At 61.9% G+C, this 56029-nt stretch carries 51 protein-coding genes and 4 pseudogenes (1 of these 55 only partly in view); 15 read left to right on the top strand and 40 right to left on the bottom strand.

Annotation, left to right across the window (positions count from 1 at the left end):
• The 3 genes from ABLU73_RS18305 to ABLU73_RS18315 all read right to left on the bottom strand — a co-directional run.
• A protein-coding gene (locus ABLU73_RS18305) for an ABC transporter ATP-binding protein (RefSeq protein WP_243811673.1) crosses the window boundary here: on the bottom strand, positions 1–197 show its start. Its footprint begins 874 nt before the window's first position; only the first 197 of its 1071 coding nucleotides appear in the window; it begins with the start codon at positions 195–197; its stop codon lies beyond the left edge, outside the window.
• Positions 190–1959, bottom strand: coding sequence for an iron ABC transporter permease (locus tag ABLU73_RS18310; protein ID WP_264924690.1), 1770 nt, complete (start codon positions 1957–1959; stop codon positions 190–192). Before ABLU73_RS18310 ends, ABLU73_RS18305 begins: the two co-directional genes overlap by 8 nt.
• A gap of 74 nt (positions 1960–2033) precedes the next feature.
• Positions 2034–3122 carry an ABC transporter substrate-binding protein gene (locus tag ABLU73_RS18315; protein WP_004203017.1) on the bottom strand — a complete coding sequence of 363 codons (1089 nt, stop codon included), beginning with the start codon at positions 3120–3122 and terminating at the stop codon, positions 2034–2036.
• 303 nt (positions 3123–3425) lie between these two features.
• Here ABLU73_RS18315 and ABLU73_RS18320 point away from each other — a divergent pair, with 303 nt between their 5' ends.
• Complete coding sequence (locus tag ABLU73_RS18320; RefSeq protein ID WP_259602210.1) at positions 3426–4505, top strand: malate/lactate/ureidoglycolate dehydrogenase; 1080 nt, start codon at positions 3426–3428, stop codon at positions 4503–4505.
• Between the two features lie 246 nt (positions 4506–4751).
• Positions 4752–6902 (top strand): formate dehydrogenase subunit alpha, encoded by a 2151-nt coding sequence (fdhF, locus tag ABLU73_RS18325; protein ID WP_264924689.1) that lies wholly within the window; start codon positions 4752–4754, stop codon positions 6900–6902.
• A gap of 40 nt (positions 6903–6942) precedes the next feature.
• On the opposite strand, the gene ABLU73_RS18330 is transcribed toward fdhF, so the two are convergent.
• Complete coding sequence (locus ABLU73_RS18330) at positions 6943–8100, bottom strand: M20 aminoacylase family protein (protein WP_004203021.1); 1158 nt, start codon at positions 8098–8100, stop codon at positions 6943–6945.
• Between the two features lie 296 nt (positions 8101–8396).
• On the opposite strand from ABLU73_RS18330, the gene ABLU73_RS18335 reads away from it, so the two are divergent.
• From ABLU73_RS18335 to ABLU73_RS18345, 3 genes are all read left to right on the top strand, one after another.
• Positions 8397–9596, top strand: coding sequence for an MFS transporter (locus ABLU73_RS18335; RefSeq protein ID WP_004203023.1), 1200 nt, complete (start codon positions 8397–8399; stop codon positions 9594–9596).
• Positions 9597–9711: 115 nt separating this feature from the next.
• Positions 9712–10146: a VOC family protein gene (locus ABLU73_RS18340; RefSeq protein WP_017899595.1), complete on the top strand. Its 435-nt coding sequence runs from the start codon at positions 9712–9714 to the stop codon at positions 10144–10146.
• A 41-nt stretch (positions 10147–10187) separates the two neighbouring features.
• Positions 10188–10580, top strand: coding sequence for a VOC family protein (locus ABLU73_RS18345; protein WP_004203026.1), 393 nt, complete (start codon positions 10188–10190; stop codon positions 10578–10580).
• Between the two features lie 129 nt (positions 10581–10709).
• On the opposite strand, the gene ABLU73_RS18350 is transcribed toward ABLU73_RS18345, so the two are convergent.
• The 9 genes and pseudogenes from ABLU73_RS18350 to ABLU73_RS18390 all read right to left on the bottom strand — a co-directional run bounded on the left by ABLU73_RS18350 (position 10710) and on the right by ABLU73_RS18390 (position 18752).
• Positions 10710–11297, bottom strand: coding sequence for a DUF1062 domain-containing protein (locus tag ABLU73_RS18350; protein WP_074195278.1), 588 nt, complete (start codon positions 11295–11297; stop codon positions 10710–10712).
• Between the two features lie 299 nt (positions 11298–11596).
• Positions 11597–12319, bottom strand: a complete 723-nt coding sequence (locus ABLU73_RS18355) for an amino acid ABC transporter ATP-binding protein (RefSeq protein WP_002908374.1) — start codon at positions 12317–12319, stop codon at positions 11597–11599.
• A complete protein-coding gene (locus tag ABLU73_RS18360) occupies positions 12306–13070 on the bottom strand; it encodes an amino acid ABC transporter permease (RefSeq protein ID WP_004151161.1) in 765 nt (254 codons plus the stop codon). Before ABLU73_RS18360 ends, ABLU73_RS18355 begins: the two co-directional genes overlap by 14 nt.
• A gap of 63 nt (positions 13071–13133) precedes the next feature.
• A complete protein-coding gene (locus ABLU73_RS18365) occupies positions 13134–13901 on the bottom strand; it encodes a basic amino acid ABC transporter substrate-binding protein (RefSeq protein ID WP_004203029.1) in 768 nt (255 codons plus the stop codon).
• A 92-nt stretch (positions 13902–13993) separates the two neighbouring features.
• Positions 13994–14927 (bottom strand): annotated as a pseudogene (locus ABLU73_RS18370) (MurR/RpiR family transcriptional regulator).
• Entirely contained in the window at positions 14893–15870 is a 978-nt protein-coding gene (locus ABLU73_RS18375) for an ABC transporter substrate-binding protein (RefSeq protein ID WP_074194065.1), read from the bottom strand. Before ABLU73_RS18375 ends, ABLU73_RS18370 begins: the two are co-directional and overlap by 35 nt.
• Entirely contained in the window at positions 15860–16912 is a 1053-nt protein-coding gene (locus ABLU73_RS18380) for an iron ABC transporter permease (protein ID WP_250202715.1), read from the bottom strand. Before ABLU73_RS18380 ends, ABLU73_RS18375 begins: the two co-directional genes overlap by 11 nt.
• Positions 16909–17934 carry an iron ABC transporter permease gene (locus ABLU73_RS18385; RefSeq protein ID WP_048324554.1) on the bottom strand — a complete coding sequence of 342 codons (1026 nt, stop codon included), beginning with the start codon at positions 17932–17934 and terminating at the stop codon, positions 16909–16911. The genes ABLU73_RS18380 and ABLU73_RS18385 overlap by 4 nt, the downstream gene beginning before the upstream one ends.
• Complete coding sequence (locus ABLU73_RS18390; protein ID WP_004203036.1) at positions 17931–18752, bottom strand: ABC transporter ATP-binding protein; 822 nt, start codon at positions 18750–18752, stop codon at positions 17931–17933. The genes ABLU73_RS18385 and ABLU73_RS18390 overlap by 4 nt, the downstream gene beginning before the upstream one ends.
• A gap of 505 nt (positions 18753–19257) precedes the next feature.
• Between ABLU73_RS18390 and ABLU73_RS18395 the strand changes: the two genes are divergently transcribed.
• Positions 19258–21330 (top strand): TonB-dependent siderophore receptor, encoded by a 2073-nt coding sequence (locus ABLU73_RS18395; protein WP_264924699.1) that lies wholly within the window; start codon positions 19258–19260, stop codon positions 21328–21330.
• A gap of 260 nt (positions 21331–21590) precedes the next feature.
• On the opposite strand, the gene ABLU73_RS18400 is transcribed toward ABLU73_RS18395, so the two are convergent.
• From ABLU73_RS18400 to ABLU73_RS18430, 7 genes and pseudogenes are all read right to left on the bottom strand, one after another.
• The gene (locus ABLU73_RS18400; RefSeq protein WP_017901271.1) at positions 21591–22379 is read right to left on the bottom strand and encodes an ABC transporter ATP-binding protein; all 789 of its coding nucleotides are present in this window, start codon (positions 22377–22379) and stop codon (positions 21591–21593) included.
• On the bottom strand, positions 22373–23368 hold the full coding sequence (locus tag ABLU73_RS18405; protein ID WP_069135777.1) for an ABC transporter permease subunit: 996 nt from the start codon (positions 23366–23368) through the stop codon (positions 22373–22375). Before ABLU73_RS18405 ends, ABLU73_RS18400 begins: the two co-directional genes overlap by 7 nt.
• On the bottom strand, positions 23349–24386 hold the full coding sequence (locus ABLU73_RS18410) for an ABC transporter substrate-binding protein (RefSeq protein ID WP_043519842.1): 1038 nt from the start codon (positions 24384–24386) through the stop codon (positions 23349–23351). Before ABLU73_RS18410 ends, ABLU73_RS18405 begins: the two co-directional genes overlap by 20 nt.
• Positions 24383–25357: an ABC transporter substrate-binding protein gene (locus ABLU73_RS18415; RefSeq protein ID WP_348850344.1), complete on the bottom strand. Its 975-nt coding sequence runs from the start codon at positions 25355–25357 to the stop codon at positions 24383–24385. The genes ABLU73_RS18410 and ABLU73_RS18415 overlap by 4 nt, the downstream gene beginning before the upstream one ends.
• A 5-nt stretch (positions 25358–25362) precedes the next feature.
• The gene (locus ABLU73_RS18420) at positions 25363–26514 is read right to left on the bottom strand and encodes an acyl-CoA dehydrogenase family protein (protein WP_062914317.1); all 1152 of its coding nucleotides are present in this window, start codon (positions 26512–26514) and stop codon (positions 25363–25365) included.
• A pseudogene (locus tag ABLU73_RS18425) lies at positions 26501–27596 on the bottom strand (LLM class flavin-dependent oxidoreductase). Before ABLU73_RS18425 ends, ABLU73_RS18420 begins: the two are co-directional and overlap by 14 nt.
• A 144-nt stretch (positions 27597–27740) precedes the next feature.
• The gene (locus tag ABLU73_RS18430) at positions 27741–28634 is read right to left on the bottom strand and encodes a LysR family transcriptional regulator (protein ID WP_049115583.1); all 894 of its coding nucleotides are present in this window, start codon (positions 28632–28634) and stop codon (positions 27741–27743) included.
• 106 nt (positions 28635–28740) lie between these two features.
• On the opposite strand from ABLU73_RS18430, the gene ABLU73_RS18435 reads away from it, so the two are divergent.
• Both ABLU73_RS18435 and ABLU73_RS18440 read left to right on the top strand, forming a co-directional pair.
• Positions 28741–29343 (top strand): cysteine dioxygenase, encoded by a 603-nt coding sequence (locus tag ABLU73_RS18435; RefSeq protein ID WP_043519834.1) that lies wholly within the window; start codon positions 28741–28743, stop codon positions 29341–29343.
• Between the two features lie 5 nt (positions 29344–29348).
• The gene (locus ABLU73_RS18440; RefSeq protein ID WP_094334559.1) at positions 29349–30929 is read left to right on the top strand and encodes a rhodanese homology domain-containing protein; all 1581 of its coding nucleotides are present in this window, start codon (positions 29349–29351) and stop codon (positions 30927–30929) included.
• Between the two features lie 12 nt (positions 30930–30941).
• Here ABLU73_RS18440 and ABLU73_RS18445 read toward each other — a convergent pair.
• The 7 genes and pseudogenes from ABLU73_RS18445 to ABLU73_RS18475 form a co-directional block, all read right to left on the bottom strand.
• A pseudogene (locus tag ABLU73_RS18445) lies at positions 30942–31031 on the bottom strand (hypothetical protein); the annotation flags it as partial.
• A 2-nt stretch (positions 31032–31033) separates the two neighbouring features.
• Positions 31034–31762: pseudogene (gene dmpG, locus ABLU73_RS18450) on the bottom strand (4-hydroxy-2-oxovalerate aldolase); the annotation flags it as partial.
• Positions 31759–32706, bottom strand: coding sequence for an acetaldehyde dehydrogenase (gene mhpF / locus ABLU73_RS18455; RefSeq protein ID WP_274786536.1), 948 nt, complete (start codon positions 32704–32706; stop codon positions 31759–31761). The pseudogene dmpG and the gene mhpF, both read right to left, overlap by 4 nt.
• Positions 32699–33505 carry a 2-keto-4-pentenoate hydratase gene (gene mhpD / locus ABLU73_RS18460; RefSeq protein WP_053810241.1) on the bottom strand — a complete coding sequence of 269 codons (807 nt, stop codon included), beginning with the start codon at positions 33503–33505 and terminating at the stop codon, positions 32699–32701. The genes mhpF and mhpD overlap by 8 nt, the downstream gene beginning before the upstream one ends.
• 9 nt (positions 33506–33514) lie before the next feature.
• Complete coding sequence (gene mhpC, locus ABLU73_RS18465) at positions 33515–34381, bottom strand: 2-hydroxy-6-oxonona-2,4-dienedioate hydrolase (protein ID WP_116397224.1); 867 nt, start codon at positions 34379–34381, stop codon at positions 33515–33517.
• A 17-nt stretch (positions 34382–34398) separates the two neighbouring features.
• Entirely contained in the window at positions 34399–35343 is a 945-nt protein-coding gene (mhpB, locus tag ABLU73_RS18470; RefSeq protein ID WP_064794684.1) for a 2,3-dihydroxyphenylpropionate/2,3-dihydroxicinnamic acid 1,2-dioxygenase, read from the bottom strand.
• Position 35344: 1 nt separating this feature from the next.
• The gene (locus ABLU73_RS18475) at positions 35345–37009 is read right to left on the bottom strand and encodes a bifunctional 3-(3-hydroxy-phenyl)propionate/3-hydroxycinnamic acid hydroxylase (RefSeq protein ID WP_064149794.1); all 1665 of its coding nucleotides are present in this window, start codon (positions 37007–37009) and stop codon (positions 35345–35347) included.
• A 177-nt stretch (positions 37010–37186) separates the two neighbouring features.
• Here ABLU73_RS18475 and ABLU73_RS18480 point away from each other — a divergent pair, with 177 nt between their 5' ends.
• The 4 genes from ABLU73_RS18480 (at position 37187) to ABLU73_RS18495 (ending at position 40893) form a co-directional block, all read left to right on the top strand.
• Positions 37187–37999, top strand: a complete 813-nt coding sequence (locus ABLU73_RS18480; RefSeq protein ID WP_004203058.1) for a DNA-binding transcriptional regulator — start codon at positions 37187–37189, stop codon at positions 37997–37999.
• A 92-nt stretch (positions 38000–38091) separates the two neighbouring features.
• Positions 38092–39150: an ABC transporter substrate-binding protein gene (locus tag ABLU73_RS18485; protein WP_004203060.1), complete on the top strand. Its 1059-nt coding sequence runs from the start codon at positions 38092–38094 to the stop codon at positions 39148–39150.
• Positions 39140–40147 carry an iron ABC transporter permease gene (locus ABLU73_RS18490; protein ID WP_160124707.1) on the top strand — a complete coding sequence of 336 codons (1008 nt, stop codon included), beginning with the start codon at positions 39140–39142 and terminating at the stop codon, positions 40145–40147. Before ABLU73_RS18485 ends, ABLU73_RS18490 begins: the two co-directional genes overlap by 11 nt.
• A complete protein-coding gene (locus ABLU73_RS18495; protein ID WP_004203063.1) occupies positions 40144–40893 on the top strand; it encodes an ABC transporter ATP-binding protein in 750 nt (249 codons plus the stop codon). Before ABLU73_RS18490 ends, ABLU73_RS18495 begins: the two co-directional genes overlap by 4 nt.
• On the opposite strand, the gene ABLU73_RS18500 is transcribed toward ABLU73_RS18495, so the two are convergent.
• From ABLU73_RS18500 to ABLU73_RS18515, 4 genes are all read right to left on the bottom strand, one after another.
• The gene (locus tag ABLU73_RS18500; protein WP_032431073.1) at positions 40877–41620 is read right to left on the bottom strand and encodes a substrate-binding domain-containing protein; all 744 of its coding nucleotides are present in this window, start codon (positions 41618–41620) and stop codon (positions 40877–40879) included. The genes ABLU73_RS18495 and ABLU73_RS18500 overlap by 17 nt on opposite strands.
• Before the next feature lie 56 nt (positions 41621–41676).
• Complete coding sequence (locus ABLU73_RS18505; RefSeq protein ID WP_032456243.1) at positions 41677–42513, bottom strand: shikimate dehydrogenase; 837 nt, start codon at positions 42511–42513, stop codon at positions 41677–41679.
• 15 nt (positions 42514–42528) lie between these two features.
• Positions 42529–43851: an MFS transporter gene (locus ABLU73_RS18510; RefSeq protein WP_064794686.1), complete on the bottom strand. Its 1323-nt coding sequence runs from the start codon at positions 43849–43851 to the stop codon at positions 42529–42531.
• A 71-nt stretch (positions 43852–43922) separates the two neighbouring features.
• Positions 43923–45776: a sugar phosphate isomerase/epimerase and 4-hydroxyphenylpyruvate domain-containing protein gene (locus tag ABLU73_RS18515; protein WP_264924684.1), complete on the bottom strand. Its 1854-nt coding sequence runs from the start codon at positions 45774–45776 to the stop codon at positions 43923–43925.
• A gap of 126 nt (positions 45777–45902) precedes the next feature.
• Here ABLU73_RS18515 and ABLU73_RS18520 point away from each other — a divergent pair, with 126 nt between their 5' ends.
• Positions 45903–46541, top strand: a complete 639-nt coding sequence (locus ABLU73_RS18520) for a TetR/AcrR family transcriptional regulator (RefSeq protein WP_017900845.1) — start codon at positions 45903–45905, stop codon at positions 46539–46541.
• A gap of 17 nt (positions 46542–46558) precedes the next feature.
• Here the strand turns inward: ABLU73_RS18520 and fumD are convergent, their stop codons facing one another.
• The gene (gene fumD, locus ABLU73_RS18525; RefSeq protein ID WP_004203074.1) at positions 46559–46771 is read right to left on the bottom strand and encodes a fumarate hydratase FumD; all 213 of its coding nucleotides are present in this window, start codon (positions 46769–46771) and stop codon (positions 46559–46561) included.
• A 236-nt stretch (positions 46772–47007) separates the two neighbouring features.
• Positions 47008–47139: a hypothetical protein gene (locus tag ABLU73_RS18530; RefSeq protein ID WP_004217210.1), complete on the bottom strand. Its 132-nt coding sequence runs from the start codon at positions 47137–47139 to the stop codon at positions 47008–47010.
• 137 nt (positions 47140–47276) lie between these two features.
• Between ABLU73_RS18530 and pykF the strand changes: the two genes are divergently transcribed.
• Positions 47277–48689 carry a pyruvate kinase PykF gene (gene pykF / locus ABLU73_RS18535; protein WP_004203076.1) on the top strand — a complete coding sequence of 471 codons (1413 nt, stop codon included), beginning with the start codon at positions 47277–47279 and terminating at the stop codon, positions 48687–48689.
• 312 nt (positions 48690–49001) lie between these two features.
• Positions 49002–49238 carry a major outer membrane lipoprotein gene (locus ABLU73_RS18540; RefSeq protein WP_002908860.1) on the top strand — a complete coding sequence of 79 codons (237 nt, stop codon included), beginning with the start codon at positions 49002–49004 and terminating at the stop codon, positions 49236–49238.
• A 61-nt stretch (positions 49239–49299) separates the two neighbouring features.
• On the opposite strand, the gene ABLU73_RS18545 is transcribed toward ABLU73_RS18540, so the two are convergent.
• The 7 genes from ABLU73_RS18545 to sufA all read right to left on the bottom strand — a co-directional run bounded on the left by ABLU73_RS18545 (position 49300) and on the right by sufA (position 55910).
• Positions 49300–50286, bottom strand: a complete 987-nt coding sequence (locus ABLU73_RS18545; RefSeq protein ID WP_004203079.1) for a L,D-transpeptidase family protein — start codon at positions 50284–50286, stop codon at positions 49300–49302.
• A gap of 99 nt (positions 50287–50385) precedes the next feature.
• On the bottom strand, positions 50386–50802 hold the full coding sequence (gene sufE / locus ABLU73_RS18550) for a cysteine desulfuration protein SufE (protein ID WP_004203081.1): 417 nt from the start codon (positions 50800–50802) through the stop codon (positions 50386–50388).
• 11 nt (positions 50803–50813) lie between these two features.
• Complete coding sequence (sufS, locus tag ABLU73_RS18555; protein WP_032456245.1) at positions 50814–52034, bottom strand: cysteine desulfurase SufS; 1221 nt, start codon at positions 52032–52034, stop codon at positions 50814–50816.
• On the bottom strand, positions 52031–53305 hold the full coding sequence (gene sufD, locus ABLU73_RS18560) for a Fe-S cluster assembly protein SufD (RefSeq protein WP_135730034.1): 1275 nt from the start codon (positions 53303–53305) through the stop codon (positions 52031–52033). Before sufD ends, sufS begins: the two co-directional genes overlap by 4 nt.
• The gene (gene sufC / locus ABLU73_RS18565) at positions 53280–54026 is read right to left on the bottom strand and encodes a Fe-S cluster assembly ATPase SufC (RefSeq protein WP_004203085.1); all 747 of its coding nucleotides are present in this window, start codon (positions 54024–54026) and stop codon (positions 53280–53282) included. The genes sufD and sufC overlap by 26 nt, the downstream gene beginning before the upstream one ends.
• A gap of 16 nt (positions 54027–54042) precedes the next feature.
• Positions 54043–55530 carry a Fe-S cluster assembly protein SufB gene (gene sufB / locus ABLU73_RS18570; protein ID WP_002908877.1) on the bottom strand — a complete coding sequence of 496 codons (1488 nt, stop codon included), beginning with the start codon at positions 55528–55530 and terminating at the stop codon, positions 54043–54045.
• Positions 55531–55532: 2 nt separating this feature from the next.
• Positions 55533–55910 carry a Fe-S cluster assembly scaffold SufA gene (gene sufA / locus ABLU73_RS18575; protein ID WP_004203089.1) on the bottom strand — a complete coding sequence of 126 codons (378 nt, stop codon included), beginning with the start codon at positions 55908–55910 and terminating at the stop codon, positions 55533–55535.
• Positions 55911–56029: the final 119 nt, after the last annotated feature.

Here is a 56029-nt window from a genome sequence, read left to right on the forward strand (position 1 = left end):
GTGCGGTTGCCGATGGCGATCCGTCCGCTCGTCGGCTTCTCCAGCCCGGCCACCGCCCGCAGCAGCGTGGTTTTGCCGCTTCCCGACGGCCCCAGCAGCGACACCACCTCTCCCCGGCCGAGCGTCATCGACACCCCTTTCAGCACCGGGTTGTCGCCATAGGTGAGATGCAGATTTTCTACCGATAACTCAATCATGTAATTTCACTCCAAAGCGCAGGGCGATGCCAAGGCCAATCACCACCAGCAGAATATTGATAAAGGAGAGCGCCGCGACGATATCGATGGCCCCCGCCGCCCACAGCGACACCAGCATCGAGCCGATGGTTTCGGTACCCGGCGACAGCAGATAGACGCCGGTGGAATATTCGCGCTCAAAGATCAGGAACATCAGCAGCCAGGAGCCAATCAGCCCATAGCGCGACAGCGGGACGGTGACGTGGCGGGTGATCTGCCCCCGCGAGGCGCCGGTGCTGCGCGCCGCCTCCTCCAGCTCCGGGCCCACCTGCAGCAGCGTCGAAGAGATGAGCCGCAGGCCGTAAGCCATCCATACCACGGTGTAGGCCAACCAGACGCTGAAGATGGTGTTGCGCAGCGCGCGCAGCTGCACGATAAGGTGCTCCCGCAGCCAGTCGGCCACCGGCAGCACTGAGAGCCAGCCGTGCTTCAGCGACTGATCGAGCCACATCGGCACAAACAGGAACACCCACAGGAAGGCCAGACCGGCCAGCAGCCCCGGGACCGCGCGCGGGACCAGTACGCTGTAATCAAGAAAGCGGGTGACGTTGTCCGCTTTGCGGTGCATGGCGATACCGACAAACAGATAGCAGATCACCGCCAGCGCGCCGCCGACGATGCCGATAGCCATCGAGTTGACGATCGCCCGCAGCAGGTTGGGCTGCTGCCAGATATTGTGGAACGTCGTCAGCGACAGCTCATCCCACAGCGACACGCCGACTCCCCAGTTGGAGATAAAAGCGCGCAGCGCCACGCCGAGCAGCGGCACGCCGATGGTCACCGTCAGCCAGGCCACTACCACCGCCCCGGCCACCCAGCGCCATTTGCCCAGCGGCAGCGCCCGCGCCTGCGACGCCTTGCCCTTCATGGTGACAAAGCGGTTGGCGGTGCGCATCAGCCGCCGCTGGAGCATCACCAGCGGGATGGTGATGCAGATCAGCACCACCGCCACCGCCGCCATCAGATGGTAGGAGGGGGTGCCGAGCTTATTGGTCAGCTTGTAGAGATAGGTCGCCAGCACCATGTTGCCCTCGGGGTCGCCCAGCACCAGCATCAGACCGAAGACTTCCAGACCGAGGAAAAAGAGCAGCACGCAGGCGTAAAGAATGGACGGCCGCACCATCGGCAGACTCACCGAGGTCATCACCTGCAGCGGCGTGGCGCCGACGGTGCGCGCCGCCTCTTCCACGTCGGAACCGACGCTGCGCAGCGCCGAAGAGATATAAAGATAGGCGTGCGGCACGTGGGTTAAGCCGGCGATGACCACAATGCTGAACATCGAGTAGATATTCCACGGCACAAAGCCGATCAGCTGCTGCGCCCACTGGGAAAAGAAGCCTACCGGCCCGGCGGCCACCACGTAGCCAAAGCCCAGCACCATCGGCGAGACGAAGATCGGCACCAGGATCAGCGGCTCAATGAAACGCCGGCCGGGTAAATCGGTGCGTACCATCAGAAAGGCCAAAATACCGCCCAGTGGAATGGCGATAATCACCAGGCCAAAGGCCAGAATAAAGCCTGACCTTAACGCCAGATAAAAATCCGGGTCGGTAAAAATAAAGGCGAAGGCTTCCAGGCTCCAGGATTTGGAGCGGGAAAAGAACGGCGCGGAGAGAAAACTCTGCACCACAATAAATAACAGCGGGACATAAATCACCAGCGCCGTGATGCACACCACCACGCCGCGCGGCAGCCCCTGCCACTTTCTGCGTAATACATTCATGGTTCATCCCTTTGGTCAGGTGAATAAACCCGCCGGGTGTGAATAAGGGGCATCGGCGATGCCCCGGGGGAGGATTATTTCGCGGCGGCGCTGCGCCATTGTTTAATAAACTGCAGACGTTTTTGCGGCTGTAAATAATCCAGCAGCGTTTCGTTGACCGGGATCGGTTTTAACGCTTTGCCCAGCAGCGCGGTCATGCCGTCGATATCATTTTTGCCTTCAATATCGCGACGAATAGAGGGAATATCCGCCTGACTGGCGAGGATCTGCTGGCCTTTTTCCGACAGGACATAGTCCAGCCACAATTTTGCCGCATTGGGATGTTCGCTCTCCTGGCTAATAAACGAGACGCGGGAGAGCACCAGCACGTAATCTTTCGGATAGGCAATGCCTAAAGAGGGATCGTTTTTCGCCCGCGCTTCCGCATAGGAGCCAAGGATGTTATAGCCGATCAGGTTTTCGCCAGAGGAGACGCGCTCCATCATCGTGCCGGTGGAAGACTGCACCGTCAGGCCGCCTTTGGCGATATTCGCCAGGTCGGTAAAATAGTTCGCATCGGCCTGGCTGTCCTGCACCGCCAGCATAAAGCCGAGGCCCGATTTTTCGATATCGTAGGTGGTGACTTTGCCTTTAAATTTATCGGCCTGGCTGGCGATCAATTTTGCCAGCGCGGTATGCGAATCCGGAACCTCATTCTGCGGGATCAGCCGTTTGTTATAGATAAATACCACCGGCTCGTAGGTGGTGCCATAGGCTTTCTGCTGCCACACCGCCCAGTCGGGCAATTGCTTCACCTCCGGCGAGGCATATTGTTCCGCGTATTCGGTGGCTAATTTCAGCGCCGTATCCATCGATGAGCTCCACACCACGTCCCCGCTGCCGCCCCCGGCGGCCTGCTCGCTGATATAGCGGTTATACAGCTCGGTGCTGTTCATGTCGTTATATTCGACTTTGACGCCCGGATATTGCGCTTCGAATCCTTTAATTAACGGCCCGGCGGCTTTGGTATCGGTTGTGGAATAGATCACCACCTTGCCCTCTTTGACGGCGGCATCAACCGTTTTTTGATAATCCGCCGGATAGCCCGCAGGCACCTCCGCCCAGGCGGCACAGGCGAAAACGGCCGTCAGTGAAACCACTAAACCACTTATTTTCTTATACATGATACCAACCTTTAATCATCAATTAATAAACACAAATTTAACATATAGTGGTATCAGCTGCCCTTGCAACGCCGGGGCTGGCTTTTTTCTGGCTTTTGTGACAGTGGCAGAATTTAAAAATGTGGTGTTTATGACGTTAATTAAAACGCGATCGCGGACCGGTTTTTTATCGTCTGGCGTATAACGCAGACGCTGGCGCAGTGGCGTGACGCCCGGAGCCCCCGCCCTTGACCTTCTGCGCCGGGCGGCGCAGCATAAAACGGCAAACATAACAAAATAACAACAGACTACAGGAGAGAATCAGTGCCAACAGGACACCGCTTTCTGGCGACGGATCTGCATCAGTTTGTCGTCTCACTGTTTACCCATCTCGGCAGCCGCTCAGAAGAAGCGACGCTGGTCGCCGACCACCTGATCGCCGCCAACCTGGCCGGGCATGACTCCCATGGCGTCGGGATGATCCCAAGCTATGTGAAATCCCATGCCGGCGGTTTTCTGCAGCTCAACCGCCACGCCACGGTCACCAAAGATGCCGGCGCCGTGGTCACCCTCGACGGCAACGCCGGCTTCGGCCAGGTAGTCGCCCACGAAGCGATGCAGTTAGGTATCGAAAAGGCGAAGCAGCACGGCATGGCGGCTATCGCCCTGCGCAATGCGCATCACGTCGGGCGCATCGGCTACTGGGCCGAGCAGTGCGCCGCCGCCGGACTGATCTCCATTCACTTCGTCAGCGTAATCGGCGACCCGATGGTCGCTCCGTTCCGCGGAAAAGACAGTCGCTTCGGCACCAACCCCCTGTGCGTGGTGTTTCCGCGAGAGGGCCATCCGCCGCTGCTGCTGGACTACGCCACCAGCGCCATCGCCTTTGGAAAAACCCGCGTCGCCTGGCACAAAGGGGAAGCCGTGGCCCCCGGCTGCCTGATCGACGCCGAGGGGTTGCCCACCACCGATCCGGCGGTGATGCAAACCTCGCCGCTGGGCGCCCTGCTCACCTTCGCCCAGCACAAAGGCTATGCCCTGGCGACGCTGTGCGAAGTGCTCGGCGGCGCGCTCTCCGGGGGGCAAACCACCCATCAGGAAAGCCTGCAGACCAGCGTCGACGCCATCTTTAACTGCATGACCACCGTGATCCTGCGCCCGGACGCGTTCGATGCCCCGGACAGCCAGGCGCAGACGGAGGCCTTTATCGCATGGTGTAAACAGTCGCCGCACGATGCCGATGCCCCGGTGCTGGCCCCCGGCGAATGGGAAGCCGCCAACCGCGAAGCGCGCCTGGCCGAGGGGATCCCGCTGGATGCGGGCAGCTGGCAGGCAATCTGCGCCGCCGCACGCGACGTCGGCCTGAGCGAGTCGCATATCACCCGCTGCCGCCCTCTCGCGTAGCGGCGTTTTCCCCCGCAGAGCGTCTGACGTCGGCGCTCTGCGTCATCGTCATTAGTGACGAGGTCACGCTCCTGTCATCATCCATCTGAAATTTTTCATTATAAATCAACACATTAAAATCTGGCACGAGACCTGCATAGCGCAGCGGGCCTGCGTCCGCATCACCACCAGGCGATACCGCGATCGTTGCCCGTCGGGCCCGGCGCGACAGCGATCCTCTGTTCACTGTTAACAGGTCTGTTACTGATGAAAAAAATCACGAGCGTGTGCCCCTACTGCGGGGCGGGTTGCAAACTTAAACTGGTTGTCGACAACAATAAAATCATTCGCGCGGAGGCCGCCGACGGCGTCACCAACCAGAACCAGCTGTGCCTGAAAGGCTACTACGGCTGGGATTTTCTTAACGATACGCAGCTCCTGACGCCCCGTCTTAAACAACCGATGATCCGCTACCAGAAAGGCGGCGCCTTCACGCCGGTCAGCTGGCAGGAGGCGATTCGCTATACCGCCAGCAAGCTCAGGGAGATCAAAGAGAAGCATGGCCCGCGCGCCATCATGACCACCGGCTCCTCGCGCGGCACCGGCAACGAAACCAACTATGTGATGCAAAAGTTCGCCCGCGCGGTGCTGAACACCAATAACGTCGACTGCTGCGCCCGCGTCTGCCACGGCCCCTCCGTCGCCGGGCTACAGCAGGCGCTGGGCAACGGGGCGATGAGCAACTCGATCAGCGACATCGAAAACTCGAAGTGCCTGCTGGTCTTTGGCTACAACTGCGCCGACTCCCATCCCATCGTCGCCCGCCGGGTAATCAAGGCCCGGGAAAACGGTGCCAAAATCATCGTCTGCGATCCGCGGCGCATTGAAACCGCGCGCATTGCCGATCGTCATCTGCAGCTCAACAACGGCAGCAACATGGCGCTGGTAAATGCCTTCGGCTATGTGCTGCTGGAGGAGGAGCTGTACAACAAAACCTATGTCGAACGCTATACCGAAGGGCTGGATGCTTACCGCGAGGCGGTGAAGGATTACGCCCCGGAAGCGGTGGAAGGGATTGTCGGGGTCAGCGCGCGGGAAATCCGGGAGGCGATGCGCATGTTCGCCGCCGCCCCATCCGCCACCATTATGTGGGGCATGGGGGTCACCCAGTTTGGCCAGGCGGTGGACGTGGTGCGCGGCCTGGCAAGCCTGGCGCTGCTCACCGGCAACCTGGGACGGCCCAACGTCGGCGTGGGCCCGGTTCGTGGACAAAACAATGTGCAGGGCGCCTGCGATATGGGCGTGCTGCCGAACCTGTTCCCCGGCTATCAGGAGGTCACCGACCCCGCCGTGCGGGCGAAATTCGCCGCCGCCTGGGGCATCGACCCGGCGCTGATGGACGACCAGGTCGGCACCCGCATCACCGAGGTGCCGCATAAAGCGCTGACTGGCGAGATCAAAGCCTACTACATCATGGGTGAAGATCCGCTGCAGACTGAAGCCGACCTCGGCCTGGTGCGCAAAGGCATCGAGGCGCTGGACTTTGTGGTGGTGCAGGACATCTTCATGACCAAAACGGCGGAAATTGCCGATGTCCTGCTGCCGGCCACCTCCTGGGGCGAGCACGGCGGCGTATTCACCTGCGCCGACCGTGGGTTCCAGCGGTTTGAACAGGCGATCCCTCCGGCGGGGAATGTGAAGCGCGACTGGGAGATCATTAGCCTGCTGGCCAGCGAAATGGGTTATCCGATGCACTATGAGAACAACCAGCAGATCTGGGACGAGATGCGCGAACTCTGCCCGCTGTTCTACGGCGTGACCTGGGAGAAAATGGGCGATATGGGCCATGTCCAGTGGCCATGCCCGACCCTCGACCACCCCGGCACGCCGTGGCTGTATAAAGACAACCGCTTCGATACCCCATCGGGCAAAGGACAGCTGTTCGCCACCGCCTGGCGCGCGCCGGCGGAGCGCCCGGATGACGAGTGGCCGCTGGTGCTCTGCACCGTGCGGGAGGTGGGGCATTACTCCTGCCGCTCAATGACCGGCAACTGCGCCGCGCTGCAGTCGCTGGCCGACGAGCCGGGACGGGTGCAGATGAATCCGTTGGATGCGCAACGACTGGGGATCGCTGACAAACAGCTGGTGTGGGTCAGCTCCCGGCGCGGGAAGGTGATCACCCGCGCCGACCTCAGCGATCGCATCAACCCGGGCGCGGTCTATATGACCTATCAGTGGTGGGTGGGCGCCTGCAATGAGCTGACCCAGGATAACCTCGATCCGATCTCCAAAACGCCGGAAACCAAATACTGTGCGGTGAAAGTGGAAGCGATAGCCGACCAGCAGTGGGCGGAGCGCTATGCCTGGACGGCCTACAGCGACATGAAGGCGCGACTGAAAGCCGCCGCCGACGTCTGACCTCAGGGAGCGCGCGCTCCCTGCTGCCGCTGCCGGTGGGTTACGCCGCCGGCAGCTGTTTCTCCACCAGCGCCACCCACATCGCCACCCCGTGGCTAATCAGCGCATCGTTAAAGTCATAGCTGGCGTTATGCAGCGGCTTCGACGGCGTTTCGCCATCGGTGCCGATCCAGAAATAGGCCCCCGGACAGGCCTCCAGCATGCAGGCGAAATCCTCTGAGGCCATCGACGGCGCCTGGTTCCAGCGCACCGCCTCCGCGCCAAGGGTGGCGACCGCCACCTCGCGCAGCAGCTGCGCCTGGGGCGCATGGTTTTTGGTCACCGGATACCCCGGAAACCAGCTAATCTCGCCCTGCACATCGGACACCTGTGGCTGGGTCGCCACATAGCTTTCGATAAGCTCCCGCACGCGGGCGCGAACGCGATTGCTCAGGCAGCGGAAGGTACCGCGCAGCACCACGGTGTCCGGCAGGACGTTGATCGCCTCGCCGCCGTTTATCTGGGTGATACTGACCACCGCGGAATCCTGCGGCGACAGGCGGCGGGAAGGAATGGTCTGCAGCGCCATAATCAGCTGCGCCGCCGCGACGATCGGATCGGCCCCGCTCTCCGGCATCGCCGCATGACAGCTCTTTCCGCGCAGGGTGATCTCGAAGGCGTCGAGGGAGGCCATCATCGCGCCATCGCTGAGCGCCACTTCGCCAAGCGGGATCCCCGGCCAGTTATGCAGCGCGTAGATGGCGTCCATCGGGAAGCGCTCGAACAACCCCTCTTCCACCATTTTGCGCGCGCCGCCGAGGTTCTCTTCCGCCGGCTGGAAAACAAAGTGGACGGTGCCGCTGAACTGACGGGTCTGCGCCAGATGGGCGGCGGCCGCCAGCAGCATCGCGGTGTGGCCATCGTGGCCGCAGGCGTGCATGACCCCGGCGCGGCGCGAACGGTAGCTGACGCTCCCCAGCTCGGTGATCGGCAGGGCGTCCATATCGGCGCGCAGGCCGATGACCGGCCCGGGGCCGTTTTCCAGCGTCGCCACGACGCCGGTGCCGGCCAGCCCGCGATGAACCTGCAGGCCAAACGAGGCCAGCAGCTCGGCGACGCGGCGCGAGGTCTCCTGCTCCTGATATCCGAGCTCAGGCGCGGCGTGAAACTCACGTCGCCAGCCTGTGGCTTCGGCGATCAGTGACGGCGATACGGCCATGTATTACTCCTTTCCTGCATAGCGTAATGCTGAATAATTTGGTCATGCGTTGCGTTTTTACCCCTCGCTCACCGGCGTCGGGTCGCTGCCGCTCCCTCCGTTATATCCTGTCGTTAACACGCTGACAACGTCACGAAATGCGGCGGCGGCACGGCGTACAGGCCTGCCGTCGCCCGGCGGTCCTTTTTTGGTAGTGATTTCAACGGTGACAACGGCCAGGCGATTAATTATTATGCAGCTCAGGACGGCAATTTGCCGAAGGATCCACTACTGACCTCTCCGTCATCGGAAATAAAATGTTTAACCCAGACCAGAATCGTCTTGCTCCCACGCTGGCGATGATCATGGCCGCGTCGCTCGTGGGATTTATCACCGGCTATACGGTGCCGTTAATCAGTCTTGAGCTGGCGCAGCAGCAGATCGCGCCGCTGTATGTCGGCCTGCTGGCCGCCCTGCCGCCCGCCGGCATGATGATCTCCTCTTTCCTCTCTCCTGCGCTGTGCCGGCGCGTTGAGATGGGCGTGCTGCTGAGCGGCAGTTTGATCCTGCTGGCGCTGGCGACCATCGCCTCATGCATGACCACCGATATGACGCTGCTTCTGCTGCCGCGCCTGCTGACCGGCCTGGCCTCCGGGGTCATTATCGTCCTCGGTGAAAGCTGGATCACCGGCGGCGCGGCAGGCAACCAGCGCGCCACCCTCACCGGTATCTACGCCTCGGCCTTTACCGGCTGCCAGCTGGCCGGGCCGCTGCTGATCTCCGTCGGCCCCGCCTGGCAGGCTTCGGCGCTGATGGCGATCGTCGCGGTCACTGCCGTCTGCCTGCTGATGCTGCGACATCTGCCCACCGGCACCCGCGAAAGCCTTGGGGAGCGCGCCAGCTGGCGCAGCCTCGGCGCCTTCCTGCCGGTACTGGCCTCCGGGGTCTTCTGCTTCGCTTTCTTCGACGCCAGCATCCTCGCCCTGCTGCCACTGTACGGTATGGATAAAGGGCTTAATGAAGGAATGGCGGTGCTGCTGGTGACCGTGGTACTTACCGGGGATGCGATGTTCCAGACCCCGCTCGGCTGGCTGGCCGACCGGGTCGGCATTCGCCGCGTGCATCTGGCCTGCGCGGTGGTCTTCAGCCTGTCGCTGCTGGCCCTGCCGCTGATGCTCGGTTCGCGCATTCAGCTGATGGCCATTTGCCTGCTGCTGGGCGCCGCGGCGGGGGCGCTTTATACCCTGTCGCTGGTGCGAGCGGGGAAAACCTTCAGCGGACAGAAGCTGATTATGATTAACGCCCTGTTCGGCTTTTTCTGGTCCGCCGGCAGCGTCGCCGGGCCGGTAGTCAGCGGCATGCTGATCGGCATCACCGGCTACGATGGCCTGATCGCCACCCTGGTGGCCAGCGGCGTGCTGTTCCTGCTGATCCAGTGTCTGTGCAAAAACGAGAAAACCCTGCTCGCCAGCGAGCAGGAAGACGACATGGACGAAGCGACGGAGTCCGCGCAGTAGTCCTGACGGGCTGGCCTGGCGCCAGCCCTTTTTTTATGGCCCTTACCTGAGGGAATCCTGTTCTTGCTGGCTCACTGCTATAATCATTGCCGGCCCCCTGCCGAGAGGAAATTCCATGGAAAGCATGACGTTACATCGTGGCAGATTGATCGATCATATCCTGCTGGTTGTCGAAGACTTTGAGGCAAGCAAAGACTTCTATACTGCCGTACTGTCGGCGCTGGAGATCCCGGTTATTACCACCGCTAATGACTACTTGCTGGCCGACGAACTGGTGGTGGCCTCACGCCACAGCCCGGAGGCTGCCGGGAAACTGACAGGACGCCACCACCTGGCGTTCCAGGCCAGAGATCGTGACAGGGTGGACGCTTTTTACCATGCGGCGCTGACCCATGGCGGCCGCGATAACGGCGCGCCTGGCGAACGACACTATCATCCTGGTTACTATGCCGCTTTTGTGCTGGATCCGCAGGGGAATAATATTGAGGCGGTCTACCATGGCGAGGCTGAGCGCAGCGCCGGGTCTGTTGCGATCAGCTTCACGCAGTAAGCGGGCGAAAGACACCTTTTTGCCCGCAACAGGAGGACACTATGTTTTCATACATCATGTTGGGAACCAATGACCTGCCACGCGCCATCAAGTTCTATGACCCGTTAATGGCGCTGCTGGGACACGTCAAAGCCGGCCGTAACGAACAGGGGGCGTCCTGGGGCACCTTCAACGGCAACCACACCTGTGGGCTGTGCGTGGGCGTTCCTTTTGACCAGCAGCCTGCCGGGGTGGGCAATGGAACGATGGTGGCGCTTAACGCCCGCTCCGTCGAACATATTGCGGAACTGCATGCCCTCGCCCTGCAACTCGGCGGACGTGACGAAGGCGCTCCCGGTCACCGCCCACAATATGGCAACGGCTTTCACAGCGCCTACGTCCGCGATCCCGACGGCAATAAACTGGCGTTTGTTTATTATGCGTCGGCAGCTTGAATGGCTGCTGAGGAAGTGCCTTTTTCAGGCAGTAATGCGTCATTCAGGACGGCCGACTTCGCCGTCCTGATTTCATTGAGAATAACGAAAAACCGCGGTTAAAGCGCTACGACTTCTCTCCCCGACGAGTTATCTACCGCGAAGTGATAACGTAATCCGGCGTCGCGCATACAGCGTTTCCGCCGCCAGCTGAAAATGATATTCCATCGCCTTCAGCTTTTTCGTCTTGAGCTGTTTTAGTGAAATACCCTCGATATGCCCTGTCGCGACCAACCACCGGATTTCAGCCGTACTCAGCTTGAGCTGTTTTTTCAGTATTGATAGCAGGCTGATGCGAAATGGCCGACTGACTCTGACGCGCACCGTTATCCGCGGGCACGCCATCAGCGTCACCGACCATTGCTCATGAATACGAAAATCAGGTTGCCCCGACGGCTCGGCGCGGTTGCGCTTCAGGGTCGCGAGGTCAGCGGCGTAATAGTGGACCATAGCTGCATCGTTCTGCATCAAGCGCTGAAGCAGTTTACGGTTTATCTTGCTGACATGCAGCCTGGAAAACAGGGCGATATTCCACGTGTAATCGCAGTGCGTACATTTATAGATGCTCCAGATATCCAGCAGCTTCTTTTGCGAATTCACCCGGATGGCGCCGGAAGGTGCGAAGTCGCGTTTTACATTGCAGGCGGGGCAGCGTTTGGCAATGTGCTGATACCCCACGGGCGTGACCGTCCATGTAACTGTCATAACGTACCTTTTTTAACCCATACGAAACCGAGTCCGTCATTAACGGACCATGATTTTTGGCGTATGAAAAATAGTTAGTAGATATTTTTCAGTGGGTTAAAAAAAGATTTCCAACGTTATATTCCTGGAGAAGCCCAAAGCGATACCCGGAGATTAACAAAGGGGTTATCGCGGGATATATGAGTTCAGTCAATGTTTATACTGATGATGAAAAACATCATCAATATATTTGACAACACTCAGCGGGCTGGCCTGGCGCCAGCCCGCTCGGTTTACAGCACCTTGCTGAGGAACGCGGCGGTGCGTGGGTTGCTCGGCGCGCTAAAGATCTGCCCCGGCTTGCCCTCTTCCTGAATCACGCCCTGGTCGATGAAGATCACCCGGTCGGCCACTTCGCGGGCAAAGCCCATTTCGTGTGTCACGATCACCATGGTCATCCCCTCGCTGGCGAGGTTTTTCATTACCTCCAGCACGTCGCCCACCAGCTCCGGATCCAGCGCCGAAGTGGGCTCATCAAACAGCATAATCGACGGCTTCATCGCCAGCGCGCGGGCGATGGCTACCCGCTGCTGCTGGCCGCCGGACAGGCTCGAGGGCCAGGCGTCGCGCTTATCGCTTAAGCCCACCTTCGCCAGCAAGGCTTCCGCCAGGTCGACCGCCTGCTGGCGCGGCATATTGCGCAGATTCATCGGCGCCATAATCAGGTTTTCCAGCACCGTCATATGCGGGAACAGGTTAAAGCGCTGGAACACCATGCCAACGCTTTCGCGCATCTTGTTGAGGTCGGTAGTGCGGTCGTGAGCGGCAAAGCCGTTGACCACCACCTCGCCTTCGCTGACCGTCTCCAGGGCATTCATGCAGCGCAGGAAGGTACTTTTCCCCGAGCCGGACGGGCCGATGATGCACACCACTTCCTGCGGTTTAATATCGCAGCTGATGCCGCGCAGCACGTGGCTGTCGCCGAAGCGCTTATGTAAGTTATTAATGTGAATCACTTTTGCCAAACCTCTTTTCCAGACGGTTAACCAGCTGCGCCAGCAGGAAGGTGATCACCCAGTAGACCAGGGAGATGGTCAGGTAGGGTTCCCAGTAGGTGGCGTAGGCGCCGGAAACGGTGCGCGCGGCGTAGGCCAGATCGGCCAGGCCAATCGCCGAGGCCAGCGACGAGTCTTTAACAATGGCGATGGCGTTGTTGCCCAGCGGCGGCAGAATGCGGCGAAACGCCTGGGGCAGGATCACCTTGCGCATGGTTTTCCACCACGGCATGCCCAGCGCGCGGGAGGCCTCCATCTGCCCTTTGTCGATCGACTGGATGCCGGCGCGGAAAATCTCCGACACATAGGCCCCGGCGTTAAGGGTGATCGCCACGATGCAGGAGAGGAACGCCCCGTAGCTGGCGCGCAGCTCGCGGGCAAAGTCGGCGCTCATCAGGCCGCTGGTCACCAGCAGGCCGTCGCGCGGGTTGATAAATAGCGGCACCAGAGCAAAGTGCACCACCATGATCTGCACGAACAGCGGCGTACCGCGGAAGGCGCTAACGTAAAAGCGCACCGGAAACTGCACCAGGTAGCGGAGAATATATTTCCACGGCCCGTGCTCGGCCTTCGCCATCCGTCCGAGACCGAGGGTTAACCCCCACAGCGTCCCGAGGATCACGCAGATAATGGTACATTTAATCGTCATCAGGGCGCCGTCCACAAACAGCGGGCCGTACTCCTCGATGATCTCCCAACGGAATCCCGTCATAGTCCTTCCCTAAAAAATACGGCTATCGCCTGGGCGATAGCCGTGGTCACTGAAAAAGGTGGCTTATTGCGCTGGCAGCGTCGGCACGTTGTCGTCGAACCAGGTTTTATAGATTTTGGCGTAAGTCCCGTCGGCAACGATCTTCTGCAGACCGGCGTTGATTTTGCCCAGCAGTTCGCTGTTGCCTTTCGCCACCGCGATACCGAAATATTGACGTTCGAATTTGGCATCCGGCACCAGCTTGAACTGCTTCTCCGGGTGCTGTTTGATGTAGTACTTCACCACCCCGACGTCACCCACCGCGGCGCTGACGCCGTCCTCGAACAGTTCCTGGAGCATCAGCGGGGTATTGTCGAAGCGCTTGATCGCCGTGCTGTTCTTGCCCAGCACCTCAGAAACCACGATATCGCCGGTGCTGGAGTTCACCACCCCGACCTTCTCGTTTTTCAGGGCCGCCAGCGAATCCACCTTCGAGTCCTGGGCGACGACGATCGACTGCTCGGCCGGGAAGTACGGCGCGGAGAAATCGACCATCTGTTTGCGTTTATCGGTGATGGTGATCCCGGAGATGATGATGTCGCGGTCGCCGGTGTTCAGCGTGGCGAAGATGCCTTCCCATGGGGTATTGACCAGCTTGACGTCAAAGCCTTCGGCTTTGGCGATGGCTTTAATGATGTCGATGTCGAAACCTTCCAGCTGTTTCTGGCTGTTTTCAAATTCAAACGGCCGGTAGGTGCCGCCGGAGCCGACGGTATAGGTTTCCGCAGCCGCCTGTCCGGCTGCCGTCAGCGCGGCCATCATGAAACACGCTTTGAGCAAATTCTTGACCATGAGATTTCCTTTTTATGCATTTATTTTGCATAAAAATACACACACTGACTTTTATATGCAACCGGAAACCTTCCCGCTGGTGAATTATCTTATCAACTGCCGCGTTTACCGCCGGATTTACCAATGGCCCGGTGCAGGTCGTTGATTCGCTTCAGGGATTTCACCGTTTTTTGTGGCGTGGTGGAGGCCACCGACAGAACAATCATCTCCAGACAGACCAGCACCGTGCCGTGCAGCGGCATCCGGCTACTGTCCCCGCCGCGCGGGACGTCAATCACCACCTGCGCCTCCTGGCTGAAGCGCGAGTCCACCGCCTGGGTCAGCAGGATGGTCGGAATACCCAAGCGCTTCGCCTCGCGCAGGGTGGTCATCCCCTCACGATGGGGCGATTTTTGCCCCATCATGATCAGCACATCGCCGCGCTGCAGGCCGATGAGCTGCTCGGCGAGGCTGAAACCCGTGCGGTTCATCACATACGCCGGCAGGCCAATGCGGCTGAACAGCCGGGCGGTGTATTCGGCGAGGATCCCCGAGGCGCCGATACCGAAGATCCCCACCTGGCGTGCGTCGCTGAGCAATGCCACCGCCTGAGCCACCGCCGCGCGGTTGTCGGCCCGCGACAGGACCTCGCAAACCCGTTGATGGCCTTCCAGCACAAAATCAATACTGGAATTGACGTCGCTGGAGAGCGCGGTGACCGTGGAGCGCATCTTTTCCGCCGAGGTGACCGAGGTGCCGAACCAGCGCTCCATGGTCTGCTTAAGCTCGCGCAGCCCGGCGAAGCCCAGCGCCTGGATGGCGCGCACCACCGTGGCGTCGGAGGTCTGGGTCGCAGCGGCGATCTCCATCGCCGTCTGCTCCAGCACCACCTCGCGGTTGTCGTTGATATAGCTGACCACGGCCCGCAGTCGGGGAGAGAGCTGATGCGCCCGGGCGCGATAGCGTTCGCCGAACAGGTCGACCCGCCCCTTCTCTTTTTTTATCGCGCTTTTCATTTGGCCTCCGCCGGGAGCGGCCTGCCGGCAATATGCGACTGCACCTGGGCCACCATCAGGGAGAGCGCGGCGTAGGAGTTGGAGATCACCTCCTCCCGCGGCAGCAAAATATAGTGCCCGGTGCGGCAGGCGCGCATAAAGTCGCACCAGCCGGGCATCACCGCTTCCATCGCCTGCAGCTCATCCTGCGGCTTGCCGCCGGTATCCGACCGCCAGGTGGCGAAGACAAAATCGGCGTCCAGCTCCGGCAGCTGTTCCGCGCTGACGTCAATGCGCTGGCCGTCGGGGATCCGCTCAATCAGCGGCGGAAAGCGGAACCCGGCGTCGCGCAGCACCCGGCCCAGGGCATGATACGAATGATGCACCGTGACCTTGCCATTGTTCGCCTGGATCACCGAGACGGTGTACTGAGAAGGGTTGACCATCGCTTTCAGCTGCTTGATTTGTTCCTGATAACGGCGCTCAAGGATCGCCAGCCGCGGCTGGGTGCTGGTCAGCTGGGCCAGCTTGCGGTAAATATCCGGGGCGCTGCCCTGCAGATGGTCGATACTCACCGTCGGGGCAATCTTCTCCAGCTGCTCCACCGACACGTGGCGACTGGGCTCGGTGATGATCAGATCCGGCCTGACGGCAGCCACCGCTTCCAGATCGATATCGGCGGTGCCAATAAAGCGGATATCGCTGTTATCGAAATCGACACCGGTGAGCTGGGCGCTGGAGCGCAGATAGTGGCTGCCGTCCGGGCGCGTGCGGCCGTGGCTGGCGATCGGTGGCACCCCGAGCTCAATCAGCGGAATAGTAATATCGAGATCGTGCATCGAAACAATGCGCTGCGGATGCAGCGGGACGGTGACCGTGCGGCCTAAATCATCGGTAAAAGTTTGAGTATGTGGGTCGGCGGCGCTGACGGCCCCCGTCAGCAACAGCAGCAATGAGACGAACCAACGCATAATACCTTCCTGATTAAAGGGCATCACGGCGACGCCAGAGCAAGACAACAAAGAACGGGCAGCCCACCAGGGCAATCACAATCCCCGCCGGGATCTGCAGCGGCGCAAACGCCAACCGGCCAAGGGTATCGGTCGCCAGCACCAGCAAGGCGCCAATCAGGGCGCTGCCGCTCAGCAGCGAGACCTGGCCGCCGCGCAGCACGAAACGCGCCATATGCGGCGCCATCAGGCCCACAAAGCCCAGGCTGCCGACGCAGGAGACGCTGGCCGAGGTCAGCAGCACCGGGGCGAAAAAGCGCAGCAGAGTCAACTGCTGCAGACGCACCCCGAGGCCGATGGCGGTTCGGTCGCCCAGCAGCGTCGCGTCCGCCGCCCGGGCGGTACAGAACAGGATGATGGCCCCGGGCAGCGCCCAGCAAAAGGCCACCGCCAGCAGCGGCCAGGTGGCGGCCTGCAGGCTGCCCGCCAGCCAGATCATCGCCGTCTGCACGTCGCGTACGTCGGCGGTGGTCATAAAGATGCCGACCGCCGCCGCCAGGGTCCAGGAGACGCCGATGCCAATTAAAATAAAGCGCGGCCGCGAGCAGTCGCGGGCCAGCGTCAGGACCAGCAGGGCCACCGCCACGCCACCGACCATCCCCGCCAGCGGCCGCCAGACCAGGCCTACCGCCGGGAAAAACAGCACCAGCGCCAGGACCACGATGCTGGCCCCCTCTTTAACGCCGATCAGCCCCGGGTCGGCCAGCCCGTTGCGGGTGATACTCTGCATCGCCGCGCCGGCCAGCCCCAGCATGGCCCCGCACAGCAGCGCCATCAGGATCCGCGGCAGGCGAATATCAAACAGAATAAAGCGCGGCTGCTCGCCCATCTCCTGTGGCGCCAGCAGGGCCTGCGCCAGCGTCGATGCGGGCAGCGGATAGCTGCCGCGGCTGAGGCTGTACAGCCCGAGCGCCAGCAGCATCAGCAGCATAAAGGCGGCAATTTTCAGCGCCGCCGGGCGCAGCAGCAGCTGGCGGGAAGCGAAAAGCAGCGGCCGAAAACCGGCCCGGTGAACGGCGCGCGTCATTTAAAAAACCTCGCGGCGATAAAGATAAACAGCGGTGCGCCCACCAGGGCGGTCATCGCCCCGGTGGCCAGCTCCTGCGGCGCGACCAGCGTCCGGGCGGCGATATCCGCCAGGAGCAGCACCAGCGCCCCTACCGGCGCCGCCAGGGGCAGCGCCAGGCGGATATCTTCCGTCACCAGACGGCGCACCACGTGCGGCACCACCAGCCCGACGAAGCCGATCGGTCCGGCCACCGCCACCGCCGCGCCGCAGAGCAGCGCAATCGCCAGCAGGCCCAGCAGCCGCGTCTGGACGAGGTTCACGCCGAGGCCCAGCGCCACCTTATCCCCCAGAGCCAGCACGTTAAGGCGCGGGGCAAGGAACAGCGCGACGCCAAGGCCGATCAGCGCCGGGACCAGCGCCGTCCACAGCGTGCTCCAGTTCAGCCCGGCCAGATCGCCCGCCAGCCAGGTGCGCATCGCCAGCAGCGTTTGTTCATCGAGAATTAATATCGCCGCCGTCACCGCCGACGCAAACGCCGACAGCGCTACCCCGCACAGCGTGATGCGCAGCGGCGTCGCTCCGCCGCGACCGGCAGAGGCCAGCACCATCACCCCGCCGAACAGCAGCGCCGCGCCGCAGGCGGCGGTCAGCGGCCGCGCGGCGGGGAAAGCGCCGAGAGAGAGCCCCAGCGCGGAGGTCGCCACCACTGCCAGCGACGCGCCGGCGTTAAGGCCGAGGATATGCGGCTCGCCCAGCGGGTTGCGGATCACCGTCTGCAGCAGCAGCCCGGCGACGCCGAGCGCCGCGCCGGTCAGCAGCGCCGCCGCCAGCCGCACCAGGCGCAGTTCGACGATAATCCGCTGCTCGAAATTGCGCGGATTGTACTCCAGCAGCGCCTGCAGCACCGTCTGCGGGGCGATCCAGCGGGCGCCCAGGCCAAGATGCACCAGCGAACCGGCGATAAGCAGCAGCGTAAGCAGGAGCAGCGCCAGTCGGGGACGGGCGCGCCGCCGCGCGGAAAGCAGGATAGTCACGCTCATTGCGCCGCCGCCTGGCGGGCGCGAAACGGCATAAAGAAGGGTTTGCCGGTTTGCGGGTTAATCGACATCTGCACGTCAACGTCAAACACGCGTTTAATCAGCTCAGGGCTACAGACTTCGTTGTCGCTAATCGTACCGGCGATGCGCCCCTGTTTGAGAAACACCAGCAGATCGGCGTAGTTCACGGCAAAGTTGAGGTCATGGAGCACCGTCACCACCGTGCGGCCATGTTCGCGGGTCAGGGTCTGGAGCAGCTCGAGAATATCGACCTGATAGCGCAGGTCGAGCCAGGTGGTCGGCTCATCGAGCAGAATGGTGGCCGTTTGCTGCGCCAGCGCCATGGCGATCCAGCAGCGCTGACGCTGGCCGCCGGAGAGGCTGTCCACCGGCAGATGAGCGAACTCGCGGGTGCCCGTTAAGCGCAGCGCCTCCTCCACCGCCAGCTCATCGGCGTCTGACCACTGGCGCATCAGACCCTGCCACGGATAGCGCCCACGCGAGACCAGCTCGAAAACCGTTAACCCTTCCGGGGTCAGCGGCGATTGAGGCAGGATGCCGAGCTGGCGCGAGACGGCCTTCGTCGGCATCTGATGAATGGCTTGCCCGTCCAGACGCACGCAGCCGCCGAGCGGCTTCAGCATCCTGGCGATAGTCGACAACAGCGTTGATTTGCCGGAGCCGTTCGCCCCTGCCAGCACCGTCATTTTGCCGCTGGGGATGGTCAGGTTGATGTCGTCAACGATCAGGGTCTGGCCGTAGCCGGCTGACAGGGCATCCAGTACGATCCCCTGCTCTGCAGGTGTCACCCGCTGTGGCATAACTCGCTCCTGCGCCGCAGCGTTCCAGGCGATGGCTGGACATTCTGCAGTCAAATCAAAATAAATCTCATTCTCTTTTGATCATGACGGGGATGAATGTAGTAGTCAATAGTCGCCATCGTCTTCCTGCGGAGACGCTGACTACAGCGAGGCTGCGCCAACGCAACATAATTTTAATAAAACAATATCAAAGAGATAAGTGCATAACGCTCCCTACTTGAGGCGTTTAAAACGTCCTGTTCCTCGCCGCTGAAATTTTATCTTGCATAACGTTTACTACTACATTCCTTCATGGTTGAATGATTCTCAATTACACATATAAAGGCGCGTTCAGACGCTAAACCACGTGTTTTTATTATTCAGGGCAATGATTTTATTGGCTTTATCTGACCGCAAAGGCAGATTCGTTCACGAGAAAAAGATAATGACTCAACCCCATGTCGCCTTCACCTCGTTGCAAGGGCGGGCGCTTTTTTCGCTTCTTTTTTTAGCCTCACCGGGATTAATGGCCGCGGAAAATCACGCGGCGAAAGATAACAACGATGCGGAAGAGACCATCACCGTGGTGGCCAACGACGCCCGGCAGAGCGCCACCAGCGGCTATCAACCGCTCAGCTCCTCTACCGCGACGTTGACCTCAATGCCGCTGCTGGATATTCCGCAGGTGGTGAATACCGTCAGCGATCGGGTTCTCGAAGATCAGCACGCCACCTCGCTCGATGAGGCGCTGTATAACGTGGCCAACGTGGTGCAGACCAACACCCTTGGCGGCACCCAGGACGCTTTTACCCGCCGCGGCTTCGGCGCTAACCGCGACGGCTCGATCATGACCAACGGCCTGCGCACCGTGCTGCCGCGCAGCTTTAACGCCGCCACCGAACGGGTGGAAGTCCTGAAGGGACCCGCCTCGACGCTGTACGGTATTCTCGACCCCGGCGGGCTGATCAACGTCATCACCAAACGTCCGGAGCGGCAGTTCTCCGGTTCGGTTTCCGGGACGTCCACCAGCTTTGGCGGCGGCACCGGCAGCGTCGACGTCACCGGCCCCATCGAAGGCACGAATCTGGCGTACCGGCTGATCGGCGAATATCAGAATGAGGATTACTGGCGCAACTTTGGTAAAAACAAAAGCCGCTTTATCGCCCCTTCCCTGACCTGGTTTGGCGACCGGGCGACGGTGACCGCGTCCTATTCGCACCGCGACTACAGCGCCCCCTTCGACCGCGGCACTATCTTCGATCTCAATACCGGGCATGCGGTGAACGCCGATCGCAAAACCCGCTTCGATGAAGCCTTTAATATTACCGATGGCTATTCCGACCTCGCCCAGCTCAACGCCGAGTATCGCCTTAACGACGCCTGGACCGCGCGCTTCGATTACAGCTACAGCCAGGATCACTATAACGATAACCAGGCGCGGGTGATGGCCTATGATTCGGCGACCGGCAACCTCACCCGCCGGGTTGACGGTACCCATGGCTCCACGCAGAAGATGCACTCGACCCGCGCCGACCTGCAGGGCAACGTGGTGGTGGGTGGCTTTTATAACGAACTGCTGACCGGCGTCGCCTATGAGAATTACGATCTGCTGCGCACCGATATGCTGCGCTGCAAGAACGTGAAAGGCTTTAACATCTATCATCCGGTCTACGGCACCCTGGACACCTGCAATACCGTCTCCGCGTCCGACAGCGATCAGCGGATCCAGCAGGAGAGCTATGCCGCTTACGTGCAGGACGCGCTGTACCTCACCGACAACTGGATCGCCGTCGCCGGCGTGCGCTACCAGTATTACACCCAGTACGCCGGTAAAGGCCGACCGTTTAACGTCAATACCGACAGCCGCGATGAGAAATGGACGCCGAAAGCCGGCCTGGTCTACAAAGTGACGCCGAACGTGTCGCTGTTCGCCAACGTCGCCCAGTCGTTTATGCCGCAGTCGTCGATCGCCAGCTATATCGGCGAGCTGCCGCCGGAAGAGTCCACCGCCTACGAAGTGGGCGCCAAATTCGACCTGCTGGAGGGCATTACCGCCAATATCGCGCTGTTTGATATCCATAAGCGCAACGTGCTGTACACCGAGAGTATTGGTGATGAGACGGTGGCGAAAACCGCGGGCAAGGTGCGTTCCCAGGGCGTGGAAGTGGACCTGGCCGGGTCCATCACCGATAACCTCAGCGTGATCGCCAGCTACGGCTACACCGACGCCAAAGTGCTGGAAGATCCGGATTACGCCGGGAAACCGCTGCCAAACGTACCGAAACATACCGGCTCGCTGTTCCTGACCTATGACATTCATAACGTCTATAACAGCAATACCCTGACCGTCGGCGGCGGCGGTCATGCGGTCAGCAAGCGCTCCGGCACCAACGGCGCGGATTATTATCTGCAGGGCTATGCGGTGGCGGATGTGTTCGCCGCCTATAAGATGAAGCTGCAGTATCCGGTGACGCTGCAGGTGAACGTGAAGAACCTGTTTGATAAGACCTATTACACCTCTTCCATCGGCACCAATAACCTCGGTAACCAGATTGGCGATCCGCGCGAGGTGCAGTTCACGGTGAAGATGGATTTTTAACCCTTACACTGGCGCCGGACGTCGATTGCCGGGCGGCGCTGCGCTTGCACCGGCCTACGGACCTTCCCCTTCCTGTGGAGTTCGTAGGCCCGGTAAGGCGCAGCCGCCATCGGACAAAACAGGCGCCCGGCGCCGGATGCCCATTGCCGGGCGGCGCTGCGCTTGCACCGGCCTACAACAGCATGGCCTGCGGTCCTTCCCCTTCCTGTGGAGTTCGTAGGCCCGGTAAGGCGCAGCCGCCACCGGGCATTGCGTTCAGCTTACCAGTCCTCCTCCTGGCCGAGGATGCGCAATATATCCTGACGATGCTGCAGCAGCTGCGGGTTATCGCGATGGCGGGGAAAGGCCAGCGGCAAGGCGAACTCGGCGATAATCCGCCCCGGACGCGGCGACATCACCAGCACCCGCTCGCACAGCAGCAGCGCCTCTTCGATATCGTGGGTCACCAGCAGGCTGGTATAACCCTGCTGCTGCCAGAGGGCGATCAGCTCCCGCTGCATACTGATGCGGGTCAGCGAGTCCAGCTTGCCCAGCGGTTCGTCGAGCAGCAGCAGGCGCGGCTCGTTCAACAACGCGCGCGCCAGCGCGGCGCGCTGCGCCATCCCCCCTGACAGCTGCCGCGGCCACGCCTCGCTGAAGGCCTGCAGCCCGATGCGGTCAATCAGCGCGTCGGCCTTTGCTTCCAGCCCCCTTTTGCCCTGCGCCTGCGGGCCCAGCAGTACGTTCTGCCGCACCGTCAGCCACGGATAGAGCGTCGGATCCTGAAACACCAGTATGCGCTCCGGCCCCGGAGCGCCGAGCGGCGCGCCGTCGAACTGCATCTGTCCGCTCTGCGGCGCTTCCAGCCCGGCCAGCAGCCGCAGCAGGGTGGATTTACCGCAGCCGGAAGGACCCAGCAGCGCCACGCTTTCCCCCGGCCGCAGCTGCAGGCTGATATTCTCCAGCACCGGCACCGCCTGTTTGCCGAGCGTAAACGCGTGATGAAGATGGCTTATCGATACCGCCGCGCCGCGCGCTATCGTCTGCGAACCTGACGTCGCGGTTACCATTGCATCCCTCCCCGCTGCCAGCTCAGCAGCTTATCGCGCAGCATAAATAATCCGCTAATCAGGCCGGAGCACAGCAAGGCCATCACCAGCAGCGCGGCGTACATATTGGGATAGGCCGCCCAGCCCTGGGCCCACTGGAGGTAAAAGCCGATCCCCGACTTCACCCCGACCATTTCAGCCACAATCAGCACCGAAAACGACGCGCCAAGCCCCATAAACAGGCCGACAAAGACGTTCGGCAGCGCGGCGGGGATCGCCACCCGCAGGATCAGGAAACGCTGGCTGGCGCCGAGGGTCCGCGCCACGTCGTACCACGCCTTGTCAATGCCAATGACCCCGGACCAGGTCAGCACCGTGACCGGGAACCAGGTGCTCAGCGCAATCAAAAACACGCTGGCGCCGAAGCTTGACGGAAAGATAAACAGGCACAGCGGCAGCAGCGCGGTAGACGGCACCGGCCCCAGCAGGCGTAACACCGGATGGAGCCAGTAGCCAATCCGTTGCGACCAGCCAATGGCCAGACCGGTGATGAACCCGCTGCTGGTGCCGAGCAGCACGCCGAGCCCCAGCAGCCCCAGGGAGTGCAACAGGCTGTCGAGCAGGCGCGGCCAGTCATCATGCAGCACCTCGATCAGCGCCTGCGGCGGCGCGAAAAACGGCACCGGCAGCACGCCGCTCTTGGCGGTCAGCCCTTCCCAGGCAGCGAACAGCACCGGCAGCAGCGCCAGCCACTTGCCGGCATGCCGCACGCGCGCGCCGCGCGCTCGCCAGTAGCGATAGCTCAGCGCCAGCAGCAGCAAGCCGCCGCCGAAGGTGAACTGCGCCAGCGCCCAGCCCTCGCTAAACGGCCAGCGCCGCCCGGCATCGGGCCAGGTCAGAGTAAACAGACCGCCCAGCAGCCACAGCGCGGCGGCCAGCAGCCCTTCTCCCCACAGCGGCGCGCGGCCGGTGGGGCGCGCCAGAGCCTGCTCAAGCGAAGACGTTGGCATAGATACTCTCCGCAAACTGATGGGGATCGGTGCCCGGTTTGATCACCTGCACCCGCTGCAGGTCGACCGCGTACTGCGTCAGCTCTTTCACGAACGCCTCACCCACCGCGTGGTGGCCGTGCCCCTGCCCGTGCAGAATACCGCTCACCTCCGCTTCATTGGTATTGAGCGCATGGGCAAGGAAGGATTGCGCCACGCTTTCCGGGTGTTCTGCGGCATAGCTGTGCGCTTCAAGGATCGCCTGAGTGAGCGCCGCGGCGGCCGGTTTATGGTCCCGCGCCAGGCTCCCGCTCACCCCCAGCACGCAGCAGCTGAGGTTGGCATAATCTCCGGTCATATTGCTGGCGACAAGCTGATACTTGCCGGTCTCCAGCAGCCGATAGCTGAACGGCTCGCTGCCGCTGATGGCGGCGATTTCGCGCTTGTCCAGCGCCACGCTGAGCAGATCCGCCGGGTAGACTTTCCACTGCACGTCGCTGATCGGGTCGATACCGTGGCGCTTAAGCAGAATGGCGAAGAAGTTTTTATCCGGCCCGGCCATGTCGGTGACGCCGATGGTTTGTCCCTTCAGGCTCTCGAGGCCGCCGAACGGCGAGTCTTTGGCCGTCAGCAGGTTCAGACAGCCGCCGTGGGTCCCGGCGGTGAGCTTGACGTCAAAACCCTGCTCCAGCGCCTTCAGCCAGCGAAGCGCCATCCCCACCCCGGCGTCGGCCTTGCCGGTGGCGATCGCCTCCAGCAGCACATCGGTGGAGTTACCGAAGTTAACAAACTCAACGTCGAGGTTATATTTACTGAAAATCTTCTGCTGCTCGGCGACGGCGACCGGCGCGAGGCATACCGCGCTTTTGTTGATCGCCAGCTTGATCTTGTAGGGCTGAGGCAGGCGCAGCGCCGGATGGGCATCACCGCTGGCCATCTCCGCCATATCGTGAGCCCACAGCGGCAGAGAAACCCCGGCCAGCGCCAGGCCGCCGCTAAGCTGTAAAAAACGGCGGCGGGAAAAAGCGGATCGGCTCATGGCGTCACCTCCGCGTGGGCCGGCGCGGCGGGCACGCTAAAGCTGGGGTCAAAGGTCGGCTTCACGTCCAGCCGGGTACGGATCAGGCCGTTGGCGAGATAAAAGTCCGCCGTCGCCTGCTGCTGGGTCACGGTTTCCTCTGCCAGCGGCTGCCACTGCGACTGGCGGTTGGCAAACTGTGCGCGGGCGATCTCCGCCGGGAAGCGGATGATCTCCCCCAGCGTTTTGCCGTAGCTGTCGAGATTGGCGTAGGCCCAGCGCTCGGCGCCGGCCAGGCGCTGGAGATAATCCTGCAGCGCGGCGCGCTTTTGCGGATCGTTAAGCGCGGAATCCGTTGCCGCAAGGAAGGTATTCCCCGGCAGCAGCCCTTTGCCGCTCACCAGGTTCTGCCCCTCGTTGGTCTTCACCATTTGGGTGGTGTAGGGCTCCCAGGTCGCCCAGGCGTCCACCGAACCGTTAAGCAGCGCCACTTTGGCGTCCACCGGGCCGAGGAACACCCACTGCACCTCCTTCGGCGAGATGCCCGCCTGCTCGAGCGCTTTCAGCGCCACGAAATGACCAATCGACCCTTTGCCGGTGGCAATGCGCTTGCCTTTTAACCCGGCGGCGGTTTTTATCGCGCTGCCGGGGGAAACCAGCACCGCGGTCCCCGCCGGATTGCTTTTGTCCACGGCAATCGCTTTCACCGGCGCGCCGTTAGCCAGGGCGAAGAGCAGCGGCGCATCGCCGATGATCCCCGCGTCCACTGCGCCCGCGTTAAGGGCTTCCGCCAGCGGCGCGGCGGCCGGGAATTCAGCCCACTTAATGTCATAGGGGAGGTTTTGCAGGGCGTTGGCCGCCTCCAGCTGCGAACGCATGCCGCCTTTTTGATCGGCGATGCGCAGGGTAAGCCGCTCCTGCGCCGTCGCGTAACCGCCCAGCGCCAGCAGCATCAGCGCTGCCGCCACCCGGCCTGAGAATGATAGACGCATCGTGATTATCCTTGTGATTGAAAGACGAAGTGGCCGGCTGCCAGCCAGGCGCTGTCGCTCTGCGGGGTATGCACCCGGCCGCAGAGCACATTACGGTAGTGGCGTTCCAGCGGGTTCTGTCGGCTGAGGCCATGATTACCGGTCAACTCGAGCGCGATATTCACCGCCTGAATGGCGTTGTCGGTAATGGTGACTTTCGCCAGATTGGCCTCGATGGCGGAAAAGCGCAGCGCGGCGGCCTGCTCCAGCAGGCTGCGGTTCACCAGCAGCAGCCCGGCGATCTGCCCGACCTTCTCCTGCACCCGCGGCAGGCGGGAAAGCGGATGGCCGAGGCCCGCGGGCACTCGCCCCGTCAGCCACCTCACCAGCCAGTCGTGAGCGGCGCGGGCGATGCTGTCATAGATCGCCGCCAGCAGCGCCGTCTGCCGGTTGGCGAACAGGCGCAACGGTTCCGCCTGGGCAGAGGGTGGCGCATCGACAGGCCAGACATCCACCGCGTGCTCTGCCGCCACCCGCACGTGGCGAAAAATCACCTCATGGCTGCCGGTGGCCCGCATCCCGGCGTGATCCCAGCTTTTCACCACGCTAATCCCGGCGCTGTCGCCAGGCACCAGCCAGGTGCCCACCCGCGGCGGGTTATCATCGCTTCTCGCCCATACCGCCAGCCAGCGTAGCCCTTCAATGCCGGTGGTATAGATTTTATGACCGTTGATGTCCCAGCCGTCCGCGCAGCGGCTCGCCACGGTGTCCGGCAGGCCGCCGCGCGCCGGGGAACCCAGCTCCGGCTCAACGCGCAGGCTGTTGATCAGGCCACCGCGTTCGACGGCGTCGTGAAAAACCTGCTGGCGCAGCGGCGCGTGCCAGGCGTCGTTTTCCGCCAGCCGCAAATGGTGCAGATACTGCATGCAGACGATCAGCGCCGTCGCCGGCTCACCCCAGGCGATGGCGGCGATGGCCTGCTGCAGCTGGGCCAGGCTGGCGCCCGCGCCGCCGTAAGCACGCGGCACGGCGAGGCTTAACCAGCCCCCCGCGCGCAGGTGGTCGATATTGCGCCAGGGAAAGTCGCCGCTGGCGTCGAGGCTGGCCGCCTGCTCCGCCATCTGTTGGCGTACCGCCGTCAGCTGCTGCGCCCAGTCGTCGCGCTCAGGATGGATCACGATGCGCGCTCCGCCGCCGCACGCCGCGCGGCTTTTTCACGAGCGATCGGCAACAGCGCCCGGCCGTAGTCTGCCGCATCGTTCAGCGGGTCGAATCCGCGGATCAGGAAGTTGCGCACCCCGAGGTCGTAGTAATCGAGCAGCGCATCGGCCACCTGCTCCGGGGTGCCCACCAGGGCGGTAGAGTTATGCCCGCCGCCCACCAGCTGGGCGATGCCGGTCCACAGGCGTTTGTCCACCACTCTGCCCTGCGCGGCGGTGGCCCGCAGCCGCTGGGCGCCGATGCTGTCCGGTTTGGCCTTGAAACCGCCCCCGCGCTGCGCCGCCTGCTCGGTGGCGACATGCAGGATATGCTCGGCTTTCTCCCAGGCCTCGGCTTCGCTGTCGGCGATAATCGGCCGGAACGAGACGCTGAAACCGATGTCACGCTGGTGTTTCGCCGCTTCGGCGCGCACGCGCTGGATGGTCTCGCCGGTTTGCGCCAGCGACTCGCCCCACAGGGCGAAGACGTCGGCGTGTTTGCCGGCGACGGCGATGGCCGCTGCCGACGAACCGCCGAAGTAGATGGGAAGATGCGGCTTTTGCAGCGGACGAATAGCTGACCAGGCCTGTTCGGCCTGATAAAACTCGTTGTGAATATCGACAGGCTGCTCGCTGGTCCACACCTGGCGCACCACGTCGAGGAAGGCGTCGGTGCGGGCATAGCGCTGGTCGTGGTCGAGGTAATCGCCGTCCCGGCGCTGCTCGGCGTCATTGCCGCCGCTGATGATATGCACCGCCAGCCGGCCCCCCAGCAGATGCTCAAGGGTGGCGAATTTGCGCGCGGCGAGGGTCGGCGATACAAAACCGGGGCGATGGGCCAGCAGGTACTGAATTTTCTGCGTCGACAGTCCGGCCAGGGCGGTTACCAGAAAGCCGTCGGGTTGATCGGACCAGTGCCCCACCAGCAGGCGATCGAACCCGGCGGCTTCATGGGTTTGCGCGAAGCGAACAATATAGTCGCGGTCAAAGATCGGCCCCACCGGGGCAATCGTTTCGGAAGAGAGGCGGTGGCCAATCATGCCAAGAAACTGAATGCTCATGAACAACTCCTTGCGTCAGGGTAATGGAGTGGCCGCGACGGCGGCGCTGGTCATTACCCTATACAGAGTGTGTTAATGAACAAAATGCATTTTTATCATATCTTAATATGCAAGGCTTGCATTAATAGAAAATGAGTAGTGTTTTCAGTCGGATACTGTCAGCTGCTGCACCACTTTGCTGGCGAAAAAGATCAGCGGCGACTGCAGGTTGGCCAGATACTGAGCGTGGATCAGCCACAGCGACACCGCAGGCTGAAAATTGCTGAGGTTGACGACCTCGATCTCGTCCCGCCACGGGCTGGCCGCCAGCGCCGCCCGCGGCACCAGACCCAGCCCCAGTCCCTGCGCCACCAGCGCCATCTGCAGCTGGGCGCCCGCGCTCTCGACGTTAAGCTTCAGGCGCAGGCCCTGGCTTTGCAGCTCGCGGATGAGCCCGGCGCGCAGGCCACAGCCATCGGGGTTAAGGATCCAGCCCTGTTCGACGCACTCCCGCAGCGACGACGCCCGCAGATTCAGCCGCCGGGCGGCAATCGGCACCACCTCCAGGGGGCACAGCAGACGCCCGCTGTAGCCCTCGGCGAGGGTCTGCTGGGCGGGGCCCATCGCCAGCATCCCGTCCAGTTCGCCGTTTTCCAGCCGGCGCTGCAGCTCTCCGCTCCAGCCGCAGGTGACCTGCGGGGACAGTGCGGAAAACTGCTGGCTCAGCGCCGCCAGCGCCGCCGGCAGCGCGATCTCGCTGATACTCTGCGGTACGCCGAGACGCAGCGCGCCGCGCGGCTCGCCTTGCGGATCCAACAGGCTGTAGAGCTTTTTCGTCTCGCGCTTAATGCTCAGGCACTGCTCGTACACCCGCTGACCGGCGGCGGTCAGGGTCAGCGGGCGGGTCTGACGCGCTAACAGCGTGACGTTCAGCTCCTGCTCCAGACGCTGCAGGCGCCGGGTGATCGCCGACTGGGTGATCCCCAGATAATCCGCCGCCTGATTGAGGGAAGAAAACTGCACTGTGGCCAGCAGAGCGTCAATATCGTCGATGCGCATAGGATCCTTATGTGAAATTTGCATATTAATATATGCGTAAATTGCATTTAAATAATATTAACGCCTCTGTTAGCGTTTTGACCAGTCCCTCTGACAGGAAGCGCACATGACTGCACCACGACTGGAAAAATTACGCCATTTTATTCATGAGGTTGACCGTCTGCACCGGGAACACCACTCGACCGCGCCGCTGCTTGACGCCGTGGCGCAGCGGCTGGCGGCGCTGGTGCGTCACGACGACTGGCTGCCGGAAGAGTACACCCTGCCGCACCCACACCATTACCAGCAGTATCTGCTGCATGCCGACTCCGGCGAGCGCTTCTCGATCGTCAGCTTCGTCTGGGGGCCGGGACAGGCGACGCCGATCCATGACCACCGGGTGTGGGGGGCCATTGGGATGCTGCGCGGCGCGGAGGAAAATCAACGCTACCAGCTGGATGCCGATGGCATACCGCGCGCGCTGGGCGCCGCCACGCTTCTGCAGGCAGGTCAGGTGGAGAAAGTCTCCGCTGACGATGGCGACATTCATCGCGTCAGCAATGCGCTGGCGGATCGCGTCTCCATCAGCATACATGTTTACGGCGGCAACATCGGCGCGGTGAAGCGCGCAGTGTATACCCCGGAAGGCCAGCAAAAATCGTTTATATCCGGCTACTCCAACCGCCATTTACCCAATATCTGGGATTCCTCCCGCGAACACCAAGGATAACCATTATGTCCACTTACGCTTATCGCCAGGCCGCCGGGATCCGTCAGGCGCTGCTCGACCGTCGTGAACTGGCGCTGATCGACGTCCGTGAAGAGGCCGATTTCGCCACCGCTCATCCACTGTTTGCCGTCAATCTGCCGCTCAGCAAACTGGAGCTGGAGGTCCGCCGGCGGATACCGCGCTTCACCACCCCGCTCACCGTCTACGACAACGGCGAGGGGCTGGCGGAGATCGCCGTCGAACGGCTGCGGGCCTGGGGCTATCAGGATGTGGCCCTGCTGGCCGAGGGTCTCGCCGGCTGGCGCCGCAGCGGCGGCGAGCTGTTTCAGGACGTCAACTCTGCCAGTAAAGCTTTTGGCGAGCTGGTGGAAAGCGTGCGTCACACGCCGTCGCTCAGCGCCCAGGAGGTTCAGGCGCTCATCGACAACCGGCAGGAGGTGGTGATCGTCGACGCCCGGCGCTTCGATGAGTACCAGACCATGAGCATCCCCGGCAGCATCAGCGTGCCCGGCGGCGAGCTGGTCCTGCGGGTGGAGAGCCTGACGCCCTCCCCGCAGACGCCGATCATCGTCAACTGCGCCGGACGCACCCGCAGCATCATCGGCACCCAGTCGCTGATCAACGCCGGAGTGCCGAACCCGGTCCATGCCCTGCGCAATGGCACTATCGGCTGGACGCTGGCCGGTCAGACGCTGGCGCACCAGCAGCAGCGGCAATACGACCCCTCCGCCCGCGCCTCTGGCGTCCGGGCCGCCGAGGCGGCGCATCTCGCCGAACGGGCCGGGGTGGCAGTCATCGATGAAGCGACGCTACAACGCTGGCGGCAGCAGAGCGACCGCACCACCTTCCTGTTTGATGTCCGCAGCCCCGAGGAGTACGCGGCGGGCCACTATCCTGGCAGCCTGAGCGCGCCAGGCGGCCAGCTGGTGCAGGAGACCGATCACTTCGCCAGCGTGCGGGGAGCGCGGATAGTGTTACTGGATGACGATGGCGTCCGGGCGGCGATGACCGGCTCGTGGCTGGCGCAGATGGGCTGGGAGACGGCGCGGCTGAGCGCGCTGTCGGCCAGCCAGCTGAGCGAGCGCGGGGTGCCGGCCGCCGAAGTGCCCCCCGCCCCGCCGGCGGAGGAGATAAGCCCGGCGCAGCTGGCGCAACAGCTGGAGGAGCCCGGGACGGTGGTGCTCGATTTTACCACCAGCGCCAACTTTGTCGCCCGCCATATCCCCGGCGCGTGGTGGCTGACGCGCTCGCAGCTGCGCCAGGCCCTGGAAGCGATCCCTCCCGCGCAACGTTACGTGGTGACCTGCGGCAGCAGCCTGCTGGCCCGCTACGCGGTGCCCGAAGTGGCGGCCTTAACCGGTAAGCCGGTACAGGTATTGCGCGGCGGGACGCTGGCGTGGATCGCCGCCGGTCTGCCGCTGGCCCATGGCGACGACGGCCTCGCCGTCGAGCGCCGGGACCGCTATCGTCGTCCGTACGAAGGGACCGATAATTCCGCAGAGGCCATGCAGGCCTATCTGGAGTGGGAGTACGGCCTGGTGGATCAGCTGGCCCGCGACGGCACCCACGGTTTTCGGGTGATCTAACGCCAGCGCGCCTCAGGCATGACGCATGATCCACGAGTACTGAAAGCTCTTCGGCGCCGGAAAATGGGTCCGGCGCCGGTAGGAGCCCAGCGATTGCGGCGTGCGGCGGCGGCAATAAACACCTCCAGCGGCGCATTGCCCGCCCCCGCCCCCATCCCGGCCAGGCTGGCGTCTATGCGATCGCAGCCCTCTTCCACCGCGGCGATAGAGTTGGCCACCCCGAGGCTCAGGTTATGGTGGGCATGCATCCCGGTGGCGGTCTCCGGCTTCAGCACCGCCTTCAGCGCGCGGAAGCGGTCGCGAATGTCGTTCATGTTCATCGCCCCGCCGGAATCCACCACGTAGATGCAGGTCGCCCCATAGGATTCCATCTTCAGCGCCTGCTGCGCCAGCGCCTGCGGGGAGATCATATGGCTCATCATCAGAAAACCGACGGTGTCCATCCCCAGCTCGCGGGCAAAGGCAATATGCTGCGCCGCGACGTCCGCTTCGCTGCAGTGGGTGGCGACCCGCACCACCCGCGCCCCGGCCTGATACGCGGCTTTCAGGTCGTGCAGCGTGCCGATGCCCGGCAGCAGCAAGGTGGCGATTTTCGCCTGGCTGACCACCGCCGCCGCCGCTTCAATCCAGGCGATATCACTGTGGGCGCCAAAGCCGTAGTTGAAGCTGGATCCCTGCAGCCCATCGCCGTGGGCCACTTCGATGGAGTCCACCCCCGCCTTATCCAGCGCGCCGGCAATCTGCTGCATCTGCGCCAGGGAATACTGGTGACGAATAGCGTGCATACCATCGCGCAGCGTCACATCCGAAATGTAGAGTTTTTTACCGTTCATGCTGTCGCTCCCGCCGCGCTGTTCATTGCCCCGGCCATTTGCTCCGCCGTCGCCAGCGCCGCTGAGGTCATAATATCGAGGTTGCCGGCGTACGCCGGCAGATAGTGCGCCGCCCCTTCCACTTCGAGGTAAACCGCGGTTTTCAGGCCGGAAAAACGGCCCACGCCGGGGAGGTTGACCGGATTATCCTCGGGGATAACCTCAAACTGCACCTGCTGCTTCAGCCGGTAGCCTGGCACGTAAGCCTGCACCGCCGCCATCTCGGCGATCGAGGCGGCAATCGCCTCCTGGGACGCCATCTCGCTCAGCACATACACGGTATCGCGCATCATTAGCGGCGGCTCCGCCGGGTTGAGCACGATAATCGCCTTGCCCTTGCCCGCGCCGCCGACTTTTTCAATCGCCTGCGAGGTGGTTTCGGTGAATTCGTCGATATTCGCCCGCGTGCCCGGCCCGGCGGATTGACTGGCGATGGAGGCCACGATCTCCGCGTAATGTACTTTCGCCACCCGCGAGACCGCGGCGACCATCGGGATGGTCGCCTGGCCGCCGCAGGTCACCATATTGACGTTGCCCTGGTGGAGGTTGGCCGCGAGGTTGACCACCGGCACGCAGTATGGGCCAATCGCCGCCGGCGTCAGGTCGATGACGCGGATCCCCGGCTTCGCTTCGCGCAGCGCGGCATCGTTTTTGACGTGCGCCCCGGCGCTGGTGGCGTCGAAGACGAAGTCGATATCGGCAAACTCCGCCATCTGCATCAGGCCGCCTACCCCTTCGTGGGTGGTCGCTACCCCCATGCGCCGGGCGCGGGCCAGACCATCCGACTGTGGATCGATGCCGACCATCACCGCCATTTCAAGATGCTGGCCGTGGCGCAGAATTTTAATCATTAAATCGGTGCCGATATTTCCGGAGCCGATAATGGCGACTTTACGTTTACGCATCACGATGTTCTTCTCCGGCGGCGACGAAGCGTGCCGCGACTGAGCCAATACCTTCGATATGGGCGACAAAGCTGTCCCCCTCGTTAATCGCCACCATCGGGCCTAGCGCCCCGGTGAGCACAATATCCCCCGCCCGCAGCGGTTCGCCGAGGCTGGCCATCTTGCGCGCCAGCCAGACCGCGGCGTTCAGCGGATGCCCCAGGCACTCGCTGCCCCGGCCGCTGGAGACCAGCTCCTGGTTGCGGGTCATCCGCATGGCGCACTGCTTCAGATCCAGCCCCGCCGGGCGCTGCGCCGGGCCGCCGATGACGTACAGGCCGCAGGAGGCGTTATCGGCGACAGTGTCGACAAAGCCGATTGACCAGTCGCGAATCCGGCTGCCCACCACCTCCAGCGCCGGCAGCACCCATTCGATGGCGTGATACAGTTCATCAAAAGTGGTATCGGCATGGGGCAGATCATGTTTCAGCACCAGGGCGATCTCGGCCTCCACCTTCGGCTGCAGCACGCGGCCAAACGGCACGTCGGCGTTGTCGCCGTAGCACATGTCGGCAAACAGGGTGCCGAAATCCGGCTGGTTGACCCCCAGCTGCTGCTGCACTTTGGGATGGGTCAGGCCCACCTTGCGGCCCACCACCCGCCGGCCATGGGCCACGTGGTGCTGAACGTTCAGGCGCTGGATGGCGTAGGCGGCGTCGGCGTTGTCGACGCCGAGGATATCGCGCAGCGGGGCGATCGCCTGGCCGGTCCGTTCGGCGTCGCGCAGCTGCTGCGCCAGCGCGTCAAGAGAAAAAGTCATCATCACTCCTTAAGCCCGTGCGAGGAAATTGAGCACCAGCTGATTAAAACTGTCGGCATGTTCCCACTGCGCCCAGTGGCCGCAGTCGCGGTAAATATGCAGCTCAGCGCCGGCGATCCCGGCGAGCAGGCGCAGCCCGGCGTCCATCGGCACGAAGCGGTCGTTGCGTCCCCAGACGATCAGTGTTGGCGCAGCGATCTCGCCCAGCCGCGGACCAAAGTCAGGGAACTGCTTCGGGTTGGCTTCGAGGCTCTTGACGAAGTTGTCCAGATGGTCGCGGCGCGACAGCATATTGTTCAGCCGCGCCTCGAACAGCGCGTCAGTGAGGTCGCGGGTGTCAAAGACGAAAATGCTCATCATCTTCTTCAGGTTTTCAATGGTCGGCTCGCGGTACAGGGCGTTCAGCAGCTTGATGCCCTCCGTCGGCATCGGCGTGAACAGGCTCATGCCGCCGGTCCCCCCGCCCATCAGCACCAGCTTAGCCACCCGCTCCGGCCAGCTCAGGGTGAAGGCCACTGCGCTGTGGCCGCCCATCGAGTTGCCCAGCAGATGGACTTTATCGATCCCCAGCTGATCGACCACGCTTTTCAAAATGCGGGCGTTGAGATCCGAACGCGAGCCGCTGTTGACGATCGAATCGCTCTTCCCCCACCCCGGACAGTCGAGGAGCAGCACGCGATAGCCCGCCTCGACCAGCGGGTCAATATTGCGGCTGAAGTTGGCCCAGCCGGTAGCCCCCGGCCCGGAGCCGTGGAGCATCACCACGGTCTCTTTCCCGTCGCCGCAGTCATTGATATGGATACGCAGCGTGCGGCCCCCTTCGTCGACGTTGAGGAATCGGCTGGTGGCGGCTTCGGTTTGCGGTTGATAGCTCATGTTAGTCTCCCGGTTAATCAAATCTCGGTGGTGGCGCTCAGCGAGCCGAATCCGGCGATCCACTCGGGGATCGGCCGGTAATAGCGGCCTTCGCTACGCCAGCGGCCAAAAGCGGATAGCGCGGCAAAGGCGGCCACCCAGGTCTTAATTTCGTGCGTCGATTTGCCGGCCATCGCCGACAGCTCGTCGTTGCCGAGCGCGTCCAGTTCGCTCAGCCGCCCCTGCTCCAGCAGGCTCATAAAGCGGTTGTCCCACACCGGATTAAGGGGATGGAGCGAGCGCGGGTCCTCGGTAAACCGGCGGGCGGCGCTGATCACCCGCTGCTGGCGCAGCTCGCGTTCGTCCGGCGGCAGCTGTTTGCCGCTGCCGAGCAGGCGGTCGCGCAGATGGGCGTCGGCCTTCGCCAGCTCCGGCACAGGCGGCTGGTGCGACAGCCCGCCAGATCCGAGGATCAGCACCCGCTTATTGAGGGTGTTGAGGAAGCGGCCCATCGCCTCGCCAAGCTGCCGGGTGCGTTGAAAACCCGGTAGCGGCGCGGCGACGCCGTTAATAAACACCGGCAGCACCGGCAGGCGATCCAGCCCACCCAGCAAAAACTCCAGCGGCTGGGCGAAGCCATGGTCCACCTGCATGTTGTACGACACCGCCAGGTCGATACCGCTGTTGAGCACGGCGTGAGCGCAGGCTTCTGCCAGCTCGGTGGGCACCGGCAGGTCGCCGGCGGCGCTGGCGAAGTCGCCGATGGCGGTGGCGCCGACGCCGAGGCAGAACGGCGGCATCACGTCATAGAAAAAACCGTTGTAGTGATCGGGGGCGAAGAGCACCACCAGTTCGGGATCGAATTCAGCGATCCGCCGCCGGGCGTCGGCAATCACCCCGTTGACCTCATCAAGGACCGCCTGCTCCGGGTCAACGAATCCCACCAGCGGGGTGTGCGACAGACAGTGCAGATAGGCATGCATATCAGGCCACCTTCTCTTCAGCGTGGGCGGTATCCCCGGCTGCGAGGGTCATTTTTTCCGCCAGGGCGGTCAGCTGCGCGCCGAGGGTTTGCGGGATAGCGAGGGCGGCGACAAAGCGGTCCGGCCTGACCACGGCGATGGCGGTATGATGTTGCGCAAACCAGCTCTTCAGTCGGTTTTGCTTATCCCCCACCCGCAGCGTGCCCGGAGCGTTATCCTGCTCGCGGTGGATCTGCACCTCCGGCACCACCTGAATAAAGCGCACCCCTATCGCGCGCCAGCGAGCGATCTGACCGGCGTCGAGCCCCCACTGCGGGTTGCAGCCCCAGCCGATAATGGCGAAATTCGCCCCGATAACCTCGTCGAGCAGGAGGCTCTCGCCATTCTCCAGCGTCACCTGCGGTTGAATAAACATTTTGCCCACCGGCGAGGATTTACCTGCGCCATCGGTCAGCAGCGCCCCGTCGCGATACTGCGGCATCGGCTTAAAGCGCATTTCGAGGAAGTAACGTTTCACCGGCGGCAGGTAGTTCAGCAGCCACGAGAGGCCATCGCGCACGGCCCCCTGCCAGCGCTTCGGCGGCGCCAGCACGTGGCCGGCGGTCACCGACAGGTCAATCATCGCCTTCGCGTGGTCGCGACGCTCCTGCTGGTAGCTGTCAAGCAGCGCCTCTCCCGCTTTGCCGTTGACCACCAGCGCCAGCTTCCACGCCAGGTTGAAGGCGTCGCGCATGCCGCTGTTGTATCCCTGGCCCTGCCAGACCGGCATGATGTGCGCGGCGTCGCCGGCCAGCAGCACCCGGTCAATGCGAAAGCGCTCGGCAAGGCGCGCGTTATGGGTGTAGACCCGCTGGCGGATCAGTTCGACGCGATCCGGGTCCGGTAGCACTTTGCTCAGCAGGCGGCGCATATTGTGCGGCTCGCTGAGCTGGGCTTCGGTTTCCCCGGGCATCACCATAAATTCAAAGCGGCGCACGCCGTGTGGCAGCGCAGCGGAAACATAGGGCCGCACCGGGTCGCAGCACAGATAGACGTGCGGGGTGGCCAGCGGGTCGTTGGCAATATCGATGACGATCCACTGATTCGGCGCGGTCTTGCCTTCAAAGGGGACGTTCAGCGTACGGCGAATAAAGCTGGCGCCGCCGTCGCAGGCCACCAGCCAGTCCGCGCGCACCGTCTCCCGCTCGCCGTCCGGCCCTTTGATATTTAACGTGACACTGTCACTGCTCTGACTAAAGGCTTCCACCTCGCGGGAGAAGAGGCAACGGACCTGTGGGAAACGCTGCAGGCCGTGATACATCACCGCATCCACCTGCGGCTGGATAAAGGCGTTGCGCCGCGACCAGCCAAACTCATCGGTCATCGGCTGGATGTCGGCAAAGCAGCGGCCCTTCGGGGTCAGAAAGCGCATGGCGTGCCACGGCGTGGTGTGCGGCAGCACGTCATCCACCAGCCCCACCGCCTGCATCGCCCGCAGCGATTCATCGTCAATACCGATGGCCCGCGGGTAATCGATCAGTTTGTCGAGTTTTTCCACCAGCAGCACGCTGATGCCCATCTGGCCAAGGTAGTTGGCCATCATCAGGCCTACCGGACCGGCGCCGGCGATGGCGACCTGGGCGGTATGCTGCACGGCGGGTTGAATATCGGGTGTAGATGTTGTCATTCTCAGCGACCTCACGACTCGGAAACGGCCAGACCGGCAGGCCATTTGTTAATCATGTGTAAACGTATTTTTATAATGGGCTGAGTATAGGGCGGGGGTTTTCGGCTACAATGAAAACATCATCGAATGTGCACCAGGTGCACAGCGCTGTTTATAAAGCGTTTTCAGGAGGGTTTGATGCATGACGATGGGTCCACAGCGTACAAAACGGTGCGCGGATTAAGCCGGGGTTTATTGTTATTAAAATTGTTAAATAAATTCGACGGCGGCGCGACGCCGGGCCTGCTGGCGGAGTTTAGCGGCCTGCATCGCACCACCGTGCGCCGGCTGCTGGAGACGCTACAGGAGGAGGGTTTTGTCCGCCGCAGCCGCTCCGATGACAGCTTTCGTCTGACCATTAACGTCCGCCAGCTGAGCGACGGATTTCGTGACGAACATTGGATTTCTGCCCTCGCCACGCCGCTGCTCGGCGAGCTGCTGCGCGAAGTACAGTGGCCGACGGACATCACCACCCTCGACGTCGACGCCATGGTGGTGCGCGAAACCACCCACCGTTTCAGTCGGCTGTCGTTTCACCGGGCGATGGTCGGACGGCGACTGCCGCTGCTGCTCACCGCCTCCGGTCTGACGTGGCTGGCCTTTGCTCCCGACGCGGAGCGCGACGCCATTCTCAGCATGCTGGCCGCCCGTCCGGAGGCGGAGTATCAGCTGGCCCGCGAACCGGAACGGCTGGCGGCAATCCTCGCCCGCACCCGCCAGAACGGCTATGGAGAAAACTACCGCGGCTGGCGGCAGGAGGAGAAAATCGCCTCTATCGCCGTGCCGGTCTGCAGCCAGCAGCGGGTCATCGGCTGCCTCAACCTGGTCTATATCGCCAGCGCCATGACCATTGAGCAGGCGGCGCAAAAGCATCTCTCTACGCTGCAGAGGGTGGCGGGCCAGATAGAGGCGCGCATGGAGGATCAAGAAGTGTGGTACGAAATGCCTTGATCGTAGTGAGGGTAAACGCGATCAACCATTGCGCCCGGCGTCGTTATATAATTTAATACACAACGAATTTTTCACGCCATTCGGGCCAGATCATGCCAAAACACCCCTTACTGCTGGGCCTGACGCTGCTCAGCGCCAGCCTGTTCACCGGTCAGGCCTTCGCCGACCGCACTGTCACCGACCAGCTGGGTCGCCAGGTCACCCTCCCCGACCACGTCACCCGCGTCGTGGTTCTGCAGCATCAGACGCTCAACCTGCTGGTGCAACTGCATGCCGCTGAGGATATCGTCGGCGTCTTAAGCAGCTGGAAGAAACAGCTCGGGCCGCAGTTCGCCCGCTTTATGCCCGAGATCGGGCAACTGGCGACCCCGGGCGATCTCACTCAGGTCAATATTGAAAGCCTGCTGGCGCTGCGTCCGCAGGTGGTTTTCGTCGCCAACTATGCGCCGCCGGCGATGATCGCGCGGATCCAACAGGCCGGGATCCCGGTGGTGGCCATTTCGCTGCGCCAGGATGCCGCTGGGGAAAAAAGTAAAATGAACCCCACCATGGCTGACGAGGAGCAGGCCTATAACGCCGGACTGGTAGAGGGGATCCGCCTTATCGGCGAGGTCGTCGAACGCCAGCCCGAGGCCGAGGCGCTGATTCACTACACCTTTGAGGCGCGTAAGCAAGCCAATGCGCCGGTGGCCGATATTCCCCAGAACCAGCGGGTGCGGGTGTATATGGCCAACCCCGATCTGAATACCTACGGCGCCGGCAAATACACCGGTCTGATGATGGCGCACGCCGGGGCGCTGAACGTGGCGGCCGCCAGCGTAACAGGCGCCCGTCAGGTGTCGCTGGAGCAGGTGCTGGCGTGGAACCCGCAGGTGATCTTCGTCCAGGACCGTTATCCGCAGGTGGTCAAACAGATAGAGAACGACCCGCAGTGGCAGGCGATCGATGCGGTGAAACATCACCGCGTGTGGCTGATGCCGGAGTACGCCAAAGCCTGGGGTTACCCGATGCCGGAGGCCCTGGCGCTGGGCGAGCTGTGGATGGCGAAAAAACTCTACCCTTCGCGTTACCAGAACATCGATGTGGACAGTAAAGCCAGGGATTACTATCAACGCTTTTACCGCGTAGCGTGGACGCCAGATGCCCGCTAACCACCGTCCCTGGCTGTTGCAGGGCAGCCTGGCGCTGGCGACGCTGGCGATCGCAGTCGCCTCTCTCTGTTTCGGCCAGTTCCCGTTAAGCCTGAGCGCCGTTGGCCACACCCTGATCCATCTCCCACCAGGCGAAGGGGTGATCGGACAGATCGTCTGGTCGGTTCGCCTGCCGCGCGTGGTCATAGCTTTGCTGGCCGGGGGCGCGCTGGGGCTGTGCGGCGCTACCTTACAGGGCGTGTTCCAGAACCCGCTGGTCGACCCGCACATCATCGGAGTGACCTCTGGCTCCGCCTTCGGCGGCACGCTGGCGATCCTGTTGGGCGTCGGCGGCCTGCTGATGATGGCCTCGACCTTTTTCTTTGGCCTCGTCGCGCTGGGGCTGATTTACGCCCTCGCCGCCCTGCAGGGGCGGGACAGCACGCTGGGGCTGATTCTGTCCGGGATCATCCTCAGCGGCTTCTTCGCCGCGCTGGTCAGCCTGATGCAGTACCTCGCCGACAGCGAAGAGACGTTACCGAACATTGTCTTCTGGCTGCTCGGCAGCTTCGCAACCGCCAGCTGGCATAAGGTACTGCTCATGATCCTGCCCATGGCGGTGGCCGCCGGGGTGTTGTGGAAGCTGCGCTGGCGAATCAATCTGTTGGCGCTGGAGGAGCGCGATGCCCGCAGTCTTGGCGTTCCGGTGGCCGCGCTGCGTCGCGCCGTGCTGGTCTGCTGCGCGGTGCTGGTGGCAGCGCAAGTGGCGGTCAGCGGCAGCATCGCCTGGATGGGACTGGTGGTCCCGCACCTCGCCCGTCTGCTGGTGGGCGCCGACCATCGTCGCCTGCTGCCCGCCGCCTTCTGGCTCGGCGCCGCCCTGATGCTGGTGGTGGACGATATGGCGCGCACGCTGACGCAGGCGGAGATCCCGATCGGGATCATCACAGTCCTGCTCGGCGCGCCGCTGTTTACCTTGTTGCTGGTGCAATCCCGACGCCGGAATACGCTCCAATGAACCGCTCATTGTCGCTGGAAGCGCTACGTTACGGCCACCGTCAGCCGCTCTTCGCCCCGCTCACGCTGGCCTGCCGTCCCGGCGAGATCTGGGCGGTGCTGGGCGCCAATGGCCGGGGAAAAAGTACTCTGCTGGATACCCTGACCGGCGTGCTGCCACCGCTGAGCGGCCGGGCGCAGTGCGAGGGCGGCGTCGCCCTGGTTCCGCAGTCGTTTCGTCCCGCTTTCCGCTGGCGAGTGAGCGATGTGGTGCTGATGGGCCGCGCCCGGCACGTGGATCTCTTTGCCCAGCCGGACGAGGAGGATGCCCGGCGGGTTGAGCAGGCGCTGGCGCAGCTGGGGATTGCCGCCCTGGCCGGGGATGACTTCGACGCGCTCTCCGGCGGCCAGCAGCAGCTGGTGCTGATTGCCCGCGCGCTGGTCAGCGCCAGTCAGAATATCCTGCTGGATGAGCCCTGCTCGGCGTTGGATCTCGGTAACCAGCAGGTGGTGCTCCAGCTGATCGACGACCTCGCTCACCGCCAGGCGCGCACCGTCCTGTTCACCACCCATGATCCGAATCATGCGCTACAGGTGGCCAGCCATACGCTGCTGCTTCTGCCGGAGGGCCAGTGGCTGGCGGGCGAGACTGCCGAAGTGCTGAGCGAAACGCACCTCCGGCAAGCATACGGCCTGCCGGTACGTCTGATCTACCATCCCGCGTCCGCGTCCCCTCTGCTGGCGCCGGGGTTTACTCTGCGTCGCTGAACGGCATAAAACCCGCCTGCCGGAGATACCCCTGGCCAACGTCGCCGAGGATAAAGCGATACAGGGCCAGCGCGGCGGGATCGGCACTGAGGCGCGCCAACTGGTAATCGCAGCGAATATTCCACGCTGCCGGGATGGTCAGGGTACGCAGATCGTCGCAGGAGGCCAGCGCGGGGGCATAGTGCGCGTAGCCGATAAACAGATCCGCCAGATTCTGGCGAATGAGCCACGCGCCGGCTATCTCTCCCGGCGGCACGCTCAGTGAGTCTCTGCCGCCGACCAGCGGCTGCGCCCGCCCGGCCATCGCGTTGCCCAACCCTGGATAGCGCGCCTCAATTCGGGCGAACAGCTGCCAGGTATAATCTCCTGACGGATCGCAGCCCGGCGTGGAGGTTGCCAGCCGCAGGCGGGGCGTGCTGAGCAGCGCCAGCCAGTCCAGGCCATCGTTGTCCGGCGACCGCCTGGCGGTCAGCATCAACTGGTTGCCGGCAAATCCCTGGCATTCCTGCGCCAGACCCGCCTGGAGCAGCGCCTGCGGGTGCGCCGCGTTGGCGGAAGCAAAAACCGCGCACGGGGTCCCGGCCTCGATCCGCTCGCGCAGCAGGCCGGCAGGGCCAAACTGCGCATCGACCGCCAGGCCAGTCTGCTGCTGAAAGTACGCCACCAGCGGCAGAAAAGCGCTTTTCAGGCTTCCCGCCGCCAGCAGCGTGAGAGGAGTGGACATTATAGATCGTCGCTATAAACCGGATAATATAGCGCTATATTACCCGGTTTGCCGCCACGTCAGTAGCGAATTTCCGCCAGCGCCCGGAGCTGTTCAGGGGTGGCTACCGGCAGGTCGAAAAAGCGCAGATAGGCGGGGATCATTTCAAACAGCATGTCGGTCCCGCGCTGGATGGGGCACTGTCGCGCCTGGGCGGCCCTCAGCAGCGGGGTATACTCCTGGGTCATCACCACCTCCCCCACCCAGGTGCCAGGCGCCAGACGGTCCACGTCCAGCGGCAGCGGATCGCTGACCTTCATCCCCAGCGGCGTGGCGTTAACCACCAGCTCGTGTCCGGCCGGATCGCGCTGCATCAGGGTGATATCGAGCTGCGGATAGTGCTGATGCAGCCGTCCGGCGAGAGCGTGCGCCACCTCCGGTCGGGTATCGTACAGGGTCAGAGCGCTAACCCCTGCCGCCGCGAGAGAGGCGGCGATAGCCGACCCCACTCCGCCGTTGCCGACCACCAGCGCCCGCGTCCCCTCAGGATGAAATCCTTTGCGGCGCAGGCCCAGCACAAAGCCGTCACCATCGAACATGTCCCCGGAGAGGCTGCCGTCCGCCTCGCGACGGATGGCGTTACAGGCGCCGGCGATAGCCGCCGTCGGGCTCAGGCGCTGCACCAGCTCGCAGGTGGCGATTTTATGTGGCATCGTCACCAGCGCGCCGATGATATTGGTCATCGTAAACAGCGGCGGAATAAACGCGGCATAGTCCTCCGGTTTGACCCCCATCGGCACCACCTTCACGTCCACCTGCTGGTCGACAAACCACGGATTGTAGATCATCGGCGCCTTAAAACTGGCGGTCGGATAGCCAAGATGCGCTATCAGCCGCGTATTCCCACTAATCACCATGCCTTGCTCCTTTGTTTACTGCGATAACTCGATACGTTTGACGTCGCCGAGGATAAACAGATAGGCCACCACACCCAGCAGCGCGGCGCCGCCGATGTAGATCAACGCGTAGAAGAAATTGCCGAACCCGGCGACGATAAAGCCGATCACCAGCGGGGTGAGGATCCCCGCGAGGTTGGCGCAAAAGTTGAACAGGCCACCGGTAAGTCCGCCCAGCCCCTTCGGGGCGATGTCGGAGATCAGCGTCCAGCCGAGGCCCACCATCCCCTGGCCAAAAAAGGCAAACGACATCACCAGGATCACCGCCAGGTCACTCTGCAGCCAGTTGGCGGAGATGATACAGCTGGCCATCAGCAGGCCAGCGACGATCGGCAGCTTACGCCCCAGGTTGGCCGACCCGGTGGCTTTGAGCAGCTTGTCGGAGATCCAGCCGCCAAACATCACCCCACCGGCGGCGGCGACAAACGGCAGGATGGAAAAGAAACCAACCTTCAGCCACGGCATATGGCGTTCGGTGGCCAGCCAGGTCGGGAACCAGGTGAGAAAGAACACCAGCACGGTATTGCCGGCAAACTGACCGATGCTGGCGCCGATGATCTGGCGTTTGCTCAGCAGCTGGCGGACCAGCGGCCAGCTGAACGCCACCTGCTGGTCCGTCGGGGCGCTCAGGCCGCCGCCGTTTTCGATATGCTCACGCTCCTGCTGGCTGAGACGAGGATCTTCATGCGGTTCGCGGTAGCAGCGCCACCACACCAGGGCAAACAGAATGCCAACCGCGCCGACGCTGACGAACAGCACCCGCCAGCCGAAGCCATCCATGATCCAGAACAGCAGCGGGGCAAAGCAGGCCAGCCCAAGATACTCCCCCACGGTGTACACCGCCGTGGCCTTCGCGCGCTCCTGCTGCGGGAACCAGGCGCTGACCACCCGGCTATTGACCGGAAAGCACGGCGCTTCGCTGACGCCAAGCCCGAAACGGCACAGCAGCAGCGTTTTCAGCCCCACCGCCATGCCGTGGAACAGGGTAAAGAGCGACCACAGGGTCAGCGACAGAAAATAGGTGACTTTGTTGCCAAAGCGGTCAAGAAACAGCCCGCCGGGGATTTGCGCCAGGGCGTAGGTCCAGGCGAAAGCGGAGAAAAGTATCCCCATGATCGCTGGATCGATCTCCAGCTCAGCGGTGAGCTTTGGGGCGGCGATCCCCAGCACGGTGCGGTCGAGGTAGTTGATCATGGTGCCGATGGCCAGCAGCGCAAGAATGCCGATGCGCCGCCGGGAGCGGCGCGCGGTGACGGCCGGCTGGGCGGCAGCCGTCGGGTTAGGGCTATATGAGCTCATAGTCAGTTCCTGTCTCGGGTACAGAGGGTGTTGTTATTGTGTTTCAGGCATAATGAACCATTTGATTCAGGCTAACAATACTGCATCGCCGCCAGGCGGACGGCCGCATTCGCCGCGCCATAGAGCGCGTAGCCTGCCCGTCGTTCGGTTAATTCAAAGAAGAAGCGCCCGGCGGTGAAGGGCCGGGTATACAGGTGCAGGAACGCCCCGCCCTGCGGATCGCGGTCGTAGAGAAGCTGCCGCCGCTGGAGCTGCCCGACGTCCAACTCGCCGCCAAAACGCGCCAGCAGATCGTCATAGTAATTGGCCGGGATCGGCAGCGCATGGCCGGCAACCGCGGCGAGCTGGTCGCAGGTGGCCGGCAGATCGCGGCAGGCAAAGGCGGCATGCTGCAGCCCTGCCCCCTGGTAGCAGGCGACCGATCGGGCGATCTGCGTCGCCCGGCTCTGGGAGATATTCAGCGCCAGGCGGATATCGCCATGCGGGCTGCGCACTGCCAGACTGCGCACCAGTCCATAGGGGTCCGGCAGCGTCTGCTCATGTTCAAGGGTAAAGCCAAACACCGTGCGGAAGAACATCACCCAGTTGTCGCGGCTGTCTGCCTCCATCCCCAGCGCCAGATGGTCGATACCGAGGTAATCTTCGCGCACCGTCAAACCGTCGCGCAGGAGAAAATCGCGCTCGTAGATCGCCTCTCCGGCGTCGATCAGATAGACCAGGCTGCCGTCAGGGGCGCAGATCGCCGGGATCGGCGTCTCGTTCGGCCCGGCGTCGCCCTGCCAGGTGGCATACCCCAGCGCGCGGGCGCGAGCGACAATCGGCGCACTGCTGTCGACCCGCAGCGCCATCGCACAGAGCGATACCCCATGGCGTTGATAAAAGTGATCGGCCCAGCTGTGGGGCTGATGGTTAATCACGATCCGCGCCCCGCCGTTGCGCCACAGCGTGACCTGTTTGGAGCGGTGGCTTCCCTCGTGCTGAAAACCCAAAGCCTGCAGATGCTGCCCCAGGCGCTGCGCCTCGGCGACGCTGGCGGCGAATTCAATAAACTCCAGCCCGTGATAGTTCGGTAACGGCGGCGGTGAAAACAGATCGGCATCGCACGCCGGGAGCCGGCGACGAGTCTGCTCCTCCAGCCACAGCAGCGAACGATAACCATCTTTGGCCGTCGCGCCGTTTGGCGAGGCGCGAAAACCGTCATTAAAGATCTCCAGCGACCAGGGGCCGCGATAGCCGCAGCGGGTGATCTGCTCGGCAAACGCCTCCAGCGGCAGCTCCCCCTGCCCGGGGAAGCAGCGGAAATGGCGACTCCACTCCAGAAGATCCATTTTCATATACGGCGCATCGGCGAGCTGAACGAAGGTGATTTTCTCCACCGGCACCGATGGCAGTGCGTCGAGGGTGTCGCCCCGGGCCAGGATATGGAAGCTGTCGAGCACCAGGCCAAGCGCCGGGCTGTCCACCTGCTGCACCCGCTCCCAGGCCTGCTGCCAGCGGTTCACATGGGTTCCCCAGGCCAGCGCCTCATAGCCGATTACGATCCCCTCCTCTTCCGCCAGCGTGGCCAGCGCCCGCAGGTCCGCCACCTGCAGTTCGCTATCCGCCGAGCAGTCCGGCTGCACATTGCTGCACAGCAGCAGCGTGTCGCAGCCCAGCTCGCGCATCAGTGCAAATTTGCGTCTGGCGCGGGTCATATTGGCCGCAAACTGCGCCCGGCTGGCACCTTCAAAATCGCGAAAGGGTTGAAAAAGCGTGATTTTTAACCCTAAATCGGCGGCCAGCTGGCGGATTTCCGCCGGCGTCCCCGTATAATAGAGCAGATCGTTCTCGAAAATTTCCACACCCTGATAGCCCGCCGCCGCAATAGCGTGCAGCTTCTCTGGCAGGGTGCCGGAAATCGAAACGGTGGCGATAGAGCGCAGCATAAGGTCCTCGGGTCAATAGCTGACGTGAGTCTTGAATATGTATCATTTGGTTCATTTGCGCCATACCAGGTTGCTAAATTGTGATCATTATGTGTATTTTTTGTCACCCAAGAAAAAGGAGTTGCCATGACCGTCGTTGCTCATGATGAAGCACAATCTCTGAAGGAGCGGATCTTCAGCGCCGCTATCGCCGTCTTTGCCGAACACGGGCTGTCAGGCGCCCGCATGGAGCAGATCGCCACCGAGGCGCAGACCACCAAGCGCATGGTGGTCTACTACTTCAAAAGCAAAGAGCAGCTCTATCAGGAGGTGCTGCAGCATGTGTATGCGCGGATCCGCGAAACCGAGCAGCAGTTGGGGCTGGAGAATGTGCCGCCGGTAGAGGCGCTGGTGCGGCTGGTGCGCTGGAGCGTGCGCTATCACGCCACCCATGCGGACTATATGCGGGTGATTTGCATGGAGAACATGCAGCGCGGCAAGTGGCTGAAGACCTCAGGGGATCTGAAGCCGCTGAATCGAACCGCCCTGTCGATTCTGGAAGACATTTTGCAACGCGGCCAACAGCAGGGCGTCTTTCAGGCGGGGCTGGAAGCGCGCGATGTCCACCGGTTGATCAGCAGCTTCAGCTTTTATCAGGTGTCGAATTTCTACACCTTCAGCAGTCTGTACCTTGACGATCCGCTGCCCGCCATTGACGATGAAGCGATGGTGGCCCACCACTGCGACATTGCCGTCCGGGCGGTGGTCCGCTTTGTGATTTCCTGACCCGCCGGCAAAAGGCGTCAGTGTCCGGAGAGGGCGTGAATGACCTTCGCCATCGCCTCCTCGGTGAGCGGTGAACGCTGGATTTTGCTGTTCGCCAGCGAGGTGCGCAACACGCCGGCGATGACAATGTGTTTCGGCTCCTGACCAAGGTCACGCATCTCCAGCACCACTTTGCCCACCACGCGGCACATTTCCTGGTACAGCTCGTCGTCTTTCGCTTTATTTCCCATTGAGTCTGGCTCGCATTTTCTCATTATCAATCAAATCATTATTGATAGATTTTTCCGGCAACGCAAATCATCCCACCGTTAACGGCTCAATGGGGTATTTTAGCGCCTCATGATGTCAGTAAAATCCCTTTCTTACACCCCTTTTCATGCCGCCTGATGAAATATTGTGTTGCGTAGTTTTATGCATAACGTGCCGGTTTTGTTACGCGTTTTGTCCATAATTTGAAACGAGGTTTTTATTTTCCTTTTTGATTTCGGCAGCGTATAATGCGCTTCGATTCTTTCTTGAATGGTTTCAGCGCATTGGACTGCATGATAAAACGCATAACACCTTGCCACATTTCATGGGCTGAACCGCCAGCACACATTCTTCTGCACGCTTCAGGGTTGTCACCTATCCTTAGGGCGTGGCTTAGCAACTTTCGTAATACAGGTTTGGCTCCCCGGCAGTGCGCCCGCGGAGCGAGAATTCCATATCCTTCACAACTTAAAGACTAAAACTGTCATGAAAAAGACCAAAATTGTTTGCACCATCGGTCCGAAAACCGAATCTGAAGAGATGCTGACCAAAATGCTGGAAGCCGGCATGAACGTGATGCGTCTGAACTTCTCTCACGGTGACTATGCGGAACACGGTCAGCGCATCCAGAACCTGCGCAATGTGATGAGCAAAACCGGTAAGAAAGCCGCTATTCTGCTGGACACCAAAGGACCGGAAATTCGTACCATCAAGCTGGAAGGCGGCAACGACGTCTCCCTGAAAGCGGGCCAGACTTTCACCTTCACCACCGATAAATCCGTTATCGGCAACAGCGAAATCGTAGCGGTAACCTATGAAGGCTTCACCTCTGACCTGAGCGTCGGCAACACCGTTCTGGTGGACGATGGCCTGATCGGCATGGAAGTGACCGCTATCGAAGGCAACAAAGTTATCTGTAAAGTGCTGAACAACGGCGACCTTGGCGAGAACAAAGGCGTGAACCTGCCGGGCGTCTCTATCGCCCTGCCGGCGCTGGCGGAAAAAGACAAACAGGATCTGATCTTCGGTTGCGAACAGGGCGTGGACTTCGTCGCGGCCTCCTTCATCCGTAAGCGTTCCGACGTCGTCGAGATCCGTGAGCACCTGAAAGCCCACGGCGGCGAAAACATCCAGATCATCTCCAAAATCGAAAACCAGGAAGGCCTGAACAACTTCGACGAAATCCTCGAAGCCTCTGACGGCATCATGGTTGCTCGTGGCGACATGGGCGTTGAGATCCCGGTTGAAGAAGTTATCTTCGCGCAGAAAATGATCATCGAAAAATGTATCCGCGCGCGCAAAGTGGTTATCACCGCTACCCAGATGCTGGACTCCATGATCAAGAACCCGCGTCCGACCCGCGCTGAAGCCGGCGATGTGGCCAACGCCATCCTCGACGGCACCGATGCGGTGATGCTGTCCGGCGAATCCGCGAAAGGTAAATACCCGCTGGAAGCGGTCACCATCATGGCGACTATCTGCGAACGTACCGACCGCGTCATGACCAGCCGTCTGGATTTCAACAACGACAACCGTAAACTGCGCATCACCGAAGCGGTGTGCCGCGGCGCGGTAGAAACCGCTGAGAAACTGGAAGCACCGCTGATCGTCGTCGCCACCCAGGGCGGTAAATCCGCACGCGCTGTGCGCAAATACTTCCCGGATGCCACCATCCTGGCGCTGACCACCAACGAAACCACCGCTCGCCAGCTGGTGCTGAGCAAAGGCGTTGTGCCGCAGCTGGTGACAGAGATTGCCTCTACTGATGACTTCTATCACCTGGGCAAAGATCTGGCGCTGAAGAGCGGCCTCGCGCGCAAAGGCGACGTGGTGGTGATGGTCTCTGGCGCATTAGTCCCGAGCGGCACCACTAATACCGCTTCCGTGCACGTGCTGTAATAATTTACAGGTTAATTGGTTTTTTTTAATAAAGCGCCTCTCGGGCGCTTTTTTTTTATTCATCGGCTAGCTCTTCCTATTAAAAATGCAAATCGGAATTTACTATTTAATAAGAGATTATCTAAGATGAATCCGATGGAAGCGCGCTGTTTTCACTCGCCTTTTTCAGCGATTTTGACCAATTCGATGCTTCTTTGAGCGAACGATCAAAAATAAGTGCGTTCAGGTAAAAAAAATATTCTCATCCCAAAAAAGTTTGTGTAATACTTGTAACGCTACATGGAGATTAACTCAATCTAGAGGGTATTAATAATGAATCGTACTAAACTGGTACTGGGCGCGGTAATCCTGGGTTCTACTCTGCTGGCTGGTTGCTCCAGCAATGCTAAAATCGATCAGCTGTCTTCTGACGTTCAGACTCTGAACGCTAAAGTTGACCAGCTGAGCAACGACGTGAACGCAATGCGTTCCGACGTTCAGGCTGCTAAAGACGACGCAGCTCGCGCTAACCAGCGTCTGGACAACCAGGCTCACTCTTACCGTAAGTAAGAGTTCTGGTAATAAAAATGGCGCACTCAGTGCGCCATTTTTTTTGCCCTCGCGCTGACGGCTACTGGGTGAGCAGGCCGTTATCAGACGAACTGTTCTGCGCCGACAGCGACGTCGCCGCGCTCCCCGCCCCCGTCGATACCACCACCGGATAGCCCGCCCTTCTCGACATCGCTTTTTTCAACTGCTGATCATCCACCGCTTTATCCTCTGCGAAGGCGTGAAACGCCGCTGGCAGCGTGTAAGCGATGGTCCGGGTGTTTTCCCCTTCCGTCTGCGACAGCGGCCTGTGGACCTCTACGTAGCGTTTACCATCCGGTTCGACGGCAAACTTCACCGGCTGATTGATGATCCGCACCGGCGTCCCGGTTTTCACCTGACTGAACAGCGCCTTGATGTCATCAGCGTTCATCCGCATACAGCCCGAGCTGACGCGCAGCCCAACGCTGTCCGGGGCGTTAGTCCCGTGGATGAGATATTCGCCGTTACCGTAGGCCAGACGCAGCGCATAGCGACCCAGCGGGTTATTCGGCCCGGCCGGCACCACCGCCGGCAGCGTCACCCCTTTCTCCAGCGAGCGCGCACGGATGCCGGCGGTGGGTGTCCAGGTCGGGTTAGGGATCTTCTGCCCGACGCGGGTGGTCATCTCCGGGGTTTCCAGTCCTAACTGGCCGATGCCCAGGGGATAAACCTGGACCTGATTCTCTCCCGGCGGGAAGTAGTACAGCCGCAGCTCCGCGAGGTTGACGACAATCCCCTCCCGCGGCGCGTCAGGCAGCAGCATCTGCGAAGGGATCAGCACCTGGGTCCCGGGCTTCGGCTGCACCGGCGCAATGGTATCGTTGGCTTCGAGGATCAGCATCGCCGCGGTATCGAAATGGCGGGCAATCGCCTGCAGGTTGCGATCGCTCTCCTGAACCGTCCAGTACTGGTTCTGGCCAATCAGCCGGCTGTTAGCCGGAGGCAGAGGGTAGTCGACGGCCCAGGCGGCCGGGGAGGCGCCAAGGGCGCTGAGAAGGGCTAAGGTGATCATCGTTTTGCGTTTCATACTGAGATTCCTTCTTTCGCTGATAAAACGCCAGGAGACTGAACGGCGGCAGGGTCAGCGCCCTGCCGGACGTAACAGAATGAAATCTACCTGTTTATTCTAGCTAATATTTGCGGCTTTCGCGCGTATCGCGCGGATCATGGCTTCGAGGCCCTGCGAGCGGGAGGGGGTAAGATGCTGGGTGAGAGCCATTTTTTCAAACCACGGGCGGACGTCGAACTCGACGATGTCCTGGGCGGTCATCCGGTCATAAAGGATAAACACCACCGCAATCAGCCCTTTGACAATCGCCGCATCGCTGTCGCCGCGCAGGGTGACAACGCCGGAAGGATCCTGCGCCATCACGATCCATACCTGGCTTTGACAGCCCTGAATAATATTCTGCGGGCTGTGCTCCGCGTCGCTCAGCGGCGCCAGCCGCTGGCCCAGCTCAATGATATAGAGATACTTCTCTTCCCAGTTGGCGCAACGGCTAAAATTGCGCAACAGTTTATCTTTGTCCGGTAATGCCGTCATCGTCACGTCCTTTACCCTAATAGTTTGTGGATCCGCTGGAGGCCGGCCACCAGGCGGTCCACCTCTTCCGTGGTATTGTACATGGCCAGCGACGCCCGACACATGGCCGGTACCTGATAGCGGGCCATCAACGGCATGGCGCAGTGGTGCCCGGTCCGCACGGCGATCCCGTAGTTATCGAGGAAGCTGCCGACGTCATAGGCGTGATGCTGGCCGAGGTTAAAGGCAATCACCCCTTTGCGCTGCGCCGGACCGTAGAGGATCAGGTCCGGCACCGCGCGCAGGGCCTCCAGCGCGTAGCGCATGAGCGTCTGCTCGTATTCGGCGATCTGCGTCAGTCCCAGTTGGCTGACGTAGCTCAGCGCGGCGCCGAGGCCAATGATCCCGCCGGTATTCGGCGTGCCGGCCTCAAAGCGCCACGGCGCCTGGTTCCAGGTGGTGCCCTCCGTCAGGCTGACGGTGGCGATCATCGACCCGCCCCCTTCCCAAGGCGCCATGGTCTGCAGCAGCTCGGCCCGGGCGTAGAGCACGCCGATCCCGGTCGGACCATACAATTTGTGGGCGGAGAAGACATAAAAATCACAACCCAGCGCCTGAACGTCCACCGGGTGGTGCATCACCGCCTGAGCGCCGTCCACCAGTACCTTCGCGCCATGCTGATGCGCAAGGGCAATCAGCGCCGACAGCGGGTTTTCGGTGCCCAGCACGTTGGAGACTTCGGTGATCGCCAGCAAGCGGGTACGCTGGTCAAACAGCCCGGGAACCACGTCCAGCTGCAGGGTGCCGTCCGGGTTGAGGGGAATCACCCGCAGCTCAGCCCCCACCCTGGCGCAGAGCATCTGCCACGGTACGATGTTGGCGTGGTGCTCCATCTCGCTGATGATGATGTTATCCCCAGCGCCGACGTTGGCATTTCCCCAGCTGTTGGCCACCAGGTTGATGCCCTCGGTGGTGCCGCGCACGAATACCAGCTCCTCCGCCGATCCGGCGTTAAGGAAAGTGGCCGCCTGCTGGCGCACCGCTTCCATCCGCGCGGTGGCTTCCGCGCTGAGGGTATGGATCCCACGATGCACCGCCGCGTAGCCGTGACGATAGAATTCCGCTTCGGCGCCGATCACCGCCTCCGGTTTCTGGGCGCTGGCGGCGCTGTCAAGATAGACCAGCGGCTGGCCGTTGACCTCCCGGCTCAGCACCGGAAAATCGGCGCGAACCCGTTCTACTGAAAATGTCATGCTGTGCCTCCCGGCAAACGCTCTCCAATTCGCGCCAGCACCTGCTCTCTGAGCGCGTCGCTGCGGATAGCTTCGGTAAGCTCGGCGGCGAAGGCGTAGAGGATCATCTGCTGCGCCGCCTGATGTTCAATTCCGCGCGAGCGCAGATAGAACAGCTGTTCTTCGTCTATGCGCCCGACCGTCGCCCCGTGGCTGCATTTCACGTCATCGGCGTAAATCTCCAGCTGCGGTTTGGTGTCGACTTCCGCCAGCCGCCCGAGCAGCAGATTGTTGTTGGTCATCTGCCCGTCGGTTTTCAGCGCGTGCGGCGCGACGTTGATCAGCCCGTTAAACACCGCCCGGCCCTTATCGCTGACGATGGTTTTGTGCAGCTGGCGGCTGGTGCAGTACCCCACCTGGTGATCCAGCCAGGTGCGGCTGTCGCAGACCTCATTTTTTACCGGCATCGCCAGCGAATTAAGGCGTAGGTCGCTATTTTCGCCGCCCAGACGCGTGCTGGTGTGGTGACGCAGCACCTGGCCGCCGAGCAGGAAACTGCTGCTGAAGGCCGAGGCGTCGCGGCCCAGCTGCAGGTCGTTATGGGCGAAGTGGTAGCTATGCGCGTTCTCGAACGCCAGCTTGATGTGCTGCAGGCGTGCGTTGTCCGCCACCGTCATGGTCAGCCGCCCGCCGGTGAAGTGCGGTTGCTCATCGAAACTGAGGTAATGCTCGACAATCGTCGCCTCCGCCCCGCTCTCCAGCGTCAGATGGTGACGATAGTGGGCGGTATTCAGCGCATCGCCGGCCAGGCCGCGGGTGATATGCATCAGCAGCAGCGGCTTATCCAGGCGACGGTTGCGCGGCACGCGAAGGCGGGTCACCGACTGCGCCAGGCTTTCGGTCAGATGGAGAAACACTTCCGGCTGCAGGGCATCCGGCAGATGCTGGCGCTGGTTATCAACGCTAAGCTCCACGCCGCTGGCGGCGAGATCGTCGCTCAGCTCAGGATGATAGCGGCCGTCGATAAACACCAGACGCCAGGCGTCCAGCGGCAGCGCCAGCGCGTCACGCTGTTCGGCGCTGAGCGACGCCCCCTCCTCGGCGACGAAGCGGCCGTTAAGTAGCGCGTCCAGCGGGGTGTATTTCCAGTCCTCCTGCTTGCGCGTCGGCAGCCCCAGGCGCAACAGCTGCTGCAGATGCTGGCTGGCCTCCGGCGTACGCTGGTCGCCCTGCGCTTCAAACAGATGGTGCCACTGCTGCAGCGCGTTACTGCTGTTCGGTAAGCCAGCCATAGCCCTGCTCCTCCAGCTGTTTGACGAGGGTGAAATCCCCCGACTTCACAATCCGCCCCTGATAGAGCACATGGACATAGTCCGGCTTGATATAGTCAAGGATGCGCTGATAGTGGGTGACGATGATGAAGGCGCGTTTGCCGTCGCGCAGCGCGTTCACGCCCTGGGAGACGATTTTCAGAGCATCGATGTCCAGCCCGGAATCCGATTCATCGAGAATGCACAGCTCCGGCTCAAGCACCGCCATCTGCAGAATGTCGTTGCGCTTTTTCTCGCCGCCGGAGAAACCCACGTTCACCGAACGGGTCAGCAGATCTTCCGGCATCTGCAGCAGCTTAATTTTCTCTTCCATCAGGTCCTGGAAATCGAAGCGATCCAGCGGCTCCTGGCCGCGATAGCTGCGTACGGCATTTAGCGCAGTCTGCAGGAAGAACTGGTTGCTGACGCCGGGGATCTCCACCGGATACTGGAAGGCCATAAAGATGCCTTCCCCGGCGCGATCTTCCGGGGCGAGCTCCAGCAGGTTTTTGCCCTTAAATTCGACGCTGCCGCCGGTGACCTCGTAATCTTCGCGCCCGGCCAGGGTGGCCGAAAGCGTACTTTTCCCCGAGCCGTTTGGCCCCATTATGGCGTGGACCTCCCCCGGACGCACCTCAAGGTTCAACCCGCGCAGGATCGCTTTATCTTCGACGGCGACATGTAAATCTTGAATACTTAACATCTTTTTTCCTTAATTATCAGCCGACGCTATGCTCAAGGCTAATGGCCAGCAATTTTTGCGCCTCTACGGCGAACTCCAGCGGCAGTTCGGAGAAGACGTCTTTACAGAAGCCGTTGACGATCATCGAGATGGCATCGTCTTCGCTGATCCCGCGCTGCAGGCAGTAGAACAGCTGGTCCTCACCGATCCGCGAGGTGGTCGCTTCGTGTTCCAGCTGAGCGCTGTTGTTGCGGCATTCGACATAGGGGAAGGTATGCGCCCCACAGTCCGGGCCGATCAGCATTGAATCGCACTGGGTATAGTTGCGGGCATTGGTGGCGGTCGGCATGATTTTGACCAGCCCGCGATAGCTATTCTGGCTGTGTCCGGCGGAGATCCCTTTCGAGATGATGGTCGAGCGGGTGTTCTTGCCGATATGGATCATTTTCGTGCCGGTGTCCGCCTGCTGATGGCCGCTGGTCAGCGCCACCGAAAAGAATTCGCCGATCGAGTTATCGCCGCGCAGGATGCAGCTGGGGTATTTCCAGGTGATGGCCGAGCCGGTTTCCGACTGGGTCCATGACATTTTGCTGTTCTCCCCTTCGCACAGAGCGCGCTTGGTGACAAAGTTGAGGATCCCTCCGGTGTTGTTGTCCCCCGGGAACCAGTTCTGCACCGTGGAGTATTTCACTTCCGCGTCTTTATGGATGATGACCTCCACCACCGCGGCGTGCAGTTGATAGCTGTCGCGCACTGGCGCCGAGCAGCCCTCGATGTAGCTGACATAGCTGCCTTCATCGGCCACCAGAATGGTGCGTTCAAACTGGCCGGTCTTTTCGGCGTTGATGCGGAAATAGGTCGATAGCTCCATCGGACAGCGGACGCCCTTCGGCACATAGATAAAGGTGCCATCCGAAGCCACCGCGGCGTTCAGCGCGGCAAAGAAGTTGTCATTGCCCGGCACCACGGTCCCCAGATACTTTTTCACCAGTTCCGGATGGTCGTGGATCGCCTCGCCGAAAGAGCAGAAGATGATCCCCTGCTCCGCCAGCTTTTCACGGTAGGTGGTCGCCACCGACACCGAGTCGAATATCGCGTCCACCGCCACCTCGCGCCCTTCGCGCACCGGTACGCCCAGCTGGTTAAAGGCTTCTTCCACCTCGCTGGTCAGAAAGGTGTTGGCCCCGGTCTGCTGCACCGCGCCGGGCTCGGAGGCGCAGGTCTCATCGCAGTTGCCGCAGGAGGGGGCGGAATAGTAGCTGTAATCCTGATAATTCAGCTTATCGTAATGCGCCTTCAGCCAGTGCGGCTCTTCCATCTCCAGCCACGCCCGGTAGGCATTGAGCCGGAACTCCAGCATCCACTGCGGCTCATTGCGGCGGGCGGAGATTGCGCGAACCACTTCTTCATTAATGCCTTTGGCCAGCTCATCGGTCTGCAGGCGAGTGAAAAAGCCCTCTTTATAATTGAGCGGGCCGCCGGTCCAGGTTTTGACATCGTCTGTTGCTTCAGTATTACGCGACATAGTTACTCCGCCTGCACCCCAAAACTTTCGCCGCAGCCGCATTCGTGCTGCGCTTTCGGGTTATGAAATTTAAAGATTTCATTTAATCCTTCCCGGACGTAATCCAGCTCCGTACCGTCAATGAACGGCATCGCCTGCAGCGGCGCGTACAGCTTCGCCCCTTCAGATTCAAAGAGCAGATCGTCGGGCGCCGGCTCGGCAATCATTTCGAGCACATAGCCAAAACCGGCGCAGCCGCTGGTTTTAATACCCAGCCGTAGCCCCTTTTTATCCGGTTGCTTGCGCATCAGATCGCGAATATGCGCGGCAGCGGCCGGCGTCATGGTCAGTCCCTGCCAGCTGAAATCGGCGGGATTAAAGGTTCCTGCTTGTACTTCCATCGATAGACCTCCAGGTTGGCGCCATCAAGGCATACCGCCATGTTAGTGATAATGATTATCACTTCAACCCTTCTCCAGCAGGGGTATTGCCCCAATTAGCGCTTTTTATAAGCATAGAC

It is taken from the genome of Klebsiella sp. GG_Kp175, assembly GCF_040062325.1.
Lineage (GTDB): Bacteria > Pseudomonadota > Gammaproteobacteria > Enterobacterales > Enterobacteriaceae > Klebsiella > Klebsiella quasipneumoniae.

Bases quoted from the DNA above. Each gene is read 5' to 3' on its own strand.
- ABLU73_RS18530 (WP_004217210.1), bottom strand. From the start codon at position 47,139: ATGTGTGCTGGCGGTTCAGCCCATGAAATGTGGCAAGGTGTTATGCGT.
- mhpB (WP_064794684.1), bottom strand. From the start codon at position 35,343: ATGCATGCCTATCTGCACTGTCTGTCGCACACCCCGCTGGTGGGATTC.
- sufC (WP_004203085.1), bottom strand. From the start codon at position 54,026: ATGTTAAGTATTCAAGATTTACATGTCGCCGTCGAAGATAAAGCGATC.
- mhpD (WP_053810241.1), bottom strand. From the start codon at position 33,505: ATGACTTTTTCTCTTGACGCGCTGGCGCAGCAGCTGCGCGACGCCGAA.
- sufD (WP_135730034.1), bottom strand. From the start codon at position 53,305: ATGGCTGGCTTACCGAACAGCAGTAACGCGCTGCAGCAGTGGCACCAT.
- ABLU73_RS18435 (WP_043519834.1), top strand. From the start codon at position 28,741: ATGACTGCACCACGACTGGAAAAATTACGCCATTTTATTCATGAGGTT.
- ABLU73_RS18360 (WP_004151161.1), bottom strand. From the start codon at position 13,070: ATGACGGGATTCCGTTGGGAGATCATCGAGGAGTACGGCCCGCTGTTT.
- ABLU73_RS18540 (WP_002908860.1), top strand. From the start codon at position 49,002: ATGAATCGTACTAAACTGGTACTGGGCGCGGTAATCCTGGGTTCTACT.
- ABLU73_RS18345 (WP_004203026.1), top strand. From the start codon at position 10,188: ATGTTTTCATACATCATGTTGGGAACCAATGACCTGCCACGCGCCATC.
- sufE (WP_004203081.1), bottom strand. From the start codon at position 50,802: ATGACGGCATTACCGGACAAAGATAAACTGTTGCGCAATTTTAGCCGT.
- ABLU73_RS18440 (WP_094334559.1), top strand. From the start codon at position 29,349: ATGTCCACTTACGCTTATCGCCAGGCCGCCGGGATCCGTCAGGCGCTG.
- ABLU73_RS18340 (WP_017899595.1), top strand. From the start codon at position 9,712: ATGGAAAGCATGACGTTACATCGTGGCAGATTGATCGATCATATCCTG.
- ABLU73_RS18385 (WP_048324554.1), bottom strand. From the start codon at position 17,934: ATGAGCGTGACTATCCTGCTTTCCGCGCGGCGGCGCGCCCGTCCCCGA.
- ABLU73_RS18335 (WP_004203023.1), top strand. From the start codon at position 8,397: ATGTTTAACCCAGACCAGAATCGTCTTGCTCCCACGCTGGCGATGATC.
- ABLU73_RS18430 (WP_049115583.1), bottom strand. From the start codon at position 28,634: ATGCGCATCGACGATATTGACGCTCTGCTGGCCACAGTGCAGTTTTCT.
- sufA (WP_004203089.1), bottom strand. From the start codon at position 55,910: ATGGAAGTACAAGCAGGAACCTTTAATCCCGCCGATTTCAGCTGGCAG.
- ABLU73_RS18475 (WP_064149794.1), bottom strand. From the start codon at position 37,009: ATGACAACATCTACACCCGATATTCAACCCGCCGTGCAGCATACCGCC.
- ABLU73_RS18315 (WP_004203017.1), bottom strand. From the start codon at position 3,122: ATGTATAAGAAAATAAGTGGTTTAGTGGTTTCACTGACGGCCGTTTTC.
- ABLU73_RS18400 (WP_017901271.1), bottom strand. From the start codon at position 22,379: ATGGTAACCGCGACGTCAGGTTCGCAGACGATAGCGCGCGGCGCGGCG.
- sufB (WP_002908877.1), bottom strand. From the start codon at position 55,530: ATGTCGCGTAATACTGAAGCAACAGACGATGTCAAAACCTGGACCGGC.
- ABLU73_RS18365 (WP_004203029.1), bottom strand. From the start codon at position 13,901: ATGGTCAAGAATTTGCTCAAAGCGTGTTTCATGATGGCCGCGCTGACG.
- ABLU73_RS18485 (WP_004203060.1), top strand. From the start codon at position 38,092: ATGCCAAAACACCCCTTACTGCTGGGCCTGACGCTGCTCAGCGCCAGC.
- pykF (WP_004203076.1), top strand. From the start codon at position 47,277: ATGAAAAAGACCAAAATTGTTTGCACCATCGGTCCGAAAACCGAATCT.
- ABLU73_RS18310 (WP_264924690.1), bottom strand. From the start codon at position 1,959: ATGAATGTATTACGCAGAAAGTGGCAGGGGCTGCCGCGCGGCGTGGTG.
- ABLU73_RS18480 (WP_004203058.1), top strand. From the start codon at position 37,187: ATGCATGACGATGGGTCCACAGCGTACAAAACGGTGCGCGGATTAAGC.
- sufS (WP_032456245.1), bottom strand. From the start codon at position 52,034: ATGACATTTTCAGTAGAACGGGTTCGCGCCGATTTTCCGGTGCTGAGC.
- ABLU73_RS18375 (WP_074194065.1), bottom strand. From the start codon at position 15,870: ATGCCCTTTAATCAGGAAGGTATTATGCGTTGGTTCGTCTCATTGCTG.
- ABLU73_RS18380 (WP_250202715.1), bottom strand. From the start codon at position 16,912: ATGACGCGCGCCGTTCACCGGGCCGGTTTTCGGCCGCTGCTTTTCGCT.
- ABLU73_RS18410 (WP_043519842.1), bottom strand. From the start codon at position 24,386: ATGAGCCGATCCGCTTTTTCCCGCCGCCGTTTTTTACAGCTTAGCGGC.
- ABLU73_RS18520 (WP_017900845.1), top strand. From the start codon at position 45,903: ATGACCGTCGTTGCTCATGATGAAGCACAATCTCTGAAGGAGCGGATC.
- ABLU73_RS18390 (WP_004203036.1), bottom strand. From the start codon at position 18,752: ATGCCACAGCGGGTGACACCTGCAGAGCAGGGGATCGTACTGGATGCC.
- fumD (WP_004203074.1), bottom strand. From the start codon at position 46,771: ATGGGAAATAAAGCGAAAGACGACGAGCTGTACCAGGAAATGTGCCGC.
- ABLU73_RS18490 (WP_160124707.1), top strand. From the start codon at position 39,140: ATGCCCGCTAACCACCGTCCCTGGCTGTTGCAGGGCAGCCTGGCGCTG.
- ABLU73_RS18545 (WP_004203079.1), bottom strand. From the start codon at position 50,286: ATGAAACGCAAAACGATGATCACCTTAGCCCTTCTCAGCGCCCTTGGC.
- ABLU73_RS18330 (WP_004203021.1), bottom strand. From the start codon at position 8,100: ATGGCCGTATCGCCGTCACTGATCGCCGAAGCCACAGGCTGGCGACGT.
- mhpC (WP_116397224.1), bottom strand. From the start codon at position 34,381: ATGAGCTATCAACCGCAAACCGAAGCCGCCACCAGCCGATTCCTCAAC.
- ABLU73_RS18515 (WP_264924684.1), bottom strand. From the start codon at position 45,776: ATGCTGCGCTCTATCGCCACCGTTTCGATTTCCGGCACCCTGCCAGAG.
- mhpF (WP_274786536.1), bottom strand. From the start codon at position 32,706: ATGCGTAAACGTAAAGTCGCCATTATCGGCTCCGGAAATATCGGCACC.
- ABLU73_RS18405 (WP_069135777.1), bottom strand. From the start codon at position 23,368: ATGCCAACGTCTTCGCTTGAGCAGGCTCTGGCGCGCCCCACCGGCCGC.
- ABLU73_RS18395 (WP_264924699.1), top strand. From the start codon at position 19,258: ATGGCCGCGGAAAATCACGCGGCGAAAGATAACAACGATGCGGAAGAG.
- ABLU73_RS18495 (WP_004203063.1), top strand. From the start codon at position 40,144: ATGAACCGCTCATTGTCGCTGGAAGCGCTACGTTACGGCCACCGTCAG.
- ABLU73_RS18505 (WP_032456243.1), bottom strand. From the start codon at position 42,513: ATGGTGATTAGTGGGAATACGCGGCTGATAGCGCATCTTGGCTATCCG.
- ABLU73_RS18510 (WP_064794686.1), bottom strand. From the start codon at position 43,851: ATGAGCTCATATAGCCCTAACCCGACGGCTGCCGCCCAGCCGGCCGTC.
- ABLU73_RS18415 (WP_348850344.1), bottom strand. From the start codon at position 25,357: ATGCGTCTATCATTCTCAGGCCGGGTGGCGGCAGCGCTGATGCTGCTG.
- fdhF (WP_264924689.1), top strand. From the start codon at position 4,752: ATGAAAAAAATCACGAGCGTGTGCCCCTACTGCGGGGCGGGTTGCAAA.